The organism is Oceanobacillus massiliensis str. N'diop (genome assembly GCF_000285495.1).
Taxonomy (GTDB): domain Bacteria; phylum Bacillota; class Bacilli; order Bacillales; family Amphibacillaceae; genus Oceanobacillus; species Oceanobacillus massiliensis.
The window spans coordinates 771,961-822,428 of the sequence record NZ_HE610977.1; the positions used below are offsets into that span (position 1 = coordinate 771,961).

Consider the following 50,468-nt stretch of genomic DNA (forward strand, 5'->3'; position numbering starts at 1 on the left):
GTCTTGATGCTGGTGAGAGGAATTGAACCCCCGACCCCTTCATTACGAGTGAAGTGCACTACCGACTGTGCTACACCAGCAAATAGAAGCGTCTATTAAGAATAATACTCCCATTCTATTTTTTGTTCAAGCAGTTAGTTTTTATCCAAGCTGAGAATGATCTGCATTCCTTCTTTTTATCATTGTAATAAAATCTGCTTCATGAGTGGAAAATTCCATTTGTTTGATAAAGCCAAGCTTTTCATAAAGATGAATCGCCCTTGTGTTGAAGGTTGCTACGGTTAGTCGGACGTCATGGGACTTATGATTCTCTTCTGCAAAGCGAAGGATAGTGGAGAAGAATTCAAACCCTTTCCCCTTGCCGGTCAGTTCTGGTTTCATCCCAAGTCCGATATCGACACAGTCCTCCTTATAAACGCCATAAGGATCTCCAGCAGGCACCTGGGCCGATCTCCCCGTACAGAAAAAGCCGACTAACTCATTATATGTATCAAATACCGCATAGTACTTATTGCTCAATAGTTCCATTATTGCATCCGAAGTCAGTATATTATTATAGAAGTCATACGGTTCCTCATATTTCCAGCACAACGCCTCTACCGCATGGTGCTGATTCATCTTTCCAATTCTTAAAGACATAGCCACTCCTCGTTTCTTATTCCCTTCGTCTATTATACTATTTAATCTATTCTACAAAAAGCAAAATTTTCCTTCTATATATATATAGGCATTAGAAAGAATCTGTCTACACGAAAGAAAGATTACCATATTGATGAATCGTTTGAATTCAATTTGGTAGAATGAACATATATATTTGGAAAATAAGGTGTAATGCTGATATAAACGTACCCAGCAATCAAACACCTATTTTAACCCTTCCTGGAATTTGCCTACTGCCATTCCATCAATAAAATTCACAGATATAAATTCATTGCCTTCGTTATCTCGTCTCCAGTCAGCTTCAACAATAGTTGATCCGTTTTCTTGGTACTCTGCCCTGTTGTTTGGGGGATTACCCATTAATTCTACAATCTCCTCATAGTTTGTACCACCTTCACCAGTTTCATCATCCCCAAGGCTGATTTCCTCCAAGTTTTCAATAGAAACGTTTTCATTAAATACATCATCAGGCAGTTTAGACACTATGAGCAAAAAAAATTATAAACCTGTTCCTTGAATTCCAGTAACATTGAGAATACAGAAATGTCCCCCATCTTACAATATTCGTTAAAGAAGCATGCCAATTGCTGATATCATAAAAATCATATGAAGTGGGACTTTTTCAAATTACGAATCGTCTAATTTATATAAATAAGAAAAGGGGAGAAAAATTGGAAAAGAATATAAGAGAAGAGAATATTCTAGAAATACCAAAGGAAGAAATAATAAATTTCATTATTAACTCGTATGGTGAAGAACTAAAGAGAATCATTTTCACATATGTCAAAAATCACTCGCAAACGGACGATATCTTCCAGGAGGTCTTAATTAAAACATATAAAGGATTGGATAAATTCAGAGGAGATTCGTCTTTAAAAACTTGGCTTTATCGGATTTCGATTAATAAATGTAAAGATTATCTACGCTCCCCTATACACCGACTGATTCCACATAACTTAAAAGCAATCAGAGAAGAAAAGACTTTGGAGCAGTCTAGAATAGAAGAAGAACAACAAAATATAGTTGCTGAGGCTATCTTGTCGCTGCCAATTAAGTACCGAGAAGTAATCGTGCTAAGATATTACAAGGATCTTAGCATTAAGGAAATTAGTCAAGCTCTTAATACCAATGAATCGACGATTAAAACAAGAATTCAAAGGGGCAAAAAAAATCTAAAGAAAAATCTAGGAGGCTATGAAATTGAATAAGCAAAATAGCAGTCTAATATATAGGATTGATAACTATATCGGAAACGACCCTTTGTTAACTCAAAGAGACAAGGAGAGATTTGAAAATTGGTTACTGCAGCCAAGCAAAAAGAAAAAAATAAACACTTAGTTCCTAGATTGATAACCATTGTACTAATAATGGGGTTTGCTTCGGTAATGTATTTGCTTTTTATTTCTCAGAATCAAGATCTAGAGCAGACAACCGCAGATTATCCAACAGAGGTAAGGGAAAAAATAGCAGAATTGCCGGAAGAAATACAGGAGAAAATAAACGTACCGACAGAATTCCCAACCGAACCAGAAAATGTTCAGTTTTCATACAACACAGAACCCTACAATGACCCAAAAGGAAAAATTACAGATGCTACATTTACTTATTTTGGGGATGAAGAAGCTGCTTGGCAAGCACATTTGAGAATAGTACTGAGTAACGTTACTGTTGTTAATGAAAAGATAGATGACACGTTAGTATTAGATAACGGAAGTACAGCCAAAATATCAGATAGTGAAGACTTCAAAGAAATATCTTGGTATGATGATAAAAATATTTATTATAATTTAATATTTGCAGATATCGAAAAAAATATTCTGTTGATGATGTGTTAAAAATCGCAAACTCTATATCAAATTGAATAAATCGAGATAATATATGTACGATATTATAAGGAGAATTCATGTCAAGAAAATCCCAAAATTATTAAGAGGAATTTCAGACAGGTCTTATATAGGAAACCTTGAAAAATTATAATTGGTGATAAAGAAACTTATAAAAGGTCAAAAAACAAGCCATCACAAAGGAGGCTTGTTTTTCGTCTTGGTTCAGTTCAATCTGACTGATAAGGATTATAAAAAAATCAATGAAGCTAAATATATACATACTTAGTCTAATAAGAAAGAAAGCTAAAGAAGGTGAATGCCATTATTGAGTTGGTTAAAAAGGCACAAAAGGGAAATTCCGATGCTTTTTTAGAGTTATTTCAACACTATGAGCAGGAATTATATCGGATTGCATTTGTATACGTGAAAAATAAAGACAATGCGCTAGATGTCATGCAGGAAGTGGCCTATAAATCTTTTAAAAATATATCTGCCTTACAAAATCCAGAATACTTTAAGACCTGGATAACCAGAATTACGATTAACTGCTCTAAGGATTTCTTAAAAGCAAATGGAAAAGTAACACATATAGCACCTGAACATGTTGACAACATTACTTCCAAAGACAAAGACTTTCTGTTATCTGTTACCTTAGAAGAACTGATGAATTGTCTTAACGAAAATGAAAGAACGGTAATCATGTTGCGATTTTATTCAGGCCATACATTTAAGGAAATATCGGAATTACTCGATACTCCAATGGGAACTTTGAAATCATGGTTTTATCGTTCAATGGAAAAACTGCGAAGAAATGTTAAGAGGAGAGATTTTTATGAATAATAATATCAAAGAGCAGTTTGAAAAAATAGATATTCCATTAGAATTACATGATCGAATTAAAAACGGGGTTAAGCAGGCAGAGCATGAAAATAACACTAGTCGGACAACTTATTCCCCAAAAAAAATAGGAAAGAATAAAAAGAAACTTATATATATAATAGGAGCTGCGGCCATCTTTTTAAGTGTTATGATTGGTTCTGTGTATAGTTCTCCAGCACTCGCAGCGGTTATTTCTGAAGTACCCATATTATCGAATATGTTTAACGTTAAACCAATTTCCGAAAGAATTTATAGTGAATTAGAGAAAAAAGATTATGAAACAGATTACCTCCAAAATATCGACATTTCTTATTTCCCTGATAAAGTAATCGTTTTAAATATCGGAGGACCAGAAGGATATTTCGACCAATTTCAATTTGGAATCGCTCATACTGTCGAAAGATTTTTGAAAGAAGAAGGATACGATGAATTTACTTTTCAAATTGTAAAACAGGAGGAGACAAGCGAATATAAATATTCTGCTTCTCAAAAAAGAGAGATAGAGAAAATGGAGAAAGCGATAAATGAAGTTCTTGATAAAAATGATATATCACCAAGCTTCATCGCGGTTACCCCTAATGAGAAAACAGCTCATATTCAAGCAAATACTTCCCTGGATGATGAAGACGCCTTAATAAAAGAGTCTGATAATATTAAAAACCTTTTAAACCAAGAACTAAGTGATACCAACTATGAGTTTCATGTTTTAGCTGAAGGTAACAATATTAGTTATGGAGATGGAATCATTATGAAAAAGGTTGTTGGTACAAATATTGCAACTGTGATCCCTATCCTGAGTCAGGAATTAATGGGAAAAGAAGAATATAAAGTAAATGGCATTGCCCATAAAGGTAAAGATCCGGTAAGCATTATCATAAGAACATCTCTAACTAATTCGGATAAAGATCATGCGAAATATTTAGAAGATACGGTTTCAGAACTTCTTAAGTCCGAGGAATTATCAACGATGATTGAAGACTTGTCGTATGATATTATAATTCTAAGCAAAGATGAAAAGAAGTTAAATTAAGAAATAGAAGAATTAAGTATGAGTTACATTTAGAAGCATTGTAACTGAACTGTCTAAGTAAGAGTGCTTACGGCTCTTACTTCGCAGGTCGGTTTATACTACCATCCCTTATGTAAAAAATAATAAGAGATACCAATTATCTCGCAACCTCTCTATATATTTTTCAGGTTCAACTCATCAAGTCAAGAAAGTCTGAAGTAGATTAAGAAAACATCAATTAGTCCTAAATCTTATTAATCGGCGGTAAGATCGTTTGTTAGTTCTAAGCCTTCGGAGCTTTCTTTCCAGCTTATAGTTGCTTTTATATTTGCAGATTCATCGATAAATGTACAATCACTGCAAGATCTTTCATGACCGCATATTTCTACCACACCTTTATTATTTAGTGAAGTATTGTACAACGCTAAGCATATTTCCCTGACGCCACCCGAGAATAGACTCTTAAAATCGAGAATTAATTTTCCTGTAAGTCTTTCACTTTTCTATAAAATGTTGTCTTTTTATCCTCTGTCGTAGTCAAGGATTCTCATTATGAGAATCAAAAAGCATTAGATATGCAAAAAACTCAGGTGTTTCTTGATTAACATGAGATGTGTCGATTCCACGTTCGATAATCATATCCACTTTTAGTTCTTCGCAATTGGAGGTTATTGCATCTAACTGGGATTCAATAATGACAAGTATTCTTTCATTATCAGATGTAATCCCCATATGATTGTAGTAATGATCACTTTTTTCATTTCTTACTACTTCATACGAAATGAAATTTAAGTTATCCAAGTTAGATTTTATAGGGTCGTTTTTGTGTGCATTAATATAGTTATTAATTGTAATTTTCAAGAAAATAACTTCGGATTCTGATAATTCTGTTTCAGCAATAACTAATTTTTTTTGAAATCCGGAGATAACGTCATTAACTGATTGTAACGGTCGAATCTTATGGGAATATTGCTGCTTTAAATATGCTTTGTACTCATCATGATCCACGTAATCACCTCAATAAAAAAAGAAATGAGAGATGCTCAAGAGAACATCTCGATATTAGTACTCTATAGCATATAATCGCATAGAGTACTTTAATTATACCAACAGTTACTTCTAATTCTGTACCTTAGTTTCTTTAATCAATAAGTATAAAGTTTTATTGAATTGGCCATTGTCCAATAATATTCGCGGCACTCAAACAACCGGAGCTTGTTACATATACCATTAGACCAGAATCTGAGACTCTTACTTTTGTTTGGTTTGTTGGTATAGTTGCAGTGCCAATGTAGGTAGCGTGAATATTAGATGCTATGCCAAAATTATAAGTTTTTGCTGGAAATGATTTATATACCGTACGATTAAGTAATGAACTTTTCATATCCATTTTACTAAACTTTATAACACATTGAATCTAATAATATTAAGCAGGAAGATAATAGTAAACTTCGATACGTTCCTTGTCCCGGTGGCGGAAAGCATACTATGATAGAACATGGAAGAGGTCAGTTATCACAAAAAGGACAGGAAATAGTAGCGAGTGGATTTGCGCATCAATGCAGTAAGTGTAAAATGGATATTGTCAGTGATGACGATCCAGAACAACATGGTTTGTTGGGTAATTACGGAATAGAATATGTAGGTTGGACACTTTTAACATCTTATACAATGACAAATCCTGATTCTGTAGGTTATAATACATCCACATCGCCAACAATTGCTCCGTGGGATAGTTATGTATGGTATTAATCGATATTATTAGCTTTTTTATTTAAAAATTTAATGTGACTCATTAAAAATATCTTGTAGCACTTTGTCAATACGAATATCTATATCCTCTATTTTATGTTTTTCATTTAGATTGGCTCCACCGTCGACCATTTCAATTTTTGATGATTTACTACCATCTTTTTTGTACTCTAATTCTACAGTAAAATCATAAATGATTTCTTTAGATTCTGTTTTTTCATATTCGATACTTTTTACATTTAGTTGGTAATTAGACCTCATCGGATCTATCATTATTGATGCACTGTAATTATTTACAAATTCTAAATAGGACGTTTCATCAGCAAAATAATCTTCAAAATGGTCTCGATCGTATTGCCTGATGTCTTCCGTAATATCATCACTTTCAAATACTTTCTTCAATTCTTCACTCGGACCATTGAGAGCGTTCTGTAATACCGCTTCAATTGTCCCGATATTTTTATCTTCAGTCGTGGCAACATCACTAGACGTTGATTCCGAGTCAAAAGGCAATCCACTCAGCCCAAGAGGAACCAAGATAGCTATACACGCAATCGCAGCTAGATAGGGAAGAACTTTTGAATTTAATCTACTCTTCTTACGTTCAGACTTAACCTGTGTCCACATTTCTTCCTTTAATCCCTTTGGCACTTTTATTGAATTCATTTGTTTTGTTACGTGTTCCTTTACTGTTTCTTCTTTTTTATTATTTTCCAACATTATTTTCACCCCCTAATTGATATTGCTCAAGCAATTTTTGCTTTGCGCGGAATATTCTTGATTTAACGGTCCCTAATTTAATGGATAGATGGTGTGCAATTTCTTTCTCCGTTAGATCTTCCAAATATTTTAGAACCAATACTTGTTTTTGTTCAGGTGAAATATTATCTAAATAATGATCTAACTCATCTTTATTAAAGTTAAATCCGTCTGAGACGGAAACATGTTTTACTTCATTAAACTCGTATGCTAAATGCATTTTATTTTTATTATAAATATCAATGGCAGTACGTGTAGCTATGGTAGTTATCCAAGCACTAATTTTAGAGGGCTGTTTGATTTCCCCAAGATTTTTAAATACTTTTATAAAAGTTTCATGTGCAGCGTCTTTTGCTAGTTCCTCGTTTTTTAAGATATAATATGCTGTTTTATATACCTTATCAAAATAGTCTTCATATATTTCCTTTTCTTTTGACTGACGGATTACGAGCACCTCCCTTTATATACCTATAGACTGAAGAATAACTTAAAAAGTTCCTTATTTTACTAAAATTAAACTTACAATGTCAGCACTGAAGGATTAACAGTTAAATGAATTTTCAGAAATCTAAAGGAAGGAGTATTGAAGTACAGCCAGGAAACCGGCACTGCCTTATGCCGATTTCCTGACAATGCACAATTGAAGAAACAGAAAGGATTGTGAAAAAAATCGAAAAAGAAAAGAATCTTTATTAAACCCCGTTGCACACTATCTTTGTTATCCCCTTGAAAAGCAATGCTTATAAGCATTAAAAATTACTTCATATAATTTGCAACTAATTCATAGCATCTTTCTTTAGTAAGACTTGCTTGCGTAGCTATATATTCCAATAATTCCGTCGAGCCGCCCTCATATTTGAGTGATGCTTCTTTGGCAGCTTCATCTCTGTGTTCTACCCAGTTTCGCTGTTCTTCTCTTAAATTATCCATCTGTTCTGCATCAAGCTGTTCTTTCAATACACCATAGATTTCGTTCAATGCCTCATCCCAATTTTTATATCTTTCCTCCTCTTGTTCTACCATACCGGATGTCGTTGTCTCAGCTTCTGCATTTCTATCCGATTCTTCCATTTCATTAAGAATTTTGAGATATTCTTCCTTTTTACTTTCGGTCGTTTCACTTTCACTATTACCGGACTCGGCCGATTCCCCATCACTTGAATTTGATGATTTACTATCAGATGAATCTTGGTCATTTTGTTCGTCCATATCAGTACCATCAGATGAATCTTCTGTTGTATCAGTTTGTGTTGAGTCTTCACCTGTATTTTCACTCGAGCTGTTATTTTGTGATTGCTTATTAGCGTTAGTCTCATCAGATGGGTTATTGCATGCAGCTAAAAAAACTAATATTGCCGCCAGGATTAAGGTGAAGATTTTTCTCTTGTTATTCATAATATAAGCCCCTTCTATAAAATTATATTAATATTTTACAACCTGATTAAATGAAAATCACGTATGGAAATTTTACAAAATAACAAACTCCAAAAGCCTATTTTACTATTCTGCCCAGGTAATTATAACGACCTAGTATGGATCACCTATCAAAATATCGGATTATTATGTACTAGATTAAATCATGAAGAATGAAGTTTAGTTAGTATTTCACTTCATGATAAATTACCCTTTTTTATGTCCTGATAGGTTTGCATAATAAACTTTTTGTAAGGATTATCAGGATAATTTTTAGTTGCATTTGTTGCGATTTCAGAATGCTTTAAGGCTTTTTCTGCATCTCCTTGTATTTGATAAATACGCGCTTTGTATGCCTCTAGCTCTGATCGCATACAGACATCAATAGGATGATTAGCAAGCGGCAGATTGGTGTTTATCAATTGAAAATAAGACAGCGCCCTTTCATATTCTTCCAACATAAAATAAGCAATTCCAACCATTAGGTTCATATAAGTATTGTAGATCTTTTCTGTTATTTTACCATCATACTTTAATTCATATTTATAAGATTCATACAAGCCTAGTATCCGTAGCGGATCGTTGTTTATTAAATACTCATAGCTCATTTTCGAAAAGTATAAAGAAAACTTATATTCTTTTTTATTCGTGAGTTTTACAAGCAGATCAAGTTTTTTTATATATGCTTTATAAGTATCGAAATCATTTTCAAAAATTGAAATTAAATTCCTCATCTTATAAGTTTCACTTGTAGTAGAGAAATCGCCAGTTTGGGAAGCAAGGTTAGCTGATTCATCTAAGTATTGTTTGGCAAATTCCAGATTGCCATTAGCCGCATAAAGACTGCCTAGTAAATATAAAATCCTAATATTAAATGATTGATTATCGACTAAGTATGTTTCGTTATCTGTATTCTTTTTTATGTCAATAAGCATCTCTAAAGATTGCCTATAATTGTTGTTTGCAAACTGAAACATTGCCATATCTACCCTAGTTTCTAACACCTGGCTCATCATTCCATAAGACATATAAATATCCTCAGCCTTTTTTATGTAATACTGGGATAATTCCTGGTCTTTTTTAATCACCTGCAAATATGCATATATTTTAAAGATTTTTGCACCATATACAGATTTAGATATTTGATCAAGATTCAGTTCAATCAATTCAGATAACTCTGGATTGTTAAACCCATCAGTACTTACAATATCATCAATTCTTTCCCATAATTGCTCCGTTAAATTATTATTTTCATCCGAAACAAGTTCACTTACATTAATCCCTAAGCTTTCGGCTATATAACTTAAAGTCTCCATAGAGGGTGTTGATTTATTATTTTCAATCAGACTTAACATACTAACAGAAATTCTATTCCCAGCTATATCCGCTAATGTTCTTTTCTTTTGTTTACGTAGTTGCTTTATTCTTTCACCTAAATTATCCATTTATCTGTCTCACCTAAAATTTTATTTGTTAGATTTATCATACATTACAAACAATACAAAATAAAGTAATTTTAATTAAATTAAAAAAACATTGAAAAAATAATAATTGAATGTTATGATTTTTTAATTAAATTCAAATTATAGGTGGGTCGATTTATGGTGGAAAAATTTAGCGGAAAGCCAAAAGAACAATATCATCTGTTTGTGTATCTATTTAGTAAATTTATTTCTACTTTAGGTAACAGTATTTATAATTTCGGAATCAGTTTTTATATTCTATCTTCAACAGGATCTTCGCTACTTTTCTCATTTAACTTAGCTGCTAGTGCTTTGCCGATTATTTTCTTTTCTTTAATTTCCGGTCATATAGTGGATAAATATGATTGAAAGAAAATTGTAATTGGATTTCAATTAGTGAATATTGTTACAGTGTCTAGCTTGTTCTTTACTATTTACTTTTTCGGAATAAACATAATAGCAATTTACATTAGCACAGCAGTTCTATCCCTTACAAGTTCATTCATTAGGACGGCCTTCACAAGTTCTATATCGAACTTATTCAGTCAAGAAAACATCCAAATTGTTTTAGGATTTAACCAATCCACATTATCTTTGGCGGGAATATTAGGACCAGTAATTGGTGGTGTAATCTATGGCTTCTTCGGTCAAGAAATATTATTACTTTGCTTTATTGTTGGGTACAGTGTATCTACTATATTAGACTCTACTATGAACTTTAAACTCTATACAAAAAAAGGGGAAATTGAGAATAAAAACAAAAGAATTTCTATGAAAGAAAGTATTACTTCAGGTCTTAAATATAGCTTTGGAAATAAGGTAATTGCTTCACTTATATCCATTGCGGTTTTTGCTAATTTCTTTGGAAGTGCTTTAATAGTAGGACTGAGCAAAGTTTTAATAGATCATTTTCAAATGGAGGCTCATTATGTTGGTAGTATGGAAAGTTCCATAGCCATCGGAACACTTATAGGTGGAATATTAATTGGCATTAGAAAGAATTTCCAGAACCCATTAAAAGCTTCCAAAAGAGGTCTGATAATCATAGGGATAATCATTTTAGGAATGTCATCTCCTTTTCTATTGGGTATGAATACTTTACAGGTATTATTGACCTATGGTTTGTTACTCCTAATTTTCGGGATAGTTAGTCAATTCGCAAATACTCCTATGCTTGTTTTTTTACAAAACAATGTAGACGTAAATTACAGAGGAAGAGTTTTTTCATTAATCGAAATGAATGCCATGCTGCTTACGCCTATCTCCTATATAATTTTCGGTTTACTATTTGATATGGAATTATACAAATGGATATTCATAAGTTCGGGAATTCTAACAATAATGGCGGTTTTTTGTATTCTAAGACCTTCAGTGATAAACATGAATTCACTTGAGGAAAAGAACGAAGGCCATACCGATGGAAAATCGATTAATCTTACTAGTTTTGGAACAGCTGACGAGAAGGACATGGATGTTAAAACCAAAATTGAGTGTTTGGAGGAAAAAATAACTGCATTACATAAAGAAATCCAAAACATGAAAAACAGAGCTTAAACTTTTGTGGCTTCCACTAACGACAACTTGGGCGCTTAAAAGAAAAGTCACACTAATGTCAGCGCCCTTCTTTTGAATAAGGTCGGCTCTTTGCAAAGGGTGTACCCAATTTAACAATTGTTCAAATGATCTTTACCAGCGATTATTAGTTCAGGGAAGCCCTCTTGTATTCTATTTCTCTAGTTTCTTTTTAATCTGGTTTAAATGATGAATATCATGTTCCAAAAACAGTTCAGCGAATTTTTCCGCTGAAAATAGGTTAGGTTCATTTTCGATTTGAAATTGTATCCCGTTATCTAGCTCTTTTAACTCTTTCACTAATTGTTTGCGTTTTTTTACGAAATCATCGATTATCTCACTAACCTTTTCATATTTCGTTAGATAGGCTACCGCTTCCTCATTATGTAAATCGTGATTTGGAAATGGAGGCAATACTGCTCCATCAGCCATCAATGGGATCATTTTATCTAAATTAAATTTATCCCAGTAAAACAAGTGCCCCACTATCTCTCTAATTGCCCACTTTCCTTCTGAAATAGGCTCTGTAAGAACTTTTACACTACAGCTTTTTAACCCTAAGAATTCTTCCGTAATATTTTCTAACTGATTGATCGAATTCATTTTCAAACCTCCTATCCGTAATGAACACAAAAACAAAACATACGTTCCTAACAAAAGTAGCATAACCAATCGGATTTTTCAACTCTTCAGTGTATTGTTATCCCTTTATTATCGGATTTCATTAACTTATTTGACTGCTTTCCAAATTGTCCATCTGTCTTTCTCTATTATAGCTTTGTCTATGGAAACGGACTCATTTATATGATTGATTAATAATTTCAATTCGTAATCGTCTAAATCATGCAAAATACTTCTTCCTGTTCTTCCACTCAGATCTTTTAATAATTGCTCTTTATTTTCGTGCACCTTTCGCGTTTCCCAAAACTTCACTTCCTGGACTTCATTAAAGCCAGCTTCTTTCAGCGTCCGAACTACGGTTTGACTATCATACCTTCGAGAAATTTCCTTTGCAATTAACTTGGGAAAGAGTTCAGTAAAGTACCCTCTAATATGGCTGTCGTTTCCTTCCAATATGCAATCTTCAGGAGTACGGTCCTGAATAATATAAATTCCTCCATTTCTCAAGACTCTGTAACCTTCACTAAAACAGGCCTTTAAATCCTTAATATGATGAATCAACGCTCTTTCAAGTAATAAATCATAATAATTACTTTCTAAACCAGTTTCAAGAGCATTTCCATGTTTAAAGATAATATTTTTATATTCTTTACAATTGTCTCTTGCACTTTTAAGCATTGCTTCCGAAAAATCGATTCCTGTAACTGACTCTGCACCCATATCGGATAGGGCCTTGGAATAAATTCCTCCGCCGCAGCCTATATCTGCAGCATTTGAAATATTTTCGACAGCCACTAATTGCTTCAATTCTTCCCTCCATGTTTGATCAGCAATACGAGTTGAATATGTTGTTTGATTTTTCTTATCATGAAAATCGATACCCAATTTGCATCCCTCATCCCAGGCTTTTGGTAAGTAAATAACTTCCTTCTCTCATCTTACCTGACATGTTATATAACTTAAAATACCATTACATTATATAAAGTGATTAATCTAGCTTATAAGGTTATTTAGAAGATAATCATTTACCCTTCTTTACTAAAAAGATTATCTACAGTCGTATCCAGACTTCTTGCCATTTCAAAAGCAAAAGATATTTTTTAATGGCCTCCCTTCAATTTGAGAAGACAAAAATAGCCTTACCATCTGACATGGTAAGGCTATCGCTGTATTCCCTCTAAATATAGGTTGGAATCGTCCGTTCCACAGTACCTGCGAATTGCTTAAGAAATGCATCTCAAAATGAGACTACCAAATCAACCGGCAACTTCCTGTTTTACCTATTGGCGTACTTTTTTTGCTTTCTTTTATTCAAAAACTTCCTGACGATTGGATAAATAATAGGTGCATATTTAATGAGTCTTCTTATTAAACGTCCCATACATTTCTCCTCCATTACAATCGATTCTGCTTGCTTATTTTATATTTCCTTTAACAGGAGATTTTTAAACACCTTGCCATTATTTATTTAGCGGCAAAGAGTCTATTTGCCTCTTATCATTTCAACTAATCTCCACATGGTGGAAATGATCTCTGTAAATTCATATTCATAAACCGGCTCACTCGGTGTTTTGGATAAAGAAATTAAAGCACCTTCCAGTAAAAGCACCCTTGGTTTTTCCCGGTTAATCTCCTCTTCAAGAAACGCAATAAGTTCCGTTCTTTCCGCATCTAATTTTCTATGTTTTTTATTTTTATGAAGCAATTGATTCAATTGAATAGTTGCCTGTTCTTTCATATCCTCAATCGTTTCACTCTTATCATCTGTATAAGCAAAGAAGGAGTCCGTGGTAACCGGTAAGTAAATAAACAAGCCCGTCAATGAATTCTAGAGAAGTTTCATTGTGGGCTTGTTTCAAAAACTTTAATTAAATGGAATTACAGGGGAGCGGACTACCGCTCTCCTTTTTCATGCGGCAGTCAATCTAATTCTATCCCAATCCCCTGCCAATCAAATTCGCTGATATTGGTTTCCTGCCCAGCTCTCTCGACCAAACGGACAATTGACCAATATGATGGATCTCGTGAGCGATAATGTGTCTCATGATTTCGCCCCAGGTGTGTTTTTCACTATCCCCATTTGCCAGAACACTATGAACTATATTGTTTTCCATATCCTCTTTCCAATTATGAACGAAATCTTCAACCTGTCCATGAAATCTGCCATCGAGTTCCTTTATCTTTTCTAAGGTGTTATACGAAGCAAAGTTTTCCTGGAAATCAGGCTTCCCTTCCATGAGCTGAATCCAGCTCCATTCCACATCCACAATATGAAAGAGCGTATGGAGGATTCCACCAACTCCGCCAGTGCGTCTGAGTAGAAGGTCATCTTCCTCAACCTCTTTACACCATTCATACCATTCTCTTCTAACTATCCAGTTGTATTCGAATAACTTTTGCATAAGTATAGACGCCTCCATATGTTTTTTATTACTTACTTCATTCTGCATAAAAGATGAAATTCCTTTATAATTAATTACGAAATAAAATTTAAATTTTCACTATACTATATAATTTCGTTCAAAACTGTTAGGAAGGATGTTTTCATGGAATTAATTGGGGCTTTATTATTCTTATTATCTGTCATGCTGATTATAGGTGTACTCACTACGAAGTTTTCATCCAGATTAGGACTGCCTGCTCTAATCCTTTTCCTTCTTGGTGGCATGATTCTAAACCAATTCATTTATTTTGATAATGTACAGATGACCCAATTCATAGGGACACTGGCATTGATTATTATTTTATTTGATGGTGGTACACAAACAAAATGGGGGAGAATCCGCCCAATACTTGGTCCAGCAAGTTCCTTGGCAACAGTTGGTGTTCTCATCACTTCTTTCGCAACAGGCATTGCGGCAATGTATATTCTCGATTTCTCCTTACTGGAAGGACTTCTTTTAGGGGCGATTGTCGGATCGACTGATGCAGCGGCAGTTTTCTCCGTATTAGGCAACAAAAACTTTAATAAACGGCTCACTTCTACTTTGGAGGCCGAGTCAGGTTCCAATGATCCGATGGCTGTATTTCTTACTGTTATACTCATTGAAATGATTCAGATTCCAGAAACATCTATCTGGATTGCATTCGGCGGATTTTTCCTGCAGATGGGACTGGGCCTTATTCTCGGAATGGCTTTAGGCAAAATTACTGTTTTCGTAATCAATAAAATCAATCTGGACATTTCTGGTCTATATCCCGTACTGGCAATGGGGGCTGCCGTGTTCACATATGCTGTGACCGATTCGCTGGGAGGAAGCGGCCTGCTCGCTGTTTATGTTATGGCAGTATTTGTCGGTAACAGTGACCTCACCCACCGCTTTTCCATACTGCGGTTTAATGAAGGTTTTGCATGGATGATGCAGATTGTCATGTTCACCCTGCTTGGACTGCTCGTTTTCCCTAAGCAGCTGACAGATGTATTATGGGAAGGCATCTTAATTGCCATTATTTTAATGTTCATCGCCCGCCCAATAGCTGTTTTTATCAGTATGGTATTTATGAAATTCGATTTAAAGCAAAAATTATTTATTTCCTGGGCCGGCTTAAAAGGGGCCGTTCCGATTGTTTTAGCTACCTATCCGATCATTGCCGGATTGGAAAACAGCAATCTTATATTCAACACCGTTTTCTTCGTTGTTTTGATATCTGCGTTAATCCAAGGAAGCACATTATCCTGGCTTGCTGAAAAATTACGTTTAACGGGAGCAGAAGAAGACGGTAACGCAAGCATTGAGCTAATCAATCTGGGAAATACGGACTCCGAAATCATGAAAATTTCCATACCTAAAAATTCCCCTGCAGTCGGGATAACATTAATTGACTTAAAATTACCGGATGACACATTGATTATCGGAATCAACCGAAACAAAAAACTAATGACACCAACCGGCACATCCATTCTTGCAAAGGGCGATACGGTATTTGTCCTAAGCGATAAAGAAAACAGGAAAGCAGCAAAACTGGCATTATTGGGAAGTAATGAGGAGACGGAAATGTATACGTGAAAATCGAATCTGCCAATAACAAAGAATCCCGCATACTACTTACAACGTATTGCGGGGTTTTCCTGTCCGTATTGATTTTTCTAGAGGACTATTTTTAAGGAATCCAGGACGATCTATCGAAAAAATCAATCCATCTAAAACCATTGGTTACAAATGAATTTTTGTTATCGATCGAATGCATCACACGTAGCTCCGGTATAACACTTTCTATCCCACATTCATATGGATTAAAATCTTTACCAAAAAGACTCCTGGTCACTTGACAGCTTAATCACAAATGGATAGATACCAATCATCAATATCGATAATACTATAATGATACTTATCAAAATCCCTAAAGAGACATCCATAAATGCTAACATAAGAAGCGATAAGGCAGGAGCAAAGGATATCCAATTCGTCCGTCTTCTCGATTCGGCTGTTATATATTGGTCTTGACCACAATAAGGACATTCCGTCCCATCAAGTTTAAAATTAGCTTTAAGTGCTTGTTTCCATGTCCATTTCTGATTACATTTCTGACAGTTCGGCATTATTAAACGCTTCCTTTTCTGTTGGTGTCATTCTTCTGCTAATAGAAATACGCTGTTCAGGTAACAATTGCTCAGACATCTTTCTATTTTAATTTCTTTCCCATAATCACATAGGAGGAACCCGGTGCATTTTCCAAAAATCCAGCCGCTACTTCCTTCCATCCAAGCTTATCATATAATGACCGAGCAGCATGATTATCTTCCTGAGTCGTAAGGATTGCATGTCGATGCTTGGCCCCTTCGAGTAATTCAGCTGTCAGTCTTTCTCCGATTCCTCTGCCCCTTGCTTCTGGATGGACTCCCAATTCTACAAATTCAAAGCAATCATCCAGCCAGAACTCCAAACTCTCTAGCACTAAATGCTCGCGCAGCAGGCGATTATAATACTGGCCTTCCATTGATTGATAACCATAGGAAAATCCAATCAGCTTACCATTTTCATCCTGTGCAGCCAGGCCCCTGTATCCCTCATAGATTGCATGCTTTCTCAATCTCTCCGTGGATTCTGCTTTGTTCCAAATTTCTTTGTAGAGTTCTATTGCCTGATCAAGCTTCTCATTATTATCGAGCATAGTAATCTGGACCCTATTATTGTCCACTGTGGAATCCCCCTCTGACTGACACATTTATACCTTATGAGAAACAACGATTTTCCTCTTCTTTTTAAAGAATTGAGGCTAACACGCTTAAATTACTGATACATAACCCCTCATTCTTATAACTTTTCCATCCATTTCATCTGCCGTCTTTTCCATACCTTTCTTCTGGTAAAAGCCGCATGCTCGCTTGTTCGCAGGAGCCACTCTCAGATAATATTCACTAACTCCATATTGTCGAAAAAACTGCATTGCATATCGGTGCAGTTCATCTCCTAAACCACTTCCCCGTTTTTCTGGGATGAGGTAAAATAAATGAACATAACCAATTTCCTTTCCATCAAATATTTTAATGGAAAGCTCGAGTTGCCCGACTGGTTTATTTTTATCCCAAAGCATAACAAATCCTTCTGGAAAATCGGCTATCTTCCTCTGAAGCCACACAATATAGTCTTCATCTCTTCCGAATGCTTCATCGCTGCCAAAACTTTCAATAAATGAATCTCTTCGGAAATGAATAACCGTCTCTTGATCTTTTGCGGAATCAATTGTTTTATAACACAGCATAACTGCTCACCCTTTTCCTCCGCGCCCGGATAGTATTTGGCTGAACTCGGACAGTATTCGGCGTCTATGTATTCTTCAGATTCTTCCAGCCATAGACACATTCCTTTAATTCGACACCAGCAATCGTTACTTTGATTGTATCTATCTTTCTAGCACCTAATGCTTCATAGAAGTATTTAGCTGGATTGTCATTCAATACAAGCACTATCATAGAATCGATCCCTGATTCTTTAAGGTCATGTATAACTGGCTCTATCAATAATTTGCCAATGCCAATTCCTTGAAATGGTTCTAGAATATAAATCGCGTAAAGCTCACCGTCATACTGTTCATAGTTTAGCGTCTTCTTTTTACCACCTGTTGCAAAACCAACAATATCCCCATTGTCGTTTTCTGCTACATACACTGTCTCCTCATGCAGATTGCTTTTCCATAATTCGGTTCGCTCCTGGTAAGATAATTTTTCCAGATATGCATCAGGCACGATCCCTTTATATGTAGTTCTCCAGCTGTCGACGTGTACGATAGCTATTTCCTGTGCATCACTGTTAACCGCTTTTCGTATTTTCATAGACACGTATTAAGCATCTGCCAAGCATTATTTGGATATTCATCCTCGTCATGAAATCCGAAGGCATATGTCGCAATCCTACTACCAGATTTTCGATTGAAATTATAGCTTCCCATTAGTTGTCTTTAACCACCTTTAAGTTAATCATCCATCATTTACGGAGTCCTTCTTTTACTTTCAAGGACATTCTTAATGTCTTTAACGAGTGCCCATCAAATTGATCATCAAATTCGGACACAGCCTCAAAACCCTTCGCACGATAGAAGTTAGCTCCTATTGTATTGTTTTTCTCGACATTCAATAGAATTTCCTTAACTTCCAGCTGCTCAATTCCTGCCCGGAGAAATGCCGTTCCAATCCCTTTTCCCTGATAGGTCGGATATACATAAATGGCACCAAGTTCAACCGATCCATCAACAGAAACGGGAGAGTAGTTAGCAAAGCCAACAACCTTTCCTTCAACTTCTGCCACATAGATCGTTGAACCTTTCAATCGCCTTTTCATATTCTCGTAGCTATAGGCAGCCTCGAGGAATCTGTCCTGCACCTCGATGGGGATTATCCCTTCATAGGTTGCATGCCAGCTTTCCTTTGCAACATCCTGGACCTGTGAGATATCTCTTTTTTTCATTTTGCGAATTAAATTATCCATTTTATCACCCTCCAATATTGATTTCGGAATCAAATATTTCCAATATTATAACATTAATTAAGGGGTTGATATGTATAAATTTGTAATTTCTAATATATAAGGCAATCTCTATCCTGCATCTCCACTACACAGGAACTCTCCCTTCTCAATATACTGCTTTATACAAGAAGGGGGGAATTATTTTAATGGAAAAAAATAACGAGCTAATTATGTTAGGAATTGTTATTCTTCTTGCCATTCCTTTCATGTTTTTCCTCATGAAATTCAATCCGCCTGCAGATCTTGTGGATAATGAGGACAATGATTCCAGCACCAATGGAGTCATTTGGGGCGTCGATTCTGCCAGCTATACCGACGATACTCTATACGCTTGCGTTCAGGATAATTTTGGACAGCCTAAAGTATGGGGCAGATATCTAGGAAATAAAGAAGGGGTATCTGCAGGAATGGATACTGATGAGATTCGTTTCCTGCATGACAATGATATTCAAATCCTCGTAATCTACAACCATATGAATGATGTTACTGGATTCGAGAATGGAGAAGACCATGCAGAACAGGCAATTACCTTAGCAGAGGACTTGAATATCCCTGATGGGGTTGCCATCTTTGCAGATATTGAACCCGATTACCCTGTCGATTCCGAATTTATGAAAGGCTGGTATGAAACACTATCCGCATCAGTGTACGCGCCTGCAATCTATGGTGTGTTCAATGAAGACAGCGAACTCTATGAAGCTTATAACACGTTAGATGAAACAATGCAGGAAGATATGATTATCTGGACTGCATACCCGCAAGAAGAGATTACCACAGAAGAAAATGCTCCCGATTATAATCCACAAGGACCAGAAAACTCCATGCTATATGGCTGGCAATATGCCATAGATGCAGAGACCTGCAATATCGACACAAACCTTTTCAGCGAAGAAATGGCAGACTATTTATGGTAGAGCTAAATCAGGGGCGCTAACAACACCCCTGATTTTTAATATTGGAACTTAACCATCACTTCGGCACTAACTATCATTTCCCCAGGTTCAATAGGTGTGGATAACCCTTCAGCTGCAACAGAAAAGGTCCTGATTGGCTGTGGCTGCTCTTTCTCTATAATGCTAACTGGTATCCTATCGAGATCTAACTGCATGGCATTCGCAATTGCCTCTGCTTTTCCAATCGCATTACTAAGAGCCAATGACAAGGCCTCCTGATAATGAACCTTTCCATCTTCCACGGAAAAACGGATATTCGATACTCGATTAACCCCATTCTGTACAGCAGTATCAATAATCCTTCCAGCCTGTGCAATCGGGGAAATCTTTACAGTTATCTCATTTCTTACTTCATAACCTCTAAAAACCTGAACTCCATCCACAAAGTCATAGCGCGGATTAATGGCAAAATTTGTGGTCTGAATATCATCCCTTGGAACCTCTAGATTTATAAGTGCCTGGATAACCTGATCCATAATCCTCGCATTTTCACCCTGCGCCACAGTCACTGACTCCCCCTCCGTTAGCACCTCCAGTTGAATAATAGCAATATCTGGCTGCACAGGCACCCTGCCATTCCCCTTCACTGTCAGCATACGCGCCGGCGGAGAAGGGACTAGCGCCTGGTGCCTGGACTGCCAATACGGAGGATAGTATCCATAATACATCAACATACCACCTTTCAATTCTCTGCTTATAAAAATATATGCGAATTTAGAAAGAATGATAATGGATAGTGTGGAGTGTGGAGTGTTGTGTGTCGGTCGGTCTTGTGCAGCGGGGATGGCAGACTGGCTGTAGCGGCTATGAGGCGATGGGCATTGGAGGCTGATTGCGGCTGGGGTGAAGCAGTGGGGCTGATTGCGACGGGGGTGGCTGTTGTGCCGAAGACTGTTTTTGTCCATTGGCTATTGGGTGGCGCGTCAGACTGCACTCTGACTCTGACAAGTGACTCCTAGTCCGTGAGACTTTTCAAATGCAGCGTTCGGTCGAGTCAGCGGGCGGGGCGGTGTTGGGCGGGAATTCCGCGGGTTGGGCGCTTATTCCGCGGTTCGGGCGGTTATTCCGCGGGTTGGGCATTTATTCCGCGCTCCTCTGGCTTTTTCCGCGGTTCTGGCGCTTATTCCGCGCTCCTCACGCTTTTTCCGCGATTCTGACATTTATTCCGCGATTCTGGCACTTATTCCGCGGGTCTCTCGGTTATTCCGCGGTTCTCTCGCTTTTTCCGCGATTCCGACGTTTATTCCGCGGTTCTCTCGCTTTTTCCGCGATTCTGGCACTTATTCCGCGGGTCTCTCGGTTTTTCCGCGGGTCTCTCGCTTTTTCCGCGATTCGGGCTTTTATTCCGCGATTCTCACGCTTTTTCCGCGATTCTGGCGCTTTTTCCGCGGTCCGGGCATTTATTCCGCGGTTTGGACGTCTCCACCGATACAGTTTGGCTTGTCCATTTGATTCACTTCCGAATCCATCCATATCTCTCATGACCAATAATCAGGATCCTGCATACGTCTTTCTTCTACGGCATCATCCAAGTCTGCTGCGGTTATTGTAAATACAGTATAGTCTTTTTCCGATGCCTTGGCGGTGTCGTATAGGAAACGATTGCTGCCGGGAAATTCGTCATCCATGAGCAGGAGACAGGCATCGCTCTTGTCGATAAACCAAAGATTCTTTGCTTTAAATTGGTAGGGGCCTTTGTAGTCCCCCTGATAGAGCGGCTGATAGAAATCTGCCAGCATAATCATTTCCTGATATTTTTCCTTCAAGTTATCCGGCCAGCGGCTATCCTGATTTTCGAATGGGGGAAATATCCCTAACTTAATATCATAGCTTTCCTGAAGGTCCAGCACGATTTCTGCAGTCCACAATTCTACTCCCATTTGCCCGGAAATCAAGACCCATTCCAGCCCTTCTTCGATGAAGCCGATTAACCTTTTCTCTATGGCAGATTTGATAAACATGATACGATCATCGTTTTCCTTAAAAATTCCTAATTCCATTGGTTTGTAACCAGAGACAGTTAAGATTTTCATATTGAATGGCACCTCACAATAAAGAAAAGCCGGCAATTTTGTATGCCAGCCTTTGTCTTTAGTTAACACCATTTATTCGGTTTTTTCCAATGATTTGTTCCTCCGGGTGACATAGCTCCGGCTACCTGGTTTTCTTTACCGAAACCTGGTGACATTGCTCCACCCACCTGGCCTCCCTGACCGAAACCTGGTGACATTGCTCCGCCCACCTGGCCTCCCTGACCGAAACCTGGCGACATTGCTCCGCCCACCTGGCCTCCCTGACCGAAACCTGGCGACATTGCTCCTGCCACTTGACCTCCTGGACCGAATCCTGGTGACATTGCTCCGCCCACCTGGCCTCCTGGAACTTCGAAAGATCCACCATACTGATTAACACTGTTCATTGTATTCTGAACAGATGTTGAATGAGGGAATACATGATTATTTTTCACTGTATGATGATGCATAACCGTAGTATGGGAAGGATGCACATGGGTTACTTGACTTTCTGAGAACTGATTAACACAATTGTGTTTTGTCGGATGTACAATCGTGTTATTACAAGAATTACAGCCGCAATGACGTCCATGACGATTTCTCATTGATAATCCCCTTTCTGTTTTTGTTTCACTAATAACCTATGTCAGTTATTACAGAAATGCATGAGACAGGGACCTATTTATAGGAATATTTCAATGTAAATGCTTTTAATAGTGGGCAAGCAATCCTTTATTGATTGCAATCCGTTCACAGTAGATAAATATGCCAAGGCCTATAGCAAAATAGAACACTGCATTAAATCCCAGTATCAGGAAATCACCGATACCGAATTGACTTATGGATAAACCGTCAATCATTACCTCCCGCATAAGGCTGATGCCTTTTACAAACGGCAGATAGGCAAGTGCCGGCGATAAGGAGAGCGGGATAAATGTTAGTGCCATCAAAATAAATTGCAGGATTTGCAGAAATGCCTGGACCTGTTTAAAGATAATCGAAAGCCCTGCAATCATGAAACCGACACCGAACATACTAATCAACGTAAGGACAAGAATCGGCACAATCGATACGACATCGATATTCAGCCATTGTCCTGCAGTTGCCATGGATAAATATAGAAGTGCTATCACAATTATAAAGTTAATGACTGTTGTTGAGATTAATCTCGCTGTCATAATTCGCCAGATTCCCATCGGTGACATGGAGAGCTGCTCCAGGGTTCCCCGCATCGCTTCATTAATCACTTCATACCCAATACTGTTAATCACCGTTATGGTTAAAAACCAGAAAATATAATTAACAATGACATACTGAATATTCGCATCCTGTGTACTCGGATCCCCGACAAAATGGATAGTACCGAACAATCCGAGGAAGATAATATAAAAGGTAAGCAGCATTGCAATCGTATTGGGCAGATACCGCTTCAATTCAAGATATTCCTTTCTTGTATTTGCTTTAAGAAGATTTAGCCATCGCATCTTGGTCTTCCCCCTTTACAATTTTCATAAATATTTGCTCAAAGTTGATGGTCTTACGATCAATTGCTTCAACCGGCGTATTTTCCATTTTCAATATATCGAACAAATCATAGATTTCTTCGCTTTTAGCCAAATCGATATCAAGTGTGCATTGATGGCCATCCTGTTTGAATTCATAATCAGGAAATTTTTGCAAAAGTAGCTTCTCCTGCTGTCTGCTCAGCGATTCTCCAAGTGTCACGCTGTATGCACGTACATCGAATAATTTGATTAGGTTTTCCACTTTGTCATCCGTAACGATTCTCCCCTGGTTAATAATCACTGTCCGCTCACAAATGTCCTGTATAACATCCATGTCATGTGAGCTAATAATGATGGTTCGATTGTAATCCCGGACAAGCGCCTTTAAGATTTCTCTCACCTCGTATCCCGTCTCGACATCAAGTCCCAATGTCGGTTCATCAAGTAAGATAACCTCGCTGTCTGCAAGCATCGCTACAGCAATTGCCAGCTTTTGCTGCATTCCGCGCGACAAACGATTGACAAGTTCATTTTCCTTATCCTTTAGCTTAAACATTGTTAAAAATTCTTCTACCTTTTCCGAAATATCTTTGCGCGAGATGCCTCGGTTGCCTGCAAAATATTCAAGATTTTCTTTGACCGTCAAACGCCAATATAAGTTTCGATTTCCTTCAAGCACTGCACTGATATGCCGTAATGCCTTAAGTCTTTTTTCTTTATTATTTATTCCATTAATCATAATCGAACCGGAATCAGGGCGAAGCAATCCACAGATCATCTTTATTGTGGTTGTTTTGCCTGCCCCATTTGGTCCAAGCAATCCCAGTATCTCCCCACGGTTTACTTTAAACGAAACTTCACTTACTGCATGTACGTATTCTTTCGACCTCCTCTTCCGATATGATTTCTTAAGATTCTGAACATCAATAATATATTCCATCCAATACACCCTTTCATTGTCTATCTATAAGTAAATTCTACATATACCGCAAAAACTTCTCCACTGCCCGCAGGACGAATATTTCTCCGTCTGAAGTCTGAGAAATACATTTCCAAGTGCTGTTCATTTACAACTAAAAAATTTCCATTAGTATATGATTGCAACTAACTTAAACCTGGCTTATCATAGATAGGTAGAATAAATCAAACCTATACTAGAATGGAGGTGAATACAGATGCTAATAGAATTATTGTCAGATTTGGTTAATGAATGTTCGCCGATTTATCTCTATCTGAGCTTACTGGTTACAATCATTCAATTTGAATTGATTCAACTGGACGACCATAATAAAATGTTTAGAAATGATGTACAGACAAGAAAATCACATGCGCTCCGTTTTCAACTGCTGCCACTGCAAAAAATTAACGCAGCAATGATTGATATACGTAACTGGATTGCCAATAGAACTAAGCGGATTGAAATTCCAGATGATGATAAGGAAGATCCTTCTTTCTCGATTTCCCACAGTAATATAAATCGAGGAGGAGTAACATGGAAGCAACTTCTGTATTCACCAAACTTAAAAAATATAGCCTGCTGATCGGGCTTTTGTTAATTGTATTTCTTGCCGGATGCCAAGGATCGAATGAACCGATAAATGCCGAATCAACAGGCTGGTTCAATCATTATTTTGTTTATTCTTTTTCCGTATTGATTAAATCCATCGCTGGTTTCTTCAATGGTAATTTTGGATTATCCATTATTATCATAACCCTGTTTATCAGACTTGCGCTCATGCCAATTATGTTAAAACAAATGAAGAGCAGCTTTGAAATGCGGGACAAGATGACTGTGCTGCAGCCCGAGATTAAAGAAGTTCAAGATAAGTACAAGAATAAAAAGGATGCTGCATCTCAAAGAGAAATGCAGCAGGAAGTAATGAAGGTATATCAGACCCATCAGGTAAATCCTTTATCTTCACTTGGAGGCTGCCTGCCGATGGTGATTCAATTTCCTATTCTGATTGGATTTTATTACGCCATTCGGAGAACACCGGAAATTGCCTCACACAGCTTTTTATGGTTCAACCTCGGGGAGACCGATATTATTCTTACCCTTACAGCAATTGCAGTATACTATTTCCAGTTTAGAGTTTCGCAAATTGGGATGGATCCAAAAATGAAAAAACAAATGGCTTTAATGGGCTTGCTTTCTCCATTAATGATTGGAATCGTTTCGTTTAATGCTCCCGCCGCTCTGCCTCTATATTGGACAATCGGTGGATTATTTATGATTTGCCAGACATTGATTTCCAAAAGGATGTATCAGAGCTACAAAGATAAGAAAAATCCTGCAGAAGTTTAATCTGCAGGATTTTTTCCATTTTGTTCTTGTAATAAATCTCTTATTTCCGTCAGCAATTGATCTTGCACACTAAGTTCCTCGGCCGCTTCCTCCACTACTTCCTCTTCTTCTCGCTTAAATCGGTTCAGGAAACGGATAACCATGAAAATTGCAAAGGCCACGATAAGAAAGTCAATAAATGATTGAATAAAATTGCCGTATAGCACCTCTGCATCACCAACCGTAACCCGTAAACCTGTAAAATCGATGCCGCCGACCAAGATTCCAATCAGCGGAGTGACGATATTTTCCACAAAAGATGTTACAATTCCGCCAAATGCCGCTCCTATTACTACAGCTACAGCCAGATCGACAATATTACCTTTAAATGCAAATTCCTTAAACTCGCTCCACATCTCCTTCATCTCCTTTTTTAGAATATACTACCACGATACTAATTCGAAAATACACCATTAAATATGGGGGAGATTCCTGACTTTATGATAAATGGAGCATAACCAGATAGGGTTACGCTCCATATTTTACGATTCGTTACATATCATGGTGAACATTATGATTTTGTCTTGAGTGATTTTTGTTCTTTACTTTTTTGGAACCATCCAAAGGCTCACCATACGGTTGTACTGGACTCTGCGGTAAATCCACTTTCTGCTGCTGTTTTGGTCCTTTAGGTTTTCCAGACATCATCGGTTCCTCCCTTCCATTATGATTAGTTTCCAATATAGCCTTCAATTTATTCATCATCGCTTCTCCAAGGAGAATACTATCCTATATCTAAAGAATTAAAAATTAATTTTGGCTGATAAAGCCCGTTATAATAGTATTTAAAAGCCCAAAATAAATAATTGAAAAAGTTTTTTTAAAAAAGGTGGATATTTTCAAAACAAATATGTTATACTATAAACAATTATTGTTGTTCGTTAGAAATACAGGATAGAAAGTATTAACTCTATAGTGATTTCGTCTTGATTTGTAATCTTGAACAAAAATAGTAATAAAAGTGCCAAATGCACATGGAGGTTTTTTCTATGAACACAGGTTCAGTAAAATGGTTTAACGCAGACAAAGGTTTCGGTTTCATCGAAGTTGAAGGTGGAGACGATGTATTCGTACATTTCTCAGCAATTCAAGGCGAAGGTTTCAAAACTTTAGAAGAAGGTCAAACAGTAACTTTCGATATCGAAGAAGGTAACCGCGGACCTCAAGCAACTAACGTTGTAAAAGCGTAAGCTTACTAACAAAAAAAGTCTTCCCATCTGGGAAGGCTTTTTATTTTATCCCCATACAAAAATAAAGCGTTTCTGCTTATCAGCAGAAACGCTTTTGTATTTATTTCAGAAATTCGTCGGTCAAAGCTGTGACGATTTGTTTTTTACGGGATACAACTCCCTTTAATAGGGCTCTGTCATTTTCATCCAATGTTACATCAAATCCAGATTCAACCTTTGCTTTATCCTTGCCGACAGCCAATACTTCTGAATCATTGTTCAGTATATCAGTTGCAACGAACAGGAATAAATTCAGCCCATTGGAATTGACTCTTTCAGCTATCTCATTTACCAATTCATCCTGCAATTTATAGATATCACTTGTATCCACTGCATTTACCTGTGCAATCTCTACTTTAGCTTCACCCATAGAAAACTCTTTCGCGTCCATGGTGATTAAGTCTTTCACAGATTTATCACTTAAATCAGCACCTGCCTGAAGCATTTTTAGACCAAATGTTTCAAGATTGACTTCCGCAATTTCTGCAAGTTCATGTGCTGCATCAACATCTTCATCCGTACATGTTGGTGATTTCAGCAATAAGGAATCCGAGATGATAGCAGACAGGAGAAGTCCTGCCATTTCTTTGGAAACAGTGACATCTTTCTCTTTATACATCTTAAGAAGAATCGTGGCCGTACATCCCACTGGCTCAGCACGGAAGTATAGCGGCTCCCTTGTTTCAAAGTTGGAAATACGATGATGATCAATAACTTCTTTAATCCGCGCATTGCTGATATTTTCTGCACTTTGCTGAAACTCGTTATGATCTACCAAAATAACGTCTGCACCATCTTCAACCTTCTCGATCAATTGTGGCGCTTCCACACTGAAATAATCCAGGGCGTACTGTGTCTCTTTGCCAACGGCTCCCAATCTGGCCGCCACAGCATCTTCCCCTAATTTAGTTTTTAAATCTGCATATACCAATGCTGAACAGATTGTATCCGTATCTGGATTTTTATGTCCGAAAATTAACGTATTAGCCATGTACATTCTCCTTCAACCTATATTATATCCTCTTCTAGATTAACATATTTTTTTTAGGATAGAGTAGCATTTTGGTCTATTCTATTTTTTCTAATGTCTCTGTAATATTCCAAATTCTATCATAGGAAGTATAGTCGTTCAATGCAATGTCAAGATCATGAAAATACCGGTGAAGATTGCGCACATTGGCTGCTTCCTCTTCCTCTAAAGTACGTTGTGACAAATTCACAATAGCATCTAAATCTGTGAGCAAGGATTCATCTGATATATCTGGATCCATCTCGTCAATAGTGTCTATTATAGATTGCGCCTGCTCTCTCTGCTCGTCCCAGTCCAAATTGCTTATTCCACCATAACCTGTTGTTTTATTATAAAATTCATGTGTTCTCGAAACAAAATTCCCTAATTCCCTGTTTTGCTTTCCTACCGTTTCACGAACTCTGGCAATTTCTTCTTTCCCCTCTGACGTTATATCATCCTCACTGACTGCATCTCCCATATCTTCTTCTCCATTGAATATCGATCCTAAATTTAACTGGAAGATATTAAAAAAGAACATGCTTGAAACGGCAATGGTAATCACGATAACGCTGATTAACGTCCAGCCAAACCAGCCCATTTTTGACTTATGTTTTCTTCTTCCCAAGAATGACAACCCCTTGCTATGTTTTAAAACAATATGAGTCTAATAAAAATCTTGTGCTTATTTATGTATACCTATTTAGCCAAATTCCCCTTCCTACTGCTCTAACATAGCCAATGCCTTCTTCTGTATAACTGGATCATGAACTTCCTTGGCACCCGTTCCGGCGATATCAACGACTTTTTTGTAGGAATTAAGCTGTCCATTGAATTCATGCAAAGTCACAATGCAATAGCCTTGCATTCGGGAAGGTGCGATTTCCAGGATAGCTTTATCTGAATATAGCTCATAAATTTTTTCTTCATCCGATTCACTCAGACTCCAATTAATCTCCTGTATTTCTGCGGTTTCCTTTTCCGTTGCAGAAGAAATACCAGGACTAGCAGAGGCCTCTCCCGGCTTTAGGTTTAATGAAATCAGCAGCTTTACAATCTCAGATAAGGCTATAACCACCGCTCCATTGAATAGGTACGGAATAAGTGACATGAGAAAGTATCTCATTTCAAATCCCATAGCTGTCTCATTTCCATAGTTATCATATTCCATCATTTGAGCATTTAGATAGGACTGTATGGCACCTACGACCATAATAACTATTCCAAAATAGAATAGAAACCTGCTCATCAATTTATGTTTTTCCATTTTAATCCCCCCTCTCTTATTATTCGATAAACAGTCGGATATACCTTTATAATTTTTGAAATACTGTTCATATATACCTAATTACATTATAATCGTTACTACTGGAGGGATAAAGATGTCTATAAAACAAAGCCCACTCATAAAGACTTCTGCTAGGTTAAAGGGCGATCAAGTGGTGAACATTCAAGGATAATGAAAAAGAGATATATTATAATAGGTTCAGGAATAGTAGGAGCTAGTACTGCTTATCAGCTTGCCAAGACAGGCGCAGACGTGACGATAGTCGATCGCAGCGATAATGGGCAGGCAACAGATGCGGCAGCAGGAATTATTTGTCCCTGGATATCACAGCGCAGGAACAAAGCATGGTACAGACTGGCAAAAAACGGGGCCCGAATCTATCATGAATTAATAGAACAACTGGCACAGGACGGGCAGATCGATACCGGTTATTCCCGAGTTGGAGCCATCAGCATTCATACCGATGAAGATAAACTTATTGCGATGCGTGAACGCGCGATTAAGCGGCGTGAAGAAGCCCCTGAGATTGGCGAAGTGATTTTACAAAATGCCCAACAGACAAAAGCCATGTTTCCGCTCCTTTCTGATGCATATAGCTCTGTATTTATTAGCGGTGCAGCAAGAGTTGACGGCCGCAAATTACGTCATGCATTACTTAAAGCAGCGATAAAGCATGGCGCACATTTTATAGAAGGTGATGCCCGCCTGATGCACGATGATACAACCGTAACCGGCATTACCATTCAGGGTCAATCTATTGAAGCAGACTGTGTCATAGCAGCAACAGGTGCATGGATGAATGAACTTATCCAGCCACTCGGCATGACTTTTGATGTGACGCCACAGCGAGCACAGATTATGCATTTGCAGGTCCCTGACATAGATACCTCCAATTGGCCAGTTGTCATGCCGCCAGCAGATCAATACATGCTGACATTTGATGACAATCGAATCGTTATCGGAGCCACACATGAAAATGATACAGGCTTCGACTATCGTGTAACAGCAGGCGGATTACATGATATTTTAAACAAAGCTATGGCAATAGCACCTGGGTTGAATGATAGTACTGTCCTCGAAACCCGGGTAGGATTTCGCCCATTCACACCAGGTTTCTTACCCGTTATCGGTCCGCTTCCGGGAATTGACGGGCTGGTTCTTGCTAACGGACTTGGATCTTCAGGCTTAACAATGGGACCATATATTGGCACACAACTAGCCAAACTTGCAAGCGGAGAGGAACTGGAAATAGATTTAAATGACTATCCAGTTTCTGGCGCTGTTAAACAGAGTGAATGTTAACATTCACTCTGTTTCCAAACGGCATTTCCAAAAGCATAATCATCCGGGCAGAGCTTATATACTCCATTATGCCTGACCCTGCAATTGCCCATACCGTTTAACATTATATTGCAGTCAACTGTATATTTACAGTTACACAAGATTTTGATAATCTAATTTTAGAAGCGAAAGAGGTGGGTGCAGTTTGAAAGGAAACATTATCATTCTGATTATCGTTGCTTTTGTAGTTATTGCTCTTTTATTAACCTGGTTTTGGATGCAGGTTGTGATCAAAGATTTTGAGGTTGAGCAAAGGGCATTATCCGAAGCAGTGAATTATATGATTAAATCATAAAACCAAGGTTATGATTTCCTTGGTTTTTCGTTTACATATAGTAAGCCATCTTTTTGCCAATAGAGTTCCCTTATGAACACAATTCTTATCTTTTCTGTTGAAAATCTACGTATCCATCTATCTGTATTATGCACCATTTTTTATGATTCCCCCTCATTCTGGCTCCATCCTCATTCATCTTCACCGAGTTAATCTATTGATTATTTACAGAGCATATGAGTGGCCTCTATAAAATGGATAAAGCCAAAGAATGAATATTCCTCCCTCCCTGGAGCAAAGTACTTTTGCGCCAAAAGCAGAACGTCTCTCCCCGTTTCCGGCAGATCCGAAATACAGATAAGTTCGTTCATTGTAATATAGGTATCATCATCAAATGGAATCAGTACACCTGCTGCAAGTTCACCGATCTTCGGAGTGCTAATTTTTTTACTATAAAAACAAACTTGCTTTATTTCCATACTGACTGCATCCTGGAATAATAATATCTTTCCCCTGCCGTCCTTTGACTTGATAACACGGTATAATCCTGGCTTGATATCTGACCAGCTTATCAGGATGTCCCTAAGCTTGGAATTCTTCGACAGCAGCCTCTTTTTATTTTCCCTGAGGAATTGCTGATATACAGTCAAATCTTCAGCGTCATCCGGCAAACAGAAAATAGCCATCCAATATAACTGCAGATACAGAATCCGTTTCCATTCCTCCGATATCTGAATATGCGAAACCAATATTTCTAAATTTCTGCTCACAGTGTCTCCATTGTAATAATCGTGGTAGAATAACAGATCGTCCAAAATATCAATTAATTCTTTTTGGATTCTTTCGGTGTAATAAACTACATTTGGATTTGCAGTTGATTCCATAAAATTACCATCCCTTCTCGTATATTTTTCAATAGTTTAGCATGGTGTAATTATTTCTGCAGAATGCAAATTGCCATAAACCCTGCATATAATGCCTTTAAAACGGAGATTCCTCTTAATCAAAAAGTTATTTCACGCCAAAAAAAGTACACTATTTTATAAAATTGGATAAAAAAATAAACAAGCAAATATACTTGTCCATAAAAATTAATGCTTATTTAATTGATGAAGCGATATTCTTCTGATGAACATTTGATTCAAGATGTTCATTTCCATGCATCCAATCTTGATATGCGGCTGTTTTTCTTTCCATGATTTATTGCTATTTAGCTGCGGTCGCTTTATTTTCCTCGAGTATATGTTTTATTACGTGCAGATTCTGGAATACTTCTTTTTTTACGTTCCTTTGAAATAACCTAAAGAAAATACTGCCCACCCCTGTTGCATGCAATGTTGCATTATTGACGAGCAGTGTTTGGTTCTCTCCCTTTGTGCTAATTTCATATATCATCGTATAGTGAAAAAACTTCCCAATTGCTTCCATCGACAGCTTCTGATTTGGTATACGCTCAAGGACAGTAATATCCTCATATGCTTGTCTTCCAAGCACGTCACGATATAAACGATACGTCGCACCATCTTGCCTATTGCCATTTGCCGTAATCGGAACTATTTGTTTGACAGCATAATTCCATTTTGTATAGTTCTCTACCTCCTCTAAGAATGCAAATACATGTGATGAAGCCGTATCGATCATCAAACTATTGCTGAACTGAATCATAAAGCTCCTCCTTATTCAATGGAAATAGAAATATTTTTTGATAGATTTAATTCCCTATTTTGCATTTCCTCTGTCGCATATTTCTTTTCCTTCCCTCTAACAGCAAAGGATGAGCCGCGACTCGTAATGAAGCCTCCTTAACCCAAATGCTATCCAAAATCCACATTAACCTTCCTGTTGTGCAGTAAATAAAATTGTTTAGCCATAAAGGACGGGGTATAAGGCATATCATTTTTGAGCCATGCTACAATCGTCCCAATCAAAGCGGAAGAATCATACCAAATTAAAATATCGTCTTGAATTCCAGCCTTTCGAATGACAGACTGACTCCCCTTACTTTCCACCCTGGAGACAATTTTGTCTTTCAACAGCTTTAATAAGCTATCTCTAAAAACCGGTACACTCTTGGATGTTAAAAGTACTTTATAGAATTTGGCATTTTCCGAAATATACTCCAGAAAACTGGCCATTAAGCTCCAATCCTGATCACTGGAAGCTTCAACATCAGTGGAATATGTTTGGCTCATTACAACAGAAATCTCCTGCACCATCTCATCCGCCATTTTTTCCACCATATCCTGTATGTCTTTGTAATGTAAATAAAAAGTGACACGATTAATTGTCGCTCGTTCGGCCAGACGATTGACCGTTATTTTTTCTATGTCCATTTCCTGAAGCAACTCGACAAGGGCATCTTTAAGCAATTGCCTCGTACGGAGGATACGAGGGTCTATGCGTTTCTTTTTGTTATCCATCTCTGCGATTTTCCTTTCATAACTCAATCTAAGCTACACTTATCTAAATACTGTCTTATATCATTTTGATAAACTACAGAATTTACGATTATGCAAACTAAGAGACATTTACTTAAAAAGTGTAACTTGTAAACGCCATTTAATACAAATATAATCTAATTTATGTGTTGTTAATTATACTACACTTTGTAAATAAATCACCTTATTTTTTCTTAATTGTATTTTTAAAGATTTTATTAACGTTTATTATCGGCGATGCAGCAGCGCGGGCTCACGCAATGCAAATGTTTAACAGATTTACACGGAGCCAGCCGCAGCGCTCGTGGAGTGATATAAGGCGTCATCTATAACGTCGCCGGGCCGCCAACAAAAAAGCATACAAATAGAGCTTATTTTTTTGAAAGGATGAATGAGATTGAGCAATAATATTACAATGGATGAAAGCAGCACGATAAAAAAGATACCAATTTTGACTATTATGATTGTAGGTGCCTTCCTTACAACGTTTAACCAGACGATTATGACCGTCGCCCTTCCGACATTAATGGAAGAATTTAATATATTACCATCAACAGGCCAGTGGCTTACAACAGGTTATATGCTGGTGAATGGTGTATTGATACCTATTACAGGTTTCTTGATGAAACGATATACCACTCGTCAGCTATTTCAAACTTCCATGTTTATTTTCCTTGCTGGATCGATCATATCCGCACTTGCAGCCAATTTCCCTATCCTCTTGACTGGACGTTTGGTGCAAGCTGCTGGTGCAGGGATTATAATGCCGCTGCTTATGAATGTAGTTTTGTCATTATTCCCCCCGCATAAGCGTGGGTCAGCTATGGGATTTGTTGGACTTGCGATTATCTTCGCACCTGCCATCGGTCCTACTATAGCAGGATATGTATTAGAAACGTTACCATGGCAAGCATTGTTTTATGGTATGATCCCTTTTACCTTGATTATTATTATTTGCGGATTTATTTATTTGAAAAATGTATCTGAAACATTCCATTCAAAAGTCGACTTTATCAGTCTTGTTCTCTCAACTGTTGGATTCGGTACGCTGCTGTATGGCTTCAGTGAGGCGGGAATTGCAGGCTGGTCCAATAGATGGGTAATCGCTTCTCTTATCATAGGGATTGCAGCACTTGTCCTGTTTACATGGAGACAGCTCACCTTGCAAAATCCGTTCCTTGATTTAAGGGCATTTAAATATAAGATGTTTTCGTTAACAACCATTATTAATATCGGGGTTACCATTATGATGTACGCAGATATGATTTTGCTGCCGCTTTATCTGCAAACTGCTCGTGGCTTTACGGCGCTGGAATCCGGATTATTAATGATGCCCGGAGCCCTGCTAATGGGCTTGCTTAGCCCGGTTGTCGGTAAATTATTCGATCGATATGGAGCAAAATGGCTTTCCGTCATCGGTATCGTAGTGATTCTCGTGACAACCTACAGCTATACTAATTTGACTGACGCAACGACCTATATGTTTCTTATTATGCTCTATACAGGACGCCGTATCGGTATGGCACTGTTCCTGATGCCAATACAAACTGCAGGCTTAAATCAACTACCTGCCAGCCTTAATGCTCACGGAACTGCGATTTCCAATACCGTTCGACAAGTTGCCGGTGCAATAGGAACCTCTTTGCTTGTAACGATCATGACGAGCAGAACCAATGTTCATCTTCAGGAACTAATGTCTGCAGGCAGTACAAGCGGCACTACAAAAGAACATATGGTAATGGAAGCCTCTATACAGGGAATAAATGATGCATATTTCACTATACTAATCTTCGGTGTAATCAGCTTATTCCTGTCCTTCTTTATTAAGCGTGTTGATCAGGCTCCTGAAGAAGATACGAAGGAAAACTTAAAGAAAGAACAGAAAATGCAAGGATAAAATATGATATTCAGCACTATCTTAACGCTATGAAATACGTTATTATCCGTTTTCAGCTTTACTTTTAGAAGCATTAAACAGCGGTCTCTGATTATAGAGAGACCGCTGTTTTTTCTTTCATTCATGCGATTGATTCTATTCGGCTTCACGATAGCCCGTGTTTGCTTTTACTTTCACTTCGGCATAGCGTTTGACATCATATTCTTTTGAGAACAGCGTACCAAGGTAGCCGCCAATAAAGCCAAGCGGCACACTCACTAGTGCTGGGTTTTCCAATGGAAAAATCGGGTTACCTACGAAAAGGGCAGCTCCTTCTTCTGGTGAAAATACACTTGGGCTGAGTGATACTAAAACAAGTGCCGACACCAATCCAGAAACAATTGCCCATATTGCTCCAGATGTATTGAAACGCTTCCAGTATATGGTATATAGAATTACCGGCAAGTTTGCACTAGCAGCGATACAGAATGCCAATGATACCAAGAATGCTACGTTCAAGTATTGTGCACCCAATGCCAATAATATAGATAGCACCGAAACCGATAGTGCTGCGTAACGGGCTGCTAACATCTGCTGCTTATCCGTGGCCTTCCCTTTTTTAATGATCTGTCCGTAAATATCATGAGCGAATGCTGATGCCCCAGATAATACGAGACCTGCTACAACTGCCAGTATTGTCGCGAAGGCAACTGCAGATATAAATGAGAATAATATATTTCCGCCAATCGCCTCTGCCAATAACGGTGCAGCCATATTTCCACCAGAGTTGGCCGCAAGAATATCACTTTGTCCAACAAATATTGCCGCTCCAAAACCGAGGAAAAGGGTTAGGATATAAAAGATTCCGATGGTCCATGTTGCTGTAATTACAGAGCTTCTCGCTGTTTTTGCGTCCTTCACAGTGAAAAAGCGCATCAAAATATGCGGCAATCCGGCAGTACCGAGAACTAGCGCAAGCATTAAGGAAATCGTTCCTAATGGTGAATCGTATTGAATTCCCGGATTTAAATAATCGGCCCCATGGCTTGTCGCTGATTTTACCTCGGTAAACATTGCCAATATATTGAAATTGAATTTCCATAACACAATGAATGTAATAATAATCATGCCTGCCATCAGCAGTACCGATTTGGTAATCTGTACCCAGCTCGTTGCGATCATGCCACCGAATAGAACGTATATGGTCATCATTACCCCAACGATTAATACAGCGATCCAATAAGGGATATCAAATAGAAGTTGAATGAGTGCTCCCGCACCAACCAGCTGCGCAATCATATAAAACAAAACAATTGTAATCGTACTAAGTGCTGCTACTCCCCTCACCCTTTTGGCATCGAATCGCGAATTGATCATATCTGCAAGGGTATACTTTCCAAGATTCCGCAATGGCTCTGCAACCAATAGCAATACAACCAAATAAGCAATCAGAAAGCCAATGCTATAGAAGAATCCATCAAATCCATTTAAAGCAATCGCTCCAGCGATACCAAGAAAGGATGCCGCCGATAAATAATCTCCAGCGATTGCAAGCCCATTTTGCCAGCCCGTCAATCCACCGCCTGCTGTATAGAAGTCTCCTGTGGACTTAGTTTGTTTTGCTGCAAAATACGTAATGATAAGTGTAAGTAGTACAATCGCAAGGAAAAGTATAATAACCGTAGCATCCATTAGGCCTTATCCCCCTTTTTAATTTGATTCTCTATAATCCGATCAACCTCTTCATCAAAGGAAGCAGCCTTCTTCACATAAATTGAGCATACCACCCATGTCATGATAAATTGGGCCACCGCGAAAATCCATACCCATGAGATATCACCCACCGCTGGCGTATTCAAAAAAGTGGTATAAGACGTTAAGATTGGCAATAGAAAGTAAAACACAAGAAAGAATATCGTCACCGGAACAATAAATTTCTTTTTGTTTGCCATAAACTGTTGAAACTGCGGGCTGCTTTCGACTTTCTCAAAATCTACCTCGCTCTTCCCTCGATCAGCTACTTGTTTCAGCTCAGCCATCAAATCATCCTCCCGTTTCATTATTCATTAAAATGATCTGCCATTTCCACTATCCCTGCCCCAACTCCTCTTATTTCCATTTACAAATCACCTCACGATGTGTAAGCGCTTACTAAATAGTATAATTATTATGAACATAGATAAGACAAAGAAAGCGTCAACGGTTAAATATTTTGTCTGAATGGCCTTCATACGATCTTTAATGGGAATAGAAATGCTTCCATCCTTCCTTTAATTTCTAAACGTCTTTAATATGGTTTTGCTTGCTGATCGACTCACAGGGATCTTAGTCCTGTCCTTATCTTTCAATGTAATATTACTCGTCCCGTTAAACCATGGCGTAATTTCTAAAACATGATTTAAATTGACCAGGTAGCTCCGATGGGCACGGAAAAAGAAATGATCGAACAGCTTCTTCTCCAATTCCTGTAACGTCATCCTGCTCATGATTACCTTATCCTCCGTATGGATCTCCAGCAACCGATTATTGGGTACAGCATAAAAGATTGAATCAGGAGATAAAACCACCATCCTTTCTCCGTCATCGATCAATAATTTGGATGTGGATGGTCTTTCCTTCTCCTCCATTATCATCTCCTGTTTTTTAGCTAAAGTCTTTCTGATTCGGTCCATCGCCTTCGTAAATCGCGTCTCATCATAAGGCTTTAATAAATAATCAATAGCTTCCACCTCAAACGCATCCAGGGCATATTCATCATAAGCAGTAGTGAATATAAATAATGGCGTTTGCCCATCAGATATTTCCGTAATATATTTAGCCGCTTCAATTCCTGTCAGTCCCGGCATCTCGACATCGAGGAAAATGACGTCTGGATGATGTTCCGTGTATCGCTCAATAACCTGTTCACCCGTTTCCGCATGCGGCATGATGCTGACATCCTTCATATCCTTCAATAGATAGAGCAATTCCTTTCTTGCCATCATTTCATCCTCAGCAATCATCACTCTTATATTCATCTCATCACCTGCTTTTCCACAAGTTCACTCGGAACTGGAATAGAAAACTTGATTTCACTGCCGCTATTTGGCAAATTCCTTATATGCAGCCTGGCTGATTCACCAATTAAACGAACGAGTCTCTGGTTCACATTGTATATACCTGTTCCACCATTCTCATTCCCTGTTAAAGGTTTATGACTGACAATCGGTAATAGATGCTTTGGAAAACCCGATCCATTATCCCGAACCGAGATTGAGATCTCTTTATCTATTTTTACTATATTAATTTCCACTTTTGCTTGCTTCGTGACATCTTTAAGACCATGTTGAACGGCATTTTCAATTAGCGGCTGAATCGTTGACGGCGGAAGATAGATAGGAGGTAATGGATCCGGCATATTCAGCTCCAATTGAAGTCTTCCGCGGAATCGTTCCTGAATAATTGCCCCATATGCCTTAACATGCTCACATTCCTTTTCCAATTCAACTAGTGATTTCGATACCAATCTCAGGTTAAATCGCATATAGCTTGCCAGCTGCAACGTGAGGTGACGAGCAGTCTGTGGATCTTCACGAAATAATGATGCAATCAGCTGCAGGGTATTAAATAAGAAATGAGGATTAATTTGCGCCTGAAGATTTCTCAGCTCCGCATCCCGGATATGGTCTTTTAGCTTTTCCGTTGTGAGCACATTAAGCTGATTCGAGATGAATTGCCCCAAACCTTCTGCCATCATCAGCTCTACTGGTGAAATATGCTGTGCCTTGCGGAAATAGAACGTAATTAGACCGGTAAAAGTCTCTGCTTCTGTAATCGGAATCATAATTGCAGCTTCTAAGGGACACCTCTCATGCTGACAATGCAAATCCGTTTTCAGGTAGGTCACTTGCAATTCACCCATTTGAAGGCTTTTTAATGCAAGCGGTGCAGAAAGCTTATCACCCGGTTGATGATGACTATCTCCTAACCCGATATGCGCCAGAACTTCCTGCTTATCGGCTATCGATACAGCAGCGAGCTTCAAACGATCATACAGCAAATGGGCAAGGCCTGTAGCGACCTCCTGATTCGAATCTTTTTTCAGATAAGGCAATGCCTCTTCAGCAATGGTCAGTGCCTGTTTCGTAGCAAGCGCTGCTTCATTTTCCTGTTCTCTTAAAACAATACCGATCATTGCGGTAAAAATGGCAATTGCAATACTATTGGATAGCACGAGCGGTAAGCCGATCCGATCCACGACAGTCACCATACCATTCCCATCTGTATACATGATGAGCAGTAATTGCATTTGTAAAATAGGAGGGAAAACGCCAATGAATAATGCTTTATGGGGTGGAATTACCCGTTCATTGGAAAAAAATCTTGCCGTCATCCCCGCAAGCCATCCTGTCAATGGATTGACCAGGCCATTTGCAAGCCAGCCAATTCCACCAAGAAATATCAAGTGTCCTCCCGCAATCAATCCAGCACCAAGGCCGACAATCGGTCCGCCAAGTAAGCCCGCAATCACAATCGCAACCAGACTTGAACTGACAATCAATTGATCATCTGCAACCGGAAAGATAATAAAGTTGCGAATGATTTCAGCCTCTTCTGTTAGGCTGATACTTGTCGCAGTACTGGCCATGCCGAATATTCCAAATACCAAAGCATGAAGGAGTGACATTTTCATACTGTATTCCCGATATAATAATGATTTGAAGCCCGGAGTTCGTGTCATCACAAAGGCAATAACAAGCAATAGACCCAGGCGTTCGAATAAAATAATCGTTAAGTCCTTCATGTGTCATCTCTCCTTGATGACATACCTGTTTGGGATTTGATGAAGAATTCCCTATATTCCTGGACCGATTGCGAATTTTTTAATGAAAAGATGGTTCCCAGATAGCCTCCCAAAAAACCAATGGGAATTGCAATAATCCCAGGGTTATAAAGGGGGATTACAGCCTCACCTTCAATCCATCCTCCATCCAGATTCATAATATGCGGTCCAAGCAGAACAAATGCAAGCGATGCAGCAAGTCCGCTGACCATAGCCGTTATCGCACCAGTTTGGGTGAAGCGCTTCCAATAAATCGTTAACACTAATACAGGAAAATTACTGGATGCGGCAACAACAAACGTCATTGAGACGAGAAATGTCACGTTAATTGTCTCCAACCGCAGGGCAAATAGAGTGGAAATGATGCCAATCCCTACGGCAGTCCACCGAGCTGCCAGTAATTGTTCTCTCTCAGTTGATTTACCCTTTTTTAAGATATGGTGAAAGATATCATGGGAAAACGCCGTGGTAGCAGATATTACAAGCCCAGCGACGACAGCAACAATGGTTGTAAAGGCAATCGCAGATACGAATGCCAATAGAAAATCTCCTCCCACCTCTCTCGCCAAAAGAGGTGCAGCCAAGTTTCCGGTCGGGTCATTTGCAATTAAAGTGTGATAGCCGAGCAGGGCAACCGTCCCAAGTCCCAATATGAGTGTCATCAAATAAAATAAACCGATGATCCAGGTTGAACTTATCAAAGAGCGCCGGACCTCTAATGTATTGCGAACGGTGAACAGTCTGAGCAGTATATGCGGCAGTCCAGCTGTACCAAGAACTAAAGCAAGCTGCAGCGAAAAGAATTCAATTGGGTTTCCAAACAGATGACCAGGTATGAAAAAACTGTCACCAAGGGGACTCCCTTTCTTGGCCTGTTTTATTAACGCAGACAAATCCCAATGGAAATTGGAAAATACGATTAAGGAAAGCAAAAATGTACCGGACATGAGGACAACAGTTTTCACAATCTGAACCCATGAGGTCGCAACCATTCCTCCAAACACAACGTATACCGTCATCAGTCCACCGATCACCAGAACCGATATAGAATAATCTATATCCAATAATAAGCGAAGCAAAAATCCCGAGGCGACAAGTTGCGGAATCATATAAAGTATGGATATCATAAAGGTACCAAGCGCCAGCATCCAGCGCATTCTATCACTTGGAAAACGGGAACAAATAACATCGCCCAGCGAATACTTTCCAAGACGGTGTACAGGTTCGGCTACTACAAACAAAACGACTAAATAGGAAACTAAGAAGCCAATCGAATATAAAAATCCATCATAGCCATTGATAGCAATCATCCCGACCACACCGAGAAAGGAAGCTGCGCTGATAAAATCGCCAGCAATTGCCAACCCATTCTGAAACCCTGTCAAACTGCCTGAAGCGATATAGAAACGATTCGTTGTATTACTTCGTTTGGCTGCCCAATATGTAATAATTAAGGTGCAGACAATGATACAGAGAAAGAATAAAAAATAAGTAAGATTCACAACAACTCCCCCTGCTTGATTTCTTCCACTTTCCGGTCAAAATTTTTCGCTTTAACATGATAGATCCATCCCATCATCCAAGTCATCGGGATTTGCAAAAAACCATACAGCCATGCCCAACTCATGCCTTGAATAAAGCTTATTCGATTCATCACGTCCGGGAAGAAGATCAGTGACAATGGAAGCAGAAAGTAAAATAAAAACACTAATCCTAAAGACAGAGTCATCATCCGCTTCTTCTCATAGATCAAGCGCCATATATGCTCTTCCATTCCCATCCCTCCAAGACATCCCAATTGAACTATCAGTATATTTTATCAATTCGAATAATAAACGAATTGGTAATCGTTGTAAAGGTATTTGTCCGGAAAAATGAGGAAAAGGCCAGACTCAGAATAACCGATGTAATAAATTAAAACGAGAGCTGGGACATTACTAAAAAAGCCATTATAAAAAGTAAAATCCGAACTGATTTTGCATCGTTCGGATCCTACTTTGACTCATATACTGTTGTCCCTGCTTCGTTTTACGGTAGTCGCACCGTTAAGATATTCATAAATCTGTCTGTATATCTTAAAGGACTTCTATTGCTTAATCCACTTATCAACTATTCTTGCATTCTTTCCAAATCTGCCTTCTCCAAATCCTCTTGAGAACGTTTCGCGTCTTTAATGAAATAAGAAATAATCAATCCAATAAATGATAGGATAGCCACCACTATGAATGCTATATTCACACCATAGATATCTGGATTCACTATTTCCCTGCTTGCTGCCGATTCCTCAGATGTCGTCATGACCGTAACGAGAATCGCTGTTCCCACAGAGGCCGCTATCTGCCTCATTGTGTTATCCATTGCCGCTCCATGCGGAATCAGTCTATTTGGCAATTGATTCAATCCTGCCGTAGCAATCGGCATCATAACCATAGATAAACCAAACATTCTAACGCTGTACATAATGGTCATGAAAGCTAATGATGTATTCGTATCTAATCGAATGAACGCTAAAGAAGAAACAGTAATAATCGCTAAACCAACCATCACTAATTTTCTGGCACCAAACTTATCAAATATCCTGCCCGTAATCGGAGACATAAGTCCGGTGATTAACGCTCCCGGTAGCAATGTCAGACCAGCTTCAAATGCAGTAAAATCACGCATGTTCTGCATGTATAGCGGAATCAATGTCTCGACACCGATGAGTCCCATAAAGACAATCATCCCAATAGCAACCGCTAACGGGAAAATGGAATACGTAAAAACTCTGAACTCCAGCATCGGGTGCTTTAGCCTTAACTGTCTCAGGATAAACAATACAAGCGCTATTGCTCCAATGGCTAAAGATACGACGGTCACGCCGGCTAACCAACCATGATTCCCGGCTGACGTAAATCCATAAAGCAGTCCACCAAACCCAAACGAAGATAAAATAACAGAAAGAATATCTAATTTAGGTTTCTGTAATTCCGTAACATTCTTCAGTGCGAAAAACGCGACTGCAATATCGATAATGGCAATCGGCAGAATAATAAAGAATAAGATCCTCCATGAATAATGCTCCGTCACATAACCAGACAACGCTGGACCAATTGCCGGCGCAAATGAAATCACAAGTCCTATCAATCCCATTGCCGCACCGCGCTTATGAACAGGGAAAATCATTAAGAATACAGTCTGCATCAGCGGAAGCATAACCCCCGCACCAACAGACTGGATTACCCGTCCGATTAACAATGTGGAAAAATCAGGAGCAATCCCAGCTACTAATGTACCAACAGCAAATATACTCATTGCAGTGATAAACAGCTGTCTTGTGGTAAAACGTTCTAATAAAAACGCACTTACAGGAATCATAATCCCACTGACTAACATAAACACCGTTGTCAGCCATTGAGCGGTATTTGCGGTAATGCCCATTTCTTCCATAATCGGAGGAATTGCCGTAATCATTAATGTTTGATTCAATATGGCAATAAACGAGCCCGCTAATAATAATGTAACAATCATATTCCTGTTTATATCTTTTTGCATACCCTTCCCTCTCTCCTGCTCTCTATCTATTTAACTTATAAAGTCCATTCACTTTATACAGAATACATGATTAAATATTATTAATCTATTAGTAAGTTTTAGATTTTATTTGGAGTGTTCGGAGAGGGGATGATCGGTAGCTAAAAGCCATACCCCACTAACTTTCAATTCCGCAGGTCATGGCTTGTTTATAGAGTAATCCTTACACATCTGCTGCACAGCGAAATCCCATATTACCAGTTGAACTATCTATCGTATTAGAACTTCGAGCCGCTACCCGGTAACGGTTGCAATATGACTTATGACATAGATAGGAACCGCCGCGCATTACTTTTGGTGTTTGATTATTGACTCTCAATTCATCAATCTTTCTATCTGGATGATTCGTAAACCAATCCGCACACCACTCCCAAACATTACCCGACACATTATATAGTCCAAATCCATTCGGGGGAAAAGATTGGGCGGGAGCCGTGCCCAGATAACCGTCATCCAGCGTATTTTCTTGAGGAAATTTCCCTTGCCAAATGTTGCAGTGATGCTCCCCATTAGGTGTTAGCTCATCACCCCAGGGATATCTTTTCTGTTCCAGCCCTCCGCGGGCAGCATATTCCCACTCCGCTTCTGTCGGAAGTCGCTTACCCGCCCACTGACAAAATGCAAGTGCATCATTCCATGATACATGAATGACCGGATGATCTAAGCGGCTTTCAATCGTTGAACCTGGCCCCTCCGGCTGAAACCAATACGCTCCTTCCATTGCGAGCCACCAAGGCGTTCATATCAGAGGGGGTGTTTCTTTTCAAGATTATGCTTTATTTTATCAAGCTTTTTTATCAATCGCTCACATAGATAAATAGGATGAATTTCTTCAATTAGTGTGCCGAAGGACAAAAGATAACTATCTAGCCAAGTATTAATGGGGAAATTTGCTGCAACGGTGTATGAGCCATCTTTATTTTTCGTAATCATATGATCTTCAAACTCATCGTAGACCCGATATGCTCCGTGGGAGGCAATTCGGATACTTATAGGTATGGAAGATTCCCCTGCTTGTTTTTCGGCATCTTTTATTGCATCTACTGCTGGTCTCATGCTAAATGTTTGTTCTGAAACATTCACTTGATCCATGCGACTAATTTTAAAAATACGAAAATCCTTTCGCCATAAACAATATCCAGAAAGATACCAAGCATTCTTTTTGAATAATAATTGAAGCGGCTCTACTTCTCGTACACTTTGCTCACCCAGTGAATTAAAATAGCGAAATCGAATGACAAATTGCTGGGAAATAGCATCTCTTAATAGGATGAATAACTGTTTCTTCTTTTCTCCACTTCCCCATGGGGAAAAATCAACATCAATCCAGTTTGCTGTTTCTTTTTTAAACAGACGGGCTACTTTCTTTAAGATGAGGTCGGTATTTGGAAAATCGGTGACTGCTAACGTCTGCAGTCCAACTAATATATCTTCTTGTTCATTACTTGTTAACATGGAAGCATTGAAGGAGTATCCCTCTAATAGGGAAATTCCTCCGCCTCTTCCCTTATTAGCATAGATAGGAATTCCTGCCCCACTTAAGACATCCACATCTCTATAGATTGTTCTTACGGATACCTCAAAGTGCTCCGCCAATTCCTTCGCAGTAACCACTTTTCTATCCAACAAGAGATAGATGATTTCAAAATGTCGACTAATGGTCATGTGAAATCCTCCTACTTCGCTTTACAAGAATTTATCTTCTTTTTTCTTTAAGAATTTCTCCAATGCTTGCTCACTGTCAATTCCCATTCGCTTGCCCAAAACCATAAGCCACCAAAAAGACTCAGCTATCTTGTGCTCTAAGTCCGCTTCTGGATCTGTCCCTGTTGGCCACCTTTCTTGGTGGGCCATTGCTAATCTTCCCACAAGTGCCGCATCGGTAAGAAATGCAAGTGCGTCTTCCTCTATTGCCCATTCTGAACCATGATATTTTTTCTCAAGCTGATGATACGCTTCTCTAATTTCCAATGAACGATTAACCGCGTTATTAAAATCCATTCTCTTTTATCTTCCTTTCCTGGTTTGAACTGTGGTGTGAACAACTTGTCACATGGTCATCCACCATTCCAATAGCTTGCATAAAGGAGTACATTGTTACGGGGCCAACAAATTTGAAACCCCTTTTTTTCAAATCCTTACTAATCTGACTTGATAGTGATGTTTGAGCAGGGACTTGTCCATCCGAATTCCATTGATTAATTATTGGTTTAAAATCGACATAGCTCCATAAAAATGATGAAAAGCTTTCAAACTCCTTTTGTATCTTTATGACCGCTTGTGCGTTATTTCTAACGGATTGGAGCTTAGCAAAATGTTTAATAACATTATATTGTTCTTTTAAATTCATCAAATCTTTATCGCTTAATGTCGAGCAATAACTAATATCAAAATTATGAAATGCTTTTTGATAAGCCTCTCGCTTAGATAATACAATACTCCAAGATAAACCAGCCTGTGCACCTTCCAGTGTCAGCATTTCGAATATATATTGGTCGTCAGTAGCTGGTACACACCACTCTTTGTCGTGATACAATTTCATCATATGATTATTTCCCGGCCAGGAACATTCCATTTTCATTCCACTCCTTTTTCCAGTTTGTGATTACTATACCATCCTAAATAAGACATGGGTATGTCATATTTAAAAATAATTAGTACCTCGTTTTTTACAAATATATATGAACTAAAGTTCCCCTTAAGGTAAACAAAAATCTATTTTACCTTAAAGGGAATTTTTATATCTATCTTATTCTATGTTGCAAATTCCTTTGAATAGTAACACTGTTTATACCCCAGTGAAAGCCGATAAACAGTCACTTTGCTCGGCACTATTATCTTTTAGCTTTTTCTCTCTTTTCTTTTTTCCATAAATGTCCCGGCCAAAATGCGAATCGACCTAATACGGTTGTCAGTGCTGGTACTAGTAAAGGTCTCACTACAAAGGTATCTAATAGTACACCGATAGCAGTCACTGCACCAAACTGAACTAATACTTCTAACGGCATCACTGCGAGCGCAGAAAAGGTTCCAGCTAAAATAAGGCCAGCTGAAGTAATTACACTACTCGTCTCTTCCACGCCTGATGCGATGGCGTCTTTAATTGGCATTATTTTAGATTTTTTCCATATGCTTGAAATCATAAAAATATTATAATCCCCGCCAAGCGCTACTAAAAATACAAAAGCATATAGAGGGATTAATCCCTGCATGGCACTTGTTTCCATCCCGTAGTGTATCAGAATCCAACCTAGCCCTAATGCAGTCATAAAAGATAATACAACTGTTATAAGGAGGTAAGCCATTGCTATGATGGAGCGTAGATAAACTAGTAATAAAAGTGCAATGATTATTAACACGACAGGGATAATTCTATTTTGATCCGCCTTCGTAATTTTATAGGTGTCATATAGTTCTGCTGTTTCTCCGCTTATCCATACTAGTTTTTCTGCCTCATCAATCCCCGTTTTTTCTAAAATCTCAACAGCAGTCTGATTAATTACTGGTATTTGTTCTGTAGCTTCAGGGGAATACGGGTCAATAGCTAAGATCACTTGATACTTTTGGATATCCGGATTATTCTTACCGCTAGTTGGCTCCTCAACCTTATTGACAACTTCCAGCGATTCTAAGTTCTCTTTCAAATGGATGTCTTGTCCCTTTGTATCCATAATGACCTCGATAGGAGCTATCTCCCCTTTAGGATAATGATCAGAAATTATCGAAAATCCTTCACGGGAAGGCATATCTTCCGGGAAAGATTCTAGCATCCCATACGTATACTCAATTTTGGGTACAATCAATGCAAACCCACATAAGAATATTAGAGTTATGATAATTATACGCCACGGTTTCTCCGTAACAAGCCGACCTGTTGCTTTACTAAATCGACTCCTTGTTTTTTGATGACGCACCGGCTTTCCTTTTTTCTTCTCTAATCGGTCTGTCATTTCTTCCGTTCTCGGGATAAAAGGATAAAAAGCAATTCTACCAAAAATTGACAATAAAGCTGGTAAAAGTGTTATTACAGCTATTGCCATAACCAATATGGATAGGCTAAATGGTACAGCAAAGCGGTCATAAGATGCATAGTTTGCCAAGGACAGTGCTAGTAATCCAAGAACAGTCGTTAGTCCACTCATTAAGATTGCTCCACCAGAATTGGCTAATGCAAATTGAAGTGCTTTATATTTGTTTGGCTCTAGCTGCAATTCATCACGATATCTTGATACGAGGAATAAACAGTAATCGGTACCTGCACCAAATAAAAGCACCGTCATTATTGAAATTGCTTGCGAATCAACAACGATCCATCCTTCTCTTGCCATCATGCCGAGTAACGGACTAATTAATCCATAGGCGAACCCAACTCCTATTAACGGTATAATCGCTAATATTGGCGAGCGGTAGAGGATGATTAACAGTATTAAAACAAGCAGGACAGTAGCAATCAACAAGGTAAAATCTGCTTGTGAAAAGAGCTCTGTTGCATCTGTTTGGATTCCAACTGCTCCTGTAAACCGAACATGCAGACCTTCATCTGTTAATGCTTTACTTAATGGTTGTTCTTGAGTAACCGTTGTTATTATTTCCTTCAAGGAATCTAATGCAATTTTTAATTCATCGGCACTGGCGTTTTCATCAAAGAAAATAGGTGTTGTTAATGCCTCACCATCCTCAGAAGCACTGTTTAATAGTGCCTCCCCTGGTAGATTGCCAAGGGGTGGAACCATCGTTTGCTGATAAAGGGGTTCCTCCTGCAGCGTTTTGTATAAGGATTGAATGGCATTCACATCATCTTCATTTAACCCTCCATCCCGATACCATGCTAGCAATAGTGGAATACCACCATCTGTAGGGAATTCTTCCGATATAATGTTTGCCGCTTGCAAACTCATTGCATCTTCAGGCAGCAAATTATTCATATTTGATTCTTCTTCATTTACGGCTGGCCAAATGGCAGACAACAATATGATGCTAATCACCCATACCAGTAAGGTAATCCATCTACTTTTAGATCCCGCCACGACCCGACCTAAGTTATTTAATAATTTATTCACTAAGGCTTCTCCTCTTTTCCAATCCATTCTAATAATTAATTATATATACTGGTCAGTTAATTTTCAATTGCTTTTTATTCGCTATGGTATACTTAATTTAGGCTCTTTTCGTAAGTATTGTTGTTATTTCTAATTTTGTATTTGATAGAAACTGCGACGTAACAGCAACGGCCGATTTCCGCTTCGGGCAGTCGCTTTCCGCGGGCACCGCTTCAGCTTCATAATTGGATTCAGAAAGCCAAATCATAGCGGAGGAAATACACGGAGACTCCAGCGGGAAAGCGAAGACGCTAAGACCCCACAGAGAGCGAACTTTGCGAGCGAGGAGGCTTAGTGCGAGCCCGCGGAAAGCGCAGTGTATTTCCGGAGCCGGGGATAAAGCATCATCAAATTACGTCGTAGTTTATATACTTTATGTAAATACAACAATATTTGAGAAAACATCCTTAATTTATAATTAGTATGAAGGGTGAAAAAATAATGGTTAGTAACTCAACTCGTTCACTTGGCAGACCCCGGGCTAGTGAACAAAAGCAACCTACATAACAATTGATATTAGAAGCTGCAACTACTTTATTCTTAGCAAAGGGCTACAAGGAAGTTTCTGTTGATTATGTTGCAGAGAAATGTAATGTTACGAAAGCTACTGTTTACTATTACTATTCAACAAAGGCAGAGCTCTTTACTCAATCACTCATAATATTAATGGAACGAATTCGAGATAACATGCAACTTATATTAAAAGAGGAACCTTCGCTATATTCAGGATTAAAGAAGGTAGCAATCGCACACCTTAAGGCCACAGTGGATATCGATATTGAATTTTTTTTGCGGGAAGCGAAAAACGCGCTATCCGCTGATCAGATTAGGCAAATTAATAATGCAGAAGAAAATATGTATGATGTCGTGGAATTCGCGTTTACTGAAGCCATGAATAAACAGGAAATTCCATCTGTTAATCCTACTTTTGCCACTCATACCTATATGGCATTGATGAAGGTTGGGAATTACAAGGATACAGAGGGAAACCCGATTTTCCCAACCGTCCCTGAAACTGCAGAGCAACTAATTGGGTTTTTTTGGAACGGAATTTTTCCGCACAATAAAAAGGAATGATCGGAGAGAAAGCATCTGCTTCATTTACTGTATAATTCTTAAGCTCTAGTAAGTCATCAAAGTGTTTCCCCCTACCAATCATTCGCATTTTGGTTATTTTGTTAGAATTAGTGTGAAGAGTCTGCCATTCCAAATTGATTAGAAAGCTCTTGTAAAGGGTAGAATACCTCTATAAAATAAATGAGGTGATGGGAATGTCTAACATGATAAAACAAGAAGAAATGGAAACCTTAAGAGAGTTAATCCAAGACGTAGACACTGCCATGCTGACTACGTTAACGGAGGAAGGACTTATTTCTCGCCCTATGAAAACACAAGAAGTAGAGTTTGATGGCGACTTATGGTTTTTCACTAAAAAAGACACTGATAAGTATGAAGAAATACTACATGATCAGGATGTTAATGTTGCTTATGCAGGTAAATCATATGTCTCCGTTCGTGGAAGAGCGGAAATCGTTGAGGATTTAGACAAGAAAAAGGAATTATGGAGCAAAACATATGAGAAGCTTATGAAAGTCTCTTATGATGATCCGAACCTTGTCCTAATAAAGGTAAAAGCGGAAGCAGCCGAATACTGGGAAACTGGTAATTTCACGAAAAGAATCGCCTTTCTCTATAAGCGTATGACAGGGCAGGATTCTAACTCAGCAGATGTAAATGAAACGGTTGAATTGGATAAATAAAAAAATGGGTTGTCCGATTATAGGAC

General features: G+C 38.4%; 57 protein-coding genes, 1 tRNA gene and 1 pseudogene. 17 read left to right on the plus strand and 42 right to left on the minus strand.

Annotated features, from left to right (window positions below):
• Positions 1-7: 7 nt before the first annotated feature.
• The 3 genes from OMHG_RS09295 to OMHG_RS09305 all read right to left on the minus strand — a co-directional run bounded on the left by OMHG_RS09295 (position 8) and on the right by OMHG_RS09305 (position 1,143).
• Positions 8-80, minus strand: a tRNA-Thr gene (locus OMHG_RS09295).
• 61 nt (positions 81-141) lie between these two features.
• Positions 142-639 carry a GNAT family N-acetyltransferase gene (locus tag OMHG_RS09300; RefSeq protein WP_010650331.1) on the minus strand — a complete coding sequence of 166 codons (498 nt, stop codon included), beginning with the start codon at positions 637-639 and terminating at the stop codon, positions 142-144.
• 225 nt (positions 640-864) lie between these two features.
• Complete coding sequence (locus OMHG_RS09305) at positions 865-1,143, minus strand: hypothetical protein (RefSeq protein ID WP_147629038.1); 279 nt, start codon at positions 1,141-1,143, stop codon at positions 865-867.
• Between the two features lie 188 nt (positions 1,144-1,331).
• Here OMHG_RS09305 and OMHG_RS09310 point away from each other — a divergent pair, with 188 nt between their 5' ends.
• The 4 genes from OMHG_RS09310 to OMHG_RS09325 all read left to right on the plus strand — a co-directional run bounded on the left by OMHG_RS09310 (position 1,332) and on the right by OMHG_RS09325 (position 4,395).
• On the plus strand, positions 1,332-1,868 hold the full coding sequence (locus OMHG_RS09310) for a sigma-70 family RNA polymerase sigma factor (protein ID WP_010650335.1): 537 nt from the start codon (positions 1,332-1,334) through the stop codon (positions 1,866-1,868).
• An 87-nt stretch (positions 1,869-1,955) separates the two neighbouring features.
• On the plus strand, positions 1,956-2,495 hold the full coding sequence (locus OMHG_RS09315; RefSeq protein WP_147629039.1) for a hypothetical protein: 540 nt from the start codon (positions 1,956-1,958) through the stop codon (positions 2,493-2,495).
• Positions 2,496-2,798: 303 nt separating this feature from the next.
• Positions 2,799-3,326: a sigma-70 family RNA polymerase sigma factor gene (locus OMHG_RS09320; protein ID WP_010650338.1), complete on the plus strand. Its 528-nt coding sequence runs from the start codon at positions 2,799-2,801 to the stop codon at positions 3,324-3,326.
• On the plus strand, positions 3,319-4,395 hold the full coding sequence (locus OMHG_RS09325; protein ID WP_010650339.1) for a DUF4179 domain-containing protein: 1,077 nt from the start codon (positions 3,319-3,321) through the stop codon (positions 4,393-4,395). The genes OMHG_RS09320 and OMHG_RS09325 overlap by 8 nt, the downstream gene beginning before the upstream one ends.
• Positions 4,396-4,911: 516 nt before the next feature.
• Here the strand turns inward: OMHG_RS09325 and OMHG_RS09330 are convergent.
• Positions 4,912-5,382 carry a hypothetical protein gene (locus tag OMHG_RS09330; RefSeq protein WP_010650340.1) on the minus strand — a complete coding sequence of 157 codons (471 nt, stop codon included), beginning with the start codon at positions 5,380-5,382 and terminating at the stop codon, positions 4,912-4,914.
• A 480-nt stretch (positions 5,383-5,862) separates the two neighbouring features.
• On the opposite strand from OMHG_RS09330, the gene OMHG_RS09335 reads away from it, so the two are divergent.
• Positions 5,863-6,126 (plus strand): hypothetical protein, encoded by a 264-nt coding sequence (locus OMHG_RS09335; RefSeq protein WP_010650341.1) that lies wholly within the window; start codon positions 5,863-5,865, stop codon positions 6,124-6,126.
• Positions 6,127-6,156: 30 nt separating this feature from the next.
• On the opposite strand, the gene OMHG_RS09340 is transcribed toward OMHG_RS09335, so the two are convergent.
• The 4 genes from OMHG_RS09340 to OMHG_RS17530 all read right to left on the minus strand — a co-directional run bounded on the left by OMHG_RS09340 (position 6,157) and on the right by OMHG_RS17530 (position 9,743).
• Entirely contained in the window at positions 6,157-6,846 is a 690-nt protein-coding gene (locus tag OMHG_RS09340) for a hypothetical protein (RefSeq protein WP_010650343.1), read from the minus strand.
• Positions 6,833-7,339 carry an RNA polymerase sigma factor gene (locus OMHG_RS09345; RefSeq protein WP_010650345.1) on the minus strand — a complete coding sequence of 169 codons (507 nt, stop codon included), beginning with the start codon at positions 7,337-7,339 and terminating at the stop codon, positions 6,833-6,835. The genes OMHG_RS09340 and OMHG_RS09345 overlap by 14 nt, the downstream gene beginning before the upstream one ends.
• A 302-nt stretch (positions 7,340-7,641) precedes the next feature.
• The gene (locus OMHG_RS09350) at positions 7,642-8,280 is read right to left on the minus strand and encodes a lysozyme inhibitor LprI family protein (protein WP_010650346.1); all 639 of its coding nucleotides are present in this window, start codon (positions 8,278-8,280) and stop codon (positions 7,642-7,644) included.
• A 215-nt stretch (positions 8,281-8,495) separates the two neighbouring features.
• Positions 8,496-9,743 (minus strand): helix-turn-helix domain-containing protein, encoded by a 1,248-nt coding sequence (locus OMHG_RS17530; protein ID WP_010650348.1) that lies wholly within the window; start codon positions 9,741-9,743, stop codon positions 8,496-8,498.
• Between the two features lie 156 nt (positions 9,744-9,899).
• Between OMHG_RS17530 and OMHG_RS09360 the strand changes: the two genes are divergently transcribed.
• Positions 9,900-10,130 carry an MFS transporter gene (locus OMHG_RS09360; protein WP_044476835.1) on the plus strand — a complete coding sequence of 77 codons (231 nt, stop codon included), beginning with the start codon at positions 9,900-9,902 and terminating at the stop codon, positions 10,128-10,130.
• A 12-nt stretch (positions 10,131-10,142) separates the two neighbouring features.
• Complete coding sequence (locus OMHG_RS09365) at positions 10,143-11,315, plus strand: MFS transporter (RefSeq protein WP_261796328.1); 1,173 nt, start codon at positions 10,143-10,145, stop codon at positions 11,313-11,315.
• A 171-nt stretch (positions 11,316-11,486) separates the two neighbouring features.
• Here OMHG_RS09365 and OMHG_RS09370 read toward each other — a convergent pair whose 3' ends face one another.
• The 4 genes from OMHG_RS09370 to OMHG_RS09385 form a co-directional block, all read right to left on the minus strand.
• Positions 11,487-11,936 carry a DinB family protein gene (locus tag OMHG_RS09370; protein WP_010650351.1) on the minus strand — a complete coding sequence of 150 codons (450 nt, stop codon included), beginning with the start codon at positions 11,934-11,936 and terminating at the stop codon, positions 11,487-11,489.
• A 126-nt stretch (positions 11,937-12,062) separates the two neighbouring features.
• Positions 12,063-12,839, minus strand: coding sequence for a class I SAM-dependent methyltransferase (locus tag OMHG_RS09375; RefSeq protein ID WP_010650353.1), 777 nt, complete (start codon positions 12,837-12,839; stop codon positions 12,063-12,065).
• 598 nt (positions 12,840-13,437) lie between these two features.
• Positions 13,438-13,767 carry a hypothetical protein gene (locus OMHG_RS09380; protein WP_010650356.1) on the minus strand — a complete coding sequence of 110 codons (330 nt, stop codon included), beginning with the start codon at positions 13,765-13,767 and terminating at the stop codon, positions 13,438-13,440.
• Between the two features lie 118 nt (positions 13,768-13,885).
• Positions 13,886-14,356, minus strand: a complete 471-nt coding sequence (locus tag OMHG_RS09385) for a DinB family protein (RefSeq protein ID WP_044476896.1) — start codon at positions 14,354-14,356, stop codon at positions 13,886-13,888.
• A 144-nt stretch (positions 14,357-14,500) separates the two neighbouring features.
• Here OMHG_RS09385 and OMHG_RS09390 point away from each other — a divergent pair, with 144 nt between their 5' ends.
• Positions 14,501-15,961, plus strand: coding sequence for a potassium/proton antiporter (locus OMHG_RS09390; RefSeq protein WP_010650359.1), 1,461 nt, complete (start codon positions 14,501-14,503; stop codon positions 15,959-15,961).
• Positions 15,962-16,197: 236 nt separating this feature from the next.
• Here OMHG_RS09390 and OMHG_RS09395 read toward each other — a convergent pair whose 3' ends face one another.
• From OMHG_RS09395 to OMHG_RS09415, 5 genes are all read right to left on the minus strand, one after another.
• Positions 16,198-16,494 (minus strand): TIGR04104 family putative zinc finger protein, encoded by a 297-nt coding sequence (locus tag OMHG_RS09395; RefSeq protein ID WP_010650361.1) that lies wholly within the window; start codon positions 16,492-16,494, stop codon positions 16,198-16,200.
• An 83-nt stretch (positions 16,495-16,577) separates the two neighbouring features.
• The gene (locus OMHG_RS09400) at positions 16,578-17,093 is read right to left on the minus strand and encodes a GNAT family N-acetyltransferase (RefSeq protein WP_010650363.1); all 516 of its coding nucleotides are present in this window, start codon (positions 17,091-17,093) and stop codon (positions 16,578-16,580) included.
• An 87-nt stretch (positions 17,094-17,180) separates the two neighbouring features.
• On the minus strand, positions 17,181-17,657 hold the full coding sequence (locus OMHG_RS09405; RefSeq protein ID WP_010650365.1) for a GNAT family N-acetyltransferase: 477 nt from the start codon (positions 17,655-17,657) through the stop codon (positions 17,181-17,183).
• Between the two features lie 64 nt (positions 17,658-17,721).
• On the minus strand, positions 17,722-18,228 hold the full coding sequence (locus OMHG_RS09410) for a GNAT family N-acetyltransferase (protein WP_044476898.1): 507 nt from the start codon (positions 18,226-18,228) through the stop codon (positions 17,722-17,724).
• Positions 18,229-18,379: 151 nt separating this feature from the next.
• Positions 18,380-18,880: a GNAT family N-acetyltransferase gene (locus OMHG_RS09415; RefSeq protein ID WP_010650369.1), complete on the minus strand. Its 501-nt coding sequence runs from the start codon at positions 18,878-18,880 to the stop codon at positions 18,380-18,382.
• 185 nt (positions 18,881-19,065) lie between these two features.
• Here OMHG_RS09415 and OMHG_RS09420 point away from each other — a divergent pair, with 185 nt between their 5' ends.
• Positions 19,066-19,833, plus strand: a complete 768-nt coding sequence (locus tag OMHG_RS09420; protein ID WP_010650371.1) for a glycoside hydrolase domain-containing protein — start codon at positions 19,066-19,068, stop codon at positions 19,831-19,833.
• Positions 19,834-19,868: 35 nt separating this feature from the next.
• On the opposite strand, the gene OMHG_RS09425 is transcribed toward OMHG_RS09420, so the two are convergent.
• The 5 genes from OMHG_RS09425 to OMHG_RS09455 all read right to left on the minus strand — a co-directional run bounded on the left by OMHG_RS09425 (position 19,869) and on the right by OMHG_RS09455 (position 24,329).
• Positions 19,869-20,540 (minus strand): SIMPL domain-containing protein, encoded by a 672-nt coding sequence (locus OMHG_RS09425; protein WP_010650372.1) that lies wholly within the window; start codon positions 20,538-20,540, stop codon positions 19,869-19,871.
• An 810-nt stretch (positions 20,541-21,350) separates the two neighbouring features.
• A complete protein-coding gene (locus OMHG_RS09440; RefSeq protein WP_044476899.1) occupies positions 21,351-21,905 on the minus strand; it encodes an SLOG family protein in 555 nt (184 codons plus the stop codon).
• A 62-nt stretch (positions 21,906-21,967) separates the two neighbouring features.
• Positions 21,968-22,489, minus strand: a complete 522-nt coding sequence (locus OMHG_RS09445) for a spore coat protein (RefSeq protein ID WP_010650375.1) — start codon at positions 22,487-22,489, stop codon at positions 21,968-21,970.
• A 105-nt stretch (positions 22,490-22,594) separates the two neighbouring features.
• The gene (locus OMHG_RS09450) at positions 22,595-23,368 is read right to left on the minus strand and encodes an ABC transporter permease (RefSeq protein ID WP_010650376.1); all 774 of its coding nucleotides are present in this window, start codon (positions 23,366-23,368) and stop codon (positions 22,595-22,597) included.
• A complete protein-coding gene (locus OMHG_RS09455; protein ID WP_010650377.1) occupies positions 23,346-24,329 on the minus strand; it encodes an ABC transporter ATP-binding protein in 984 nt (327 codons plus the stop codon). The genes OMHG_RS09450 and OMHG_RS09455 overlap by 23 nt, the downstream gene beginning before the upstream one ends.
• A 235-nt stretch (positions 24,330-24,564) precedes the next feature.
• Here OMHG_RS09455 and OMHG_RS09460 point away from each other — a divergent pair, with 235 nt between their 5' ends.
• Positions 24,565-24,930, plus strand: coding sequence for a hypothetical protein (locus OMHG_RS09460; RefSeq protein ID WP_010650378.1), 366 nt, complete (start codon positions 24,565-24,567; stop codon positions 24,928-24,930).
• The gene (gene yidC / locus OMHG_RS09465; RefSeq protein ID WP_010650379.1) at positions 24,882-25,694 is read left to right on the plus strand and encodes a membrane protein insertase YidC; all 813 of its coding nucleotides are present in this window, start codon (positions 24,882-24,884) and stop codon (positions 25,692-25,694) included. Before OMHG_RS09460 ends, yidC begins: the two co-directional genes overlap by 49 nt.
• On the opposite strand, the gene mscL is transcribed toward yidC, so the two are convergent.
• Both mscL and OMHG_RS09475 read right to left on the minus strand, forming a co-directional pair.
• Positions 25,691-26,089, minus strand: coding sequence for a large conductance mechanosensitive channel protein MscL (mscL, locus tag OMHG_RS09470; protein ID WP_010650381.1), 399 nt, complete (start codon positions 26,087-26,089; stop codon positions 25,691-25,693). The genes yidC and mscL overlap by 4 nt on opposite strands.
• Before the next feature lie 136 nt (positions 26,090-26,225).
• Positions 26,226-26,435 carry a small acid-soluble spore protein P gene (locus OMHG_RS09475; protein WP_010650384.1) on the minus strand — a complete coding sequence of 70 codons (210 nt, stop codon included), beginning with the start codon at positions 26,433-26,435 and terminating at the stop codon, positions 26,226-26,228.
• Between the two features lie 287 nt (positions 26,436-26,722).
• Here OMHG_RS09475 and OMHG_RS09480 point away from each other — a divergent pair, with 287 nt between their 5' ends.
• Entirely contained in the window at positions 26,723-26,923 is a 201-nt protein-coding gene (locus OMHG_RS09480; protein WP_010650385.1) for a cold-shock protein, read from the plus strand.
• A 100-nt stretch (positions 26,924-27,023) separates the two neighbouring features.
• Here OMHG_RS09480 and OMHG_RS09485 read toward each other — a convergent pair whose 3' ends face one another.
• The 3 genes from OMHG_RS09485 to OMHG_RS17535 all read right to left on the minus strand — a co-directional run bounded on the left by OMHG_RS09485 (position 27,024) and on the right by OMHG_RS17535 (position 29,238).
• Complete coding sequence (locus OMHG_RS09485; RefSeq protein ID WP_010650386.1) at positions 27,024-27,953, minus strand: manganese-dependent inorganic pyrophosphatase; 930 nt, start codon at positions 27,951-27,953, stop codon at positions 27,024-27,026.
• A 76-nt stretch (positions 27,954-28,029) separates the two neighbouring features.
• On the minus strand, positions 28,030-28,599 hold the full coding sequence (locus OMHG_RS09490; RefSeq protein WP_010650387.1) for a hypothetical protein: 570 nt from the start codon (positions 28,597-28,599) through the stop codon (positions 28,030-28,032).
• Positions 28,600-28,692: 93 nt separating this feature from the next.
• Positions 28,693-29,238 (minus strand): hypothetical protein, encoded by a 546-nt coding sequence (locus tag OMHG_RS17535; RefSeq protein WP_010650388.1) that lies wholly within the window; start codon positions 29,236-29,238, stop codon positions 28,693-28,695.
• Positions 29,239-29,430: 192 nt separating this feature from the next.
• On the opposite strand from OMHG_RS17535, the gene OMHG_RS09500 reads away from it, so the two are divergent.
• Together OMHG_RS09500 and OMHG_RS18315 are read left to right on the plus strand one after the other, a co-directional pair.
• Positions 29,431-30,561, plus strand: coding sequence for an NAD(P)/FAD-dependent oxidoreductase (locus OMHG_RS09500; RefSeq protein ID WP_010650389.1), 1,131 nt, complete (start codon positions 29,431-29,433; stop codon positions 30,559-30,561).
• Between the two features lie 184 nt (positions 30,562-30,745).
• A complete protein-coding gene (locus OMHG_RS18315) occupies positions 30,746-30,895 on the plus strand; it encodes a hypothetical protein (protein WP_154648230.1) in 150 nt (49 codons plus the stop codon).
• A gap of 200 nt (positions 30,896-31,095) precedes the next feature.
• On the opposite strand, the gene OMHG_RS09505 is transcribed toward OMHG_RS18315, so the two are convergent.
• The 3 genes from OMHG_RS09505 to OMHG_RS09515 all read right to left on the minus strand — a co-directional run bounded on the left by OMHG_RS09505 (position 31,096) and on the right by OMHG_RS09515 (position 33,294).
• The gene (locus OMHG_RS09505) at positions 31,096-31,758 is read right to left on the minus strand and encodes a hypothetical protein (RefSeq protein WP_010650390.1); all 663 of its coding nucleotides are present in this window, start codon (positions 31,756-31,758) and stop codon (positions 31,096-31,098) included.
• Positions 31,759-32,080: 322 nt separating this feature from the next.
• Positions 32,081-32,539, minus strand: coding sequence for an SRPBCC family protein (locus OMHG_RS09510; protein WP_010650391.1), 459 nt, complete (start codon positions 32,537-32,539; stop codon positions 32,081-32,083).
• 149 nt (positions 32,540-32,688) lie between these two features.
• Positions 32,689-33,294, minus strand: a complete 606-nt coding sequence (locus tag OMHG_RS09515; RefSeq protein WP_010650392.1) for a TetR/AcrR family transcriptional regulator — start codon at positions 33,292-33,294, stop codon at positions 32,689-32,691.
• Between the two features lie 409 nt (positions 33,295-33,703).
• On the opposite strand from OMHG_RS09515, the gene OMHG_RS09520 reads away from it, so the two are divergent.
• Positions 33,704-35,209 (plus strand): DHA2 family efflux MFS transporter permease subunit, encoded by a 1,506-nt coding sequence (locus OMHG_RS09520; RefSeq protein ID WP_390621670.1) that lies wholly within the window; start codon positions 33,704-33,706, stop codon positions 35,207-35,209.
• 135 nt (positions 35,210-35,344) lie between these two features.
• On the opposite strand, the gene OMHG_RS09525 is transcribed toward OMHG_RS09520, so the two are convergent.
• The 12 genes and pseudogenes from OMHG_RS09525 to OMHG_RS09580 form a co-directional block, all read right to left on the minus strand.
• On the minus strand, positions 35,345-36,880 hold the full coding sequence (locus OMHG_RS09525) for a solute symporter family protein (protein ID WP_010650394.1): 1,536 nt from the start codon (positions 36,878-36,880) through the stop codon (positions 35,345-35,347).
• Positions 36,880-37,227, minus strand: a complete 348-nt coding sequence (locus tag OMHG_RS09530) for a DUF485 domain-containing protein (protein WP_010650395.1) — start codon at positions 37,225-37,227, stop codon at positions 36,880-36,882. The genes OMHG_RS09525 and OMHG_RS09530 overlap by 1 nt, the downstream gene beginning before the upstream one ends.
• A gap of 231 nt (positions 37,228-37,458) precedes the next feature.
• Positions 37,459-38,205 (minus strand): LytR/AlgR family response regulator transcription factor, encoded by a 747-nt coding sequence (locus tag OMHG_RS09535; protein ID WP_010650397.1) that lies wholly within the window; start codon positions 38,203-38,205, stop codon positions 37,459-37,461.
• On the minus strand, positions 38,202-39,971 hold the full coding sequence (locus OMHG_RS09540) for a LytS/YhcK type 5TM receptor domain-containing protein (RefSeq protein ID WP_010650399.1): 1,770 nt from the start codon (positions 39,969-39,971) through the stop codon (positions 38,202-38,204). The genes OMHG_RS09535 and OMHG_RS09540 overlap by 4 nt, the downstream gene beginning before the upstream one ends.
• Positions 39,968-41,512 carry a solute symporter family protein gene (locus tag OMHG_RS09545; protein WP_010650401.1) on the minus strand — a complete coding sequence of 515 codons (1,545 nt, stop codon included), beginning with the start codon at positions 41,510-41,512 and terminating at the stop codon, positions 39,968-39,970. The genes OMHG_RS09540 and OMHG_RS09545 overlap by 4 nt, the downstream gene beginning before the upstream one ends.
• Complete coding sequence (locus OMHG_RS09550; protein WP_010650404.1) at positions 41,509-41,784, minus strand: DUF485 domain-containing protein; 276 nt, start codon at positions 41,782-41,784, stop codon at positions 41,509-41,511. The genes OMHG_RS09545 and OMHG_RS09550 overlap by 4 nt, the downstream gene beginning before the upstream one ends.
• A gap of 335 nt (positions 41,785-42,119) precedes the next feature.
• On the minus strand, positions 42,120-43,544 hold the full coding sequence (locus OMHG_RS09555; RefSeq protein WP_010650407.1) for a DHA2 family efflux MFS transporter permease subunit: 1,425 nt from the start codon (positions 43,542-43,544) through the stop codon (positions 42,120-42,122).
• 202 nt (positions 43,545-43,746) lie between these two features.
• A pseudogene (locus tag OMHG_RS09560) lies at positions 43,747-44,322 on the minus strand (formylglycine-generating enzyme family protein); the annotation flags it as partial.
• A gap of 5 nt (positions 44,323-44,327) precedes the next feature.
• Positions 44,328-45,248: a helix-turn-helix transcriptional regulator gene (locus tag OMHG_RS09565; protein ID WP_010650410.1), complete on the minus strand. Its 921-nt coding sequence runs from the start codon at positions 45,246-45,248 to the stop codon at positions 44,328-44,330.
• Positions 45,249-45,269: 21 nt separating this feature from the next.
• Positions 45,270-45,584, minus strand: coding sequence for a MazG-like protein (locus OMHG_RS09570; RefSeq protein WP_010650412.1), 315 nt, complete (start codon positions 45,582-45,584; stop codon positions 45,270-45,272).
• Positions 45,574-46,164, minus strand: a complete 591-nt coding sequence (locus tag OMHG_RS09575) for a DNA-3-methyladenine glycosylase I (RefSeq protein WP_202594346.1) — start codon at positions 46,162-46,164, stop codon at positions 45,574-45,576. Before OMHG_RS09575 ends, OMHG_RS09570 begins: the two co-directional genes overlap by 11 nt.
• Before the next feature lie 253 nt (positions 46,165-46,417).
• Complete coding sequence (locus OMHG_RS09580; protein ID WP_010650416.1) at positions 46,418-48,643, minus strand: MMPL family transporter; 2,226 nt, start codon at positions 48,641-48,643, stop codon at positions 46,418-46,420.
• 549 nt (positions 48,644-49,192) lie between these two features.
• On the opposite strand from OMHG_RS09580, the gene OMHG_RS09585 reads away from it, so the two are divergent.
• Positions 49,193-49,759: a TetR/AcrR family transcriptional regulator gene (locus OMHG_RS09585; RefSeq protein WP_010650418.1), complete on the plus strand. Its 567-nt coding sequence runs from the start codon at positions 49,193-49,195 to the stop codon at positions 49,757-49,759.
• A 194-nt stretch (positions 49,760-49,953) separates the two neighbouring features.
• The gene (locus tag OMHG_RS09590; RefSeq protein WP_010650420.1) at positions 49,954-50,442 is read left to right on the plus strand and encodes a pyridoxamine 5'-phosphate oxidase family protein; all 489 of its coding nucleotides are present in this window, start codon (positions 49,954-49,956) and stop codon (positions 50,440-50,442) included.
• The last annotated feature ends 26 nt before the right edge of the window (positions 50,443-50,468 follow it).

Bases quoted from the DNA above. Each gene is read 5' to 3' on its own strand.
- OMHG_RS09300 (WP_010650331.1), bottom strand. From the start codon at position 639: ATGTCTTTAAGAATTGGAAAGATGAATCAGCACCATGCGGTAGAGGCG.
- OMHG_RS09325 (WP_010650339.1), top strand. From the start codon at position 3,319: ATGAATAATAATATCAAAGAGCAGTTTGAAAAAATAGATATTCCATTA.
- OMHG_RS09335 (WP_010650341.1), top strand. From the start codon at position 5,863: ATGATAGAACATGGAAGAGGTCAGTTATCACAAAAAGGACAGGAAATA.
- OMHG_RS09340 (WP_010650343.1), bottom strand. From the start codon at position 6,846: ATGTTGGAAAATAATAAAAAAGAAGAAACAGTAAAGGAACACGTAACA.
- OMHG_RS09350 (WP_010650346.1), bottom strand. From the start codon at position 8,280: ATGAATAACAAGAGAAAAATCTTCACCTTAATCCTGGCGGCAATATTA.
- OMHG_RS17530 (WP_010650348.1), bottom strand. From the start codon at position 9,743: ATGGATAATTTAGGTGAAAGAATAAAGCAACTACGTAAACAAAAGAAA.
- OMHG_RS09360 (WP_044476835.1), top strand. From the start codon at position 9,900: ATGGTGGAAAAATTTAGCGGAAAGCCAAAAGAACAATATCATCTGTTT.
- OMHG_RS09370 (WP_010650351.1), bottom strand. From the start codon at position 11,936: ATGAATTCGATCAATCAGTTAGAAAATATTACGGAAGAATTCTTAGGG.
- OMHG_RS09385 (WP_044476896.1), bottom strand. From the start codon at position 14,356: ATGCAAAAGTTATTCGAATACAACTGGATAGTTAGAAGAGAATGGTAT.
- OMHG_RS09390 (WP_010650359.1), top strand. From the start codon at position 14,501: ATGGAATTAATTGGGGCTTTATTATTCTTATTATCTGTCATGCTGATT.
- OMHG_RS09395 (WP_010650361.1), bottom strand. From the start codon at position 16,494: ATGCCGAACTGTCAGAAATGTAATCAGAAATGGACATGGAAACAAGCA.
- OMHG_RS09405 (WP_010650365.1), bottom strand. From the start codon at position 17,657: ATGCTGTGTTATAAAACAATTGATTCCGCAAAAGATCAAGAGACGGTT.
- OMHG_RS09410 (WP_044476898.1), bottom strand. From the start codon at position 18,228: ATGAAAATACGAAAAGCGGTTAACAGTGATGCACAGGAAATAGCTATC.
- OMHG_RS09415 (WP_010650369.1), bottom strand. From the start codon at position 18,880: ATGGATAATTTAATTCGCAAAATGAAAAAAAGAGATATCTCACAGGTC.
- OMHG_RS09420 (WP_010650371.1), top strand. From the start codon at position 19,066: ATGGAAAAAAATAACGAGCTAATTATGTTAGGAATTGTTATTCTTCTT.
- OMHG_RS09425 (WP_010650372.1), bottom strand. From the start codon at position 20,540: ATGTATTATGGATACTATCCTCCGTATTGGCAGTCCAGGCACCAGGCG.
- OMHG_RS09440 (WP_044476899.1), bottom strand. From the start codon at position 21,905: ATGAAAATCTTAACTGTCTCTGGTTACAAACCAATGGAATTAGGAATT.
- OMHG_RS09445 (WP_010650375.1), bottom strand. From the start codon at position 22,489: ATGAGAAATCGTCATGGACGTCATTGCGGCTGTAATTCTTGTAATAAC.
- OMHG_RS09450 (WP_010650376.1), bottom strand. From the start codon at position 23,368: ATGCGATGGCTAAATCTTCTTAAAGCAAATACAAGAAAGGAATATCTT.
- OMHG_RS09455 (WP_010650377.1), bottom strand. From the start codon at position 24,329: ATGGAATATATTATTGATGTTCAGAATCTTAAGAAATCATATCGGAAG.
- OMHG_RS09460 (WP_010650378.1), top strand. From the start codon at position 24,565: ATGCTAATAGAATTATTGTCAGATTTGGTTAATGAATGTTCGCCGATT.
- yidC (WP_010650379.1), top strand. From the start codon at position 24,882: ATGGAAGCAACTTCTGTATTCACCAAACTTAAAAAATATAGCCTGCTG.
- mscL (WP_010650381.1), bottom strand. From the start codon at position 26,089: ATGTGGAGCGAGTTTAAGGAATTTGCATTTAAAGGTAATATTGTCGAT.
- OMHG_RS09475 (WP_010650384.1), bottom strand. From the start codon at position 26,435: ATGAATAAATTGAAGGCTATATTGGAAACTAATCATAATGGAAGGGAG.
- OMHG_RS09480 (WP_010650385.1), top strand. From the start codon at position 26,723: ATGAACACAGGTTCAGTAAAATGGTTTAACGCAGACAAAGGTTTCGGT.
- OMHG_RS09485 (WP_010650386.1), bottom strand. From the start codon at position 27,953: ATGGCTAATACGTTAATTTTCGGACATAAAAATCCAGATACGGATACA.
- OMHG_RS17535 (WP_010650388.1), bottom strand. From the start codon at position 29,238: ATGGAAAAACATAAATTGATGAGCAGGTTTCTATTCTATTTTGGAATA.
- OMHG_RS09500 (WP_010650389.1), top strand. From the start codon at position 29,431: ATGAAAAAGAGATATATTATAATAGGTTCAGGAATAGTAGGAGCTAGT.
- OMHG_RS09505 (WP_010650390.1), bottom strand. From the start codon at position 31,758: ATGGAATCAACTGCAAATCCAAATGTAGTTTATTACACCGAAAGAATC.
- OMHG_RS09510 (WP_010650391.1), bottom strand. From the start codon at position 32,539: ATGATTCAGTTCAGCAATAGTTTGATGATCGATACGGCTTCATCACAT.
- OMHG_RS09515 (WP_010650392.1), bottom strand. From the start codon at position 33,294: ATGGATAACAAAAAGAAACGCATAGACCCTCGTATCCTCCGTACGAGG.
- OMHG_RS09520 (WP_390621670.1), top strand. From the start codon at position 33,704: ATGAGATTGAGCAATAATATTACAATGGATGAAAGCAGCACGATAAAA.
- OMHG_RS09525 (WP_010650394.1), bottom strand. From the start codon at position 36,880: ATGGATGCTACGGTTATTATACTTTTCCTTGCGATTGTACTACTTACA.
- OMHG_RS09530 (WP_010650395.1), bottom strand. From the start codon at position 37,227: ATGGCTGAGCTGAAACAAGTAGCTGATCGAGGGAAGAGCGAGGTAGAT.
- OMHG_RS09535 (WP_010650397.1), bottom strand. From the start codon at position 38,205: ATGAATATAAGAGTGATGATTGCTGAGGATGAAATGATGGCAAGAAAG.
- OMHG_RS09540 (WP_010650399.1), bottom strand. From the start codon at position 39,971: ATGAAGGACTTAACGATTATTTTATTCGAACGCCTGGGTCTATTGCTT.
- OMHG_RS09550 (WP_010650404.1), bottom strand. From the start codon at position 41,784: ATGGAAGAGCATATATGGCGCTTGATCTATGAGAAGAAGCGGATGATG.
- OMHG_RS09555 (WP_010650407.1), bottom strand. From the start codon at position 43,544: ATGCAAAAAGATATAAACAGGAATATGATTGTTACATTATTATTAGCG.
- OMHG_RS09565 (WP_010650410.1), bottom strand. From the start codon at position 45,248: ATGACCATTAGTCGACATTTTGAAATCATCTATCTCTTGTTGGATAGA.
- OMHG_RS09570 (WP_010650412.1), bottom strand. From the start codon at position 45,584: ATGGATTTTAATAACGCGGTTAATCGTTCATTGGAAATTAGAGAAGCG.
- OMHG_RS09575 (WP_202594346.1), bottom strand. From the start codon at position 46,164: ATGAAAATGGAATGTTCCTGGCCGGGAAATAATCATATGATGAAATTG.
- OMHG_RS09590 (WP_010650420.1), top strand. From the start codon at position 49,954: ATGTCTAACATGATAAAACAAGAAGAAATGGAAACCTTAAGAGAGTTA.